Origin of the sequence: Exiguobacterium sp. B2(2022) (genome assembly GCF_028823655.1) — a bacterium.
Lineage (GTDB): Bacteria > Bacillota > Bacilli > Exiguobacteriales > Exiguobacteriaceae > Exiguobacterium > Exiguobacterium aestuarii_A.
Map to the genome: position 1 here is coordinate 1 of NZ_JAPEHX010000015.1, position 46863 is coordinate 46863.

At 47.0% G+C, this 46863-nt stretch carries 46 protein-coding genes and 3 pseudogenes; 36 read left to right on the plus strand and 13 right to left on the minus strand.

Annotated elements, in window-relative coordinates; all coding sequences use genetic code 11:
* Positions 1-185: 185 nt before the first annotated feature.
* From ON063_RS04355 to dnaA, 7 genes and pseudogenes are all read right to left on the minus strand, one after another.
* The gene (locus tag ON063_RS04355) at positions 186-1175 is read right to left on the minus strand and encodes an HD-GYP domain-containing protein (RefSeq protein ID WP_274664364.1); all 990 of its coding nucleotides are present in this window, start codon (positions 1173-1175) and stop codon (positions 186-188) included.
* Between the two features lie 119 nt (positions 1176-1294).
* Positions 1295-3865, minus strand: a complete 2571-nt coding sequence (gene gyrA / locus ON063_RS04360; RefSeq protein ID WP_274664365.1) for a DNA gyrase subunit A — start codon at positions 3863-3865, stop codon at positions 1295-1297.
* Positions 3866-3887: 22 nt separating this feature from the next.
* Positions 3888-5818: pseudogene (gene gyrB / locus ON063_RS04365) on the minus strand (DNA topoisomerase (ATP-hydrolyzing) subunit B).
* Positions 5819-5867: 49 nt separating this feature from the next.
* Positions 5868-6986: a DNA replication/repair protein RecF gene (recF, locus tag ON063_RS04370; RefSeq protein WP_074034078.1), complete on the minus strand. Its 1119-nt coding sequence runs from the start codon at positions 6984-6986 to the stop codon at positions 5868-5870.
* Position 6987: 1 nt separating this feature from the next.
* On the minus strand, positions 6988-7203 hold the full coding sequence (gene yaaA / locus ON063_RS04375; RefSeq protein ID WP_015880213.1) for a S4 domain-containing protein YaaA: 216 nt from the start codon (positions 7201-7203) through the stop codon (positions 6988-6990).
* Positions 7204-7329: 126 nt separating this feature from the next.
* Positions 7330-8469: a DNA polymerase III subunit beta gene (gene dnaN, locus ON063_RS04380; protein WP_026824743.1), complete on the minus strand. Its 1140-nt coding sequence runs from the start codon at positions 8467-8469 to the stop codon at positions 7330-7332.
* A gap of 196 nt (positions 8470-8665) precedes the next feature.
* The gene (gene dnaA / locus ON063_RS04385) at positions 8666-10045 is read right to left on the minus strand and encodes a chromosomal replication initiator protein DnaA (RefSeq protein ID WP_214749500.1); all 1380 of its coding nucleotides are present in this window, start codon (positions 10043-10045) and stop codon (positions 8666-8668) included.
* 764 nt (positions 10046-10809) lie between these two features.
* On the opposite strand from dnaA, the gene rpmH reads away from it, so the two are divergent.
* The 5 genes and pseudogenes from rpmH to ON063_RS04410 all read left to right on the plus strand — a co-directional run bounded on the left by rpmH (position 10810) and on the right by ON063_RS04410 (position 13006).
* Positions 10810-10944: a 50S ribosomal protein L34 gene (gene rpmH / locus ON063_RS04390; RefSeq protein ID WP_015880216.1), complete on the plus strand. Its 135-nt coding sequence runs from the start codon at positions 10810-10812 to the stop codon at positions 10942-10944.
* A gap of 154 nt (positions 10945-11098) precedes the next feature.
* On the plus strand, positions 11099-11443 hold the full coding sequence (rnpA, locus tag ON063_RS04395) for a ribonuclease P protein component (RefSeq protein ID WP_147537828.1): 345 nt from the start codon (positions 11099-11101) through the stop codon (positions 11441-11443).
* Positions 11444-11548: 105 nt separating this feature from the next.
* Positions 11549-12409, plus strand: a complete 861-nt coding sequence (yidC, locus tag ON063_RS04400; protein ID WP_214749506.1) for a membrane protein insertase YidC — start codon at positions 11549-11551, stop codon at positions 12407-12409.
* Between the two features lie 101 nt (positions 12410-12510).
* Positions 12511-12696, plus strand: a pseudogene (locus ON063_RS04405) (DUF308 domain-containing protein); the annotation flags it as partial.
* 58 nt (positions 12697-12754) lie between these two features.
* Positions 12755-13006, plus strand: coding sequence for a DUF308 domain-containing protein (locus ON063_RS04410; RefSeq protein ID WP_274664366.1), 252 nt, complete (start codon positions 12755-12757; stop codon positions 13004-13006).
* A gap of 18 nt (positions 13007-13024) precedes the next feature.
* On the opposite strand, the gene ON063_RS04415 is transcribed toward ON063_RS04410, so the two are convergent.
* A complete protein-coding gene (locus ON063_RS04415) occupies positions 13025-13777 on the minus strand; it encodes a nucleotidyltransferase domain-containing protein (protein WP_274664367.1) in 753 nt (250 codons plus the stop codon).
* A 167-nt stretch (positions 13778-13944) separates the two neighbouring features.
* On the opposite strand from ON063_RS04415, the gene mnmE reads away from it, so the two are divergent.
* From mnmE to ON063_RS04440, 5 genes and pseudogenes are all read left to right on the plus strand, one after another.
* On the plus strand, positions 13945-15324 hold the full coding sequence (gene mnmE / locus ON063_RS04420) for a tRNA uridine-5-carboxymethylaminomethyl(34) synthesis GTPase MnmE (protein ID WP_214749515.1): 1380 nt from the start codon (positions 13945-13947) through the stop codon (positions 15322-15324).
* A gap of 15 nt (positions 15325-15339) precedes the next feature.
* Positions 15340-17213: pseudogene (mnmG, locus tag ON063_RS04425) on the plus strand (tRNA uridine-5-carboxymethylaminomethyl(34) synthesis enzyme MnmG).
* 4 nt (positions 17214-17217) lie between these two features.
* A complete protein-coding gene (gene rsmG, locus ON063_RS04430) occupies positions 17218-17934 on the plus strand; it encodes a 16S rRNA (guanine(527)-N(7))-methyltransferase RsmG (RefSeq protein ID WP_214696505.1) in 717 nt (238 codons plus the stop codon).
* A gap of 80 nt (positions 17935-18014) precedes the next feature.
* Positions 18015-18899: a nucleoid occlusion protein gene (noc, locus tag ON063_RS04435; protein WP_074034050.1), complete on the plus strand. Its 885-nt coding sequence runs from the start codon at positions 18015-18017 to the stop codon at positions 18897-18899.
* A gap of 36 nt (positions 18900-18935) precedes the next feature.
* A complete protein-coding gene (locus ON063_RS04440) occupies positions 18936-19718 on the plus strand; it encodes a ParB/RepB/Spo0J family partition protein (protein ID WP_074034048.1) in 783 nt (260 codons plus the stop codon).
* Here the strand turns inward: ON063_RS04440 and yyaC are convergent.
* Complete coding sequence (yyaC, locus tag ON063_RS04445; protein WP_214696519.1) at positions 19691-20317, minus strand: spore protease YyaC; 627 nt, start codon at positions 20315-20317, stop codon at positions 19691-19693. The two genes, ON063_RS04440 and yyaC, sit on opposite strands and share 28 nt — an antisense overlap.
* A 171-nt stretch (positions 20318-20488) precedes the next feature.
* Here yyaC and ON063_RS04450 point away from each other — a divergent pair, with 171 nt between their 5' ends.
* The 24 genes from ON063_RS04450 (at position 20489) to ON063_RS04565 (ending at position 43003) form a co-directional block, all read left to right on the plus strand.
* A complete protein-coding gene (locus tag ON063_RS04450; RefSeq protein ID WP_271305794.1) occupies positions 20489-21430 on the plus strand; it encodes a mechanosensitive ion channel family protein in 942 nt (313 codons plus the stop codon).
* Positions 21420-21623, plus strand: a complete 204-nt coding sequence (locus ON063_RS04455) for a DUF951 domain-containing protein (protein WP_047795718.1) — start codon at positions 21420-21422, stop codon at positions 21621-21623. Before ON063_RS04450 ends, ON063_RS04455 begins: the two co-directional genes overlap by 11 nt.
* A gap of 153 nt (positions 21624-21776) precedes the next feature.
* Positions 21777-22877 carry a redox-regulated ATPase YchF gene (gene ychF, locus ON063_RS04460; protein ID WP_214696529.1) on the plus strand — a complete coding sequence of 367 codons (1101 nt, stop codon included), beginning with the start codon at positions 21777-21779 and terminating at the stop codon, positions 22875-22877.
* A 131-nt stretch (positions 22878-23008) separates the two neighbouring features.
* Positions 23009-23296 (plus strand): 30S ribosomal protein S6, encoded by a 288-nt coding sequence (gene rpsF / locus ON063_RS04465; RefSeq protein WP_074034039.1) that lies wholly within the window; start codon positions 23009-23011, stop codon positions 23294-23296.
* 37 nt (positions 23297-23333) lie between these two features.
* Positions 23334-23843: a single-stranded DNA-binding protein gene (gene ssb, locus ON063_RS04470; RefSeq protein WP_015880231.1), complete on the plus strand. Its 510-nt coding sequence runs from the start codon at positions 23334-23336 to the stop codon at positions 23841-23843.
* A gap of 43 nt (positions 23844-23886) precedes the next feature.
* Complete coding sequence (gene rpsR, locus ON063_RS04475) at positions 23887-24117, plus strand: 30S ribosomal protein S18 (protein ID WP_015880232.1); 231 nt, start codon at positions 23887-23889, stop codon at positions 24115-24117.
* Positions 24118-24268: 151 nt separating this feature from the next.
* Entirely contained in the window at positions 24269-26260 is a 1992-nt protein-coding gene (locus ON063_RS04480) for a DHH family phosphoesterase (RefSeq protein ID WP_274664368.1), read from the plus strand.
* The gene (rplI, locus tag ON063_RS04485; RefSeq protein WP_214696532.1) at positions 26257-26700 is read left to right on the plus strand and encodes a 50S ribosomal protein L9; all 444 of its coding nucleotides are present in this window, start codon (positions 26257-26259) and stop codon (positions 26698-26700) included. The genes ON063_RS04480 and rplI overlap by 4 nt, the downstream gene beginning before the upstream one ends.
* Before the next feature lie 17 nt (positions 26701-26717).
* Complete coding sequence (gene dnaB / locus ON063_RS04490; protein WP_015880235.1) at positions 26718-28070, plus strand: replicative DNA helicase; 1353 nt, start codon at positions 26718-26720, stop codon at positions 28068-28070.
* A 158-nt stretch (positions 28071-28228) separates the two neighbouring features.
* Positions 28229-29518, plus strand: coding sequence for an adenylosuccinate synthase (locus ON063_RS04495; RefSeq protein WP_074034026.1), 1290 nt, complete (start codon positions 28229-28231; stop codon positions 29516-29518).
* 121 nt (positions 29519-29639) lie between these two features.
* A complete protein-coding gene (gene yycF / locus ON063_RS04500; protein WP_214696534.1) occupies positions 29640-30350 on the plus strand; it encodes a response regulator YycF in 711 nt (236 codons plus the stop codon).
* A 3-nt stretch (positions 30351-30353) separates the two neighbouring features.
* On the plus strand, positions 30354-32195 hold the full coding sequence (walK, locus tag ON063_RS04505) for a cell wall metabolism sensor histidine kinase WalK (RefSeq protein WP_074034022.1): 1842 nt from the start codon (positions 30354-30356) through the stop codon (positions 32193-32195).
* Positions 32195-33586, plus strand: a complete 1392-nt coding sequence (gene yycH / locus ON063_RS04510) for a two-component system activity regulator YycH (protein WP_274664369.1) — start codon at positions 32195-32197, stop codon at positions 33584-33586. The genes walK and yycH overlap by 1 nt, the downstream gene beginning before the upstream one ends.
* The gene (locus ON063_RS04515; RefSeq protein ID WP_274664370.1) at positions 33573-34397 is read left to right on the plus strand and encodes a two-component system regulatory protein YycI; all 825 of its coding nucleotides are present in this window, start codon (positions 33573-33575) and stop codon (positions 34395-34397) included. Before yycH ends, ON063_RS04515 begins: the two co-directional genes overlap by 14 nt.
* A 13-nt stretch (positions 34398-34410) precedes the next feature.
* Positions 34411-35202 (plus strand): MBL fold metallo-hydrolase, encoded by a 792-nt coding sequence (locus ON063_RS04520; RefSeq protein ID WP_074034013.1) that lies wholly within the window; start codon positions 34411-34413, stop codon positions 35200-35202.
* Between the two features lie 51 nt (positions 35203-35253).
* Complete coding sequence (locus ON063_RS04525) at positions 35254-36513, plus strand: S1C family serine protease (RefSeq protein WP_274664371.1); 1260 nt, start codon at positions 35254-35256, stop codon at positions 36511-36513.
* Between the two features lie 37 nt (positions 36514-36550).
* Positions 36551-36712: a CxxH/CxxC protein gene (locus ON063_RS04530; protein WP_214696548.1), complete on the plus strand. Its 162-nt coding sequence runs from the start codon at positions 36551-36553 to the stop codon at positions 36710-36712.
* Positions 36713-36795: 83 nt separating this feature from the next.
* On the plus strand, positions 36796-37275 hold the full coding sequence (gene rlmH / locus ON063_RS04535) for a 23S rRNA (pseudouridine(1915)-N(3))-methyltransferase RlmH (RefSeq protein WP_274664372.1): 480 nt from the start codon (positions 36796-36798) through the stop codon (positions 37273-37275).
* Positions 37276-37347: 72 nt separating this feature from the next.
* On the plus strand, positions 37348-38109 hold the full coding sequence (locus tag ON063_RS04540; RefSeq protein WP_274664373.1) for a hypothetical protein: 762 nt from the start codon (positions 37348-37350) through the stop codon (positions 38107-38109).
* 84 nt (positions 38110-38193) lie between these two features.
* Positions 38194-38748, plus strand: coding sequence for a GNAT family N-acetyltransferase (locus ON063_RS04545; RefSeq protein ID WP_274664374.1), 555 nt, complete (start codon positions 38194-38196; stop codon positions 38746-38748).
* A gap of 172 nt (positions 38749-38920) precedes the next feature.
* Entirely contained in the window at positions 38921-39166 is a 246-nt protein-coding gene (locus ON063_RS04550) for an acyl carrier protein (protein WP_214696564.1), read from the plus strand.
* Positions 39163-40569 carry an AMP-binding protein gene (locus tag ON063_RS04555; RefSeq protein WP_274664375.1) on the plus strand — a complete coding sequence of 469 codons (1407 nt, stop codon included), beginning with the start codon at positions 39163-39165 and terminating at the stop codon, positions 40567-40569. The genes ON063_RS04550 and ON063_RS04555 overlap by 4 nt, the downstream gene beginning before the upstream one ends.
* Before the next feature lie 49 nt (positions 40570-40618).
* Positions 40619-42070, plus strand: a complete 1452-nt coding sequence (locus ON063_RS04560) for an MBOAT family O-acyltransferase (protein WP_274664376.1) — start codon at positions 40619-40621, stop codon at positions 42068-42070.
* A gap of 21 nt (positions 42071-42091) precedes the next feature.
* Positions 42092-43003: a hypothetical protein gene (locus ON063_RS04565; RefSeq protein WP_274664377.1), complete on the plus strand. Its 912-nt coding sequence runs from the start codon at positions 42092-42094 to the stop codon at positions 43001-43003.
* An 11-nt stretch (positions 43004-43014) separates the two neighbouring features.
* On the opposite strand, the gene ON063_RS04570 is transcribed toward ON063_RS04565, so the two are convergent.
* Complete coding sequence (locus ON063_RS04570) at positions 43015-43272, minus strand: hypothetical protein (protein WP_274664378.1); 258 nt, start codon at positions 43270-43272, stop codon at positions 43015-43017.
* A 72-nt stretch (positions 43273-43344) separates the two neighbouring features.
* On the opposite strand from ON063_RS04570, the gene ON063_RS04575 reads away from it, so the two are divergent.
* On the plus strand, positions 43345-43896 hold the full coding sequence (locus ON063_RS04575; protein WP_274664381.1) for a peptide-methionine (S)-S-oxide reductase: 552 nt from the start codon (positions 43345-43347) through the stop codon (positions 43894-43896).
* Between the two features lie 19 nt (positions 43897-43915).
* Here ON063_RS04575 and ON063_RS04580 read toward each other — a convergent pair whose 3' ends face one another.
* Positions 43916-44158, minus strand: a complete 243-nt coding sequence (locus tag ON063_RS04580) for a hypothetical protein (RefSeq protein ID WP_214761253.1) — start codon at positions 44156-44158, stop codon at positions 43916-43918.
* Between the two features lie 19 nt (positions 44159-44177).
* Positions 44178-44810: an HNH endonuclease family protein gene (locus ON063_RS04585; RefSeq protein WP_224863156.1), complete on the minus strand. Its 633-nt coding sequence runs from the start codon at positions 44808-44810 to the stop codon at positions 44178-44180.
* Positions 44811-45078: 268 nt separating this feature from the next.
* Between ON063_RS04585 and ON063_RS04590 the strand changes: the two genes are divergently transcribed.
* Positions 45079-46269, plus strand: a complete 1191-nt coding sequence (locus ON063_RS04590) for a DUF4317 domain-containing protein (RefSeq protein ID WP_274664379.1) — start codon at positions 45079-45081, stop codon at positions 46267-46269.
* Between the two features lie 141 nt (positions 46270-46410).
* Here ON063_RS04590 and ON063_RS04595 read toward each other — a convergent pair.
* Positions 46411-46863: hypothetical protein (locus tag ON063_RS04595; protein WP_274664380.1), on the minus strand; the 453-nt coding region annotated here is incomplete at its 5' end.

The window sequence follows — 46863 nt, forward strand, 5'->3', positions numbered from 1 at the left end:
TCAAAAATTGTAAAACTTATTTTTGCCTCATCGTTCAGTTTTCAAAGTTCGTCTGCCGCTCTTAGCGACTCATTTATAATAGCATCTGACTTTATATTCGTCAACTATAAAAATAAAGTTTTTTAAAAAAGAATAAATAAAGACGATTCCTATCATTTTTGCTGAGAGGAATCGCCAGTCTTTTCTTATTGAAACGATACAATTTTCACTTCAGCCAAACGCGATAAATCATATTCAGTCTCATCCGTATCTTCTATAACAATAGGTCGCTCAATACGATTCGTATAGGCGTGAATCTTCCCACGCACTCCGCTACTCAATAAAACGGTTCGACCGATTTCATAAAACCCGAGCAACGTAGCGAGAAGCGACAAGGCCTCCTCGTCATAGGCTTTATTCTGCCACATATAGAAATATGCTTCTTCTGGCGAAAGTGGTTTTCGAAACGTTCGTGGTGCGGTTAACTGACAGAATCGATCAGCGACAATAAATAAAGGAGACGCGGGATTCAACTCCCGCTCGGTTAAACGTTTTGGAAAGCCGGATCCATCTAGACGTTCGTGATGCTCTGTGATCAATTGATAGACACGCCCTCGTAGCGTTTGATTACTTGGAAGCATCGCTGCCGAGACGAGTGGGTGTTGGTATAGTAGCTCCCTTTCCATTTTTGTGAAATAACGCATATGAGACCATTTTCGAATTTTAGCGTAACTCGCATCAGCGAAATAAGAAGCAATTCCGTAATCAAATTGAAGTTGGTGCTCATCCCCTCGATATTTCGATAAGGCGCGCGCGACGAGTGCTCGATAGATCGCATGGTAGATGACATGGTTTTTTCGCAATGGTTGATGTGTAAAAAAATGAACGACTGCTGAAAGCGGGAGTTCCTGACGAAATAGTTGATGAATAAACTCTAAACCTTCGTAAGGATTCGGAGCGATTCGCTCTTCCCACTGATTATAGTGTTTCTCATATTGTAGAACCTGTTCGCAAAGAAGCTTTTCTTCTATAGAAGTGAAGATTAATTGTTCAACGGGTGCAACATCAATTGCTTCAATCTTTAAGAAACGGAGCAAACGTAAATGTTCATTCGTTAAATGAATTCCTGCCTCTAAGGAAGAAACGGGTGACAATAACGTCATACCAACATGTACAGCGGATAAGTTCAAACGCACGCGAATCCCTCCTATATATGAAAAAGGTCGAACGGAAACACCGTTCGACCTCTCGTCTTACTCATTCACATCAGACGATTCGTCGGCTTCAGGTGCTTCTACCTGTTCCACCTCTCGTCTTACTCATTCACATCAGACGATTCGTCGGCTTCAGGTGCTTCTACCTCAAACCCATTCTCCAAATCGACTGCTGATTCCTCTTCTAACTCATCTTTTTTCAATTTTGCGATAGTCGCTAGACGATCGCCATCTTCAATGTTCATCACTTTCACACCACGTGTGCTTCGACCCATCTGAGAGATAGTTTGCGAATCGATTCGAATCGCAACGCCGTGTTCAGTCATCAACATGATGTCATCATCTTCATCAACAACACGCATACCCACGACTGTTCCACGATCTGTCTTAATTCCAATGATTCCGGAACCGCCACGACCTTGTGTACGGAACTGCTCCATAGCCGTACGTTTCCCGAATCCTTTTTCAGTGATAATCAAGACGTCTTGCGTTGTGCGAACGATTTCCATTGAGACGACTAGATCATCGTCTTTCTTCAAACGAATTGCACGAACACCACGTGCCGTACGTCCCATCGATCGAACTTCTCCTTCGAGAGGGAAACGAATCGACATTCCTTGGCGAGTTACAATCAACATTTCATCATCGCTCTTCGCCAAGCGGACAGTGACGAGCTCATCTGTTTCATTCAAGCTGATGGCACGAAGACCGTTTTTGTTGATTCGAGCGTATGCCGAGAGTGGTGAACGCTTAATTAAACCTTCTTTTGTAATGAAGACAAGAGACAATTGCTCATCTGCCACTTCTTCTTCCGATTCATTTTGCGCATCTTCTGCCACCGTTTGGTTTGCCAGGTAACTATTGAAATCGACAGGAATCATCGTTTCAACTTTTTCACCTTTATCAATTTGAAGCAAGTTAATAATCGGCATTCCTTTTGCGGTACGACTCATCTCAGGAATTTCATATCCTTTAAGACGGAAGACACGACCGAAGTTCGTAAAGAAGAGAATCGTATCGTGTGTCGATGCTGACAGCAAACGAAGTACGAAGTCTTCATCGTTCGTTCCCATACCTTGTTTCCCACGTCCACCCCGACGCTGTGCGCGGTATGAATCGGATGGAATTGACTTGATGTATCCTTCGCTCGTGAGCGTGATCATCATGTCACGAACCGGGATTAAATCTTCATCCTCAAGTTCAACGATGTCTGTACGAATCACCGTACGACGTGCGTCACCATACCGCTCTTTGATTTCAAGCAACTCGTTACGAATGATGTCGAGAAGCAACTCCTCATCACCAAGAATCGCACGAAGTTCCTCGATCAACGCTTTCACTTCACGGTATTCGCCTTCGATTTTCTCGCGCTCCAAACCAGTCAATCGTTGGAGACGCATATCTAAAATCGCTTGCGTTTGCTCAGTAGAAAGTCCAAAGCGAGCAATCAACTTCTCACGCGCCTCGTCACCAGTACGTGTACTACGAATGATGGCGATGACTTCATCCAAGTGATCAAGCGCAACACGAAGTCCCTCTAAGATGTGGGCACGTGCTTCCGCTTTATCCAAATCGAATTGCGTACGACGACGTACGACTTCTTTTTGGTGTTCGATGTAGTAATAGATGGCTTGTTTGATGTTCAACGTTTTCGGGCGACCGCCTACGAGGGCAAGCATGTTCACTCCGAACGTCGTCTGCATCGGCGTTTGCTTATACAAGTTGTTCAAGATGACACTCGCATTCGCATCCCGACGAACTTCGATGACGACCCGCATCCCATTACGGTCGGATTCATCACGCAAGTCTGTGATTCCTTCGATTTTTTTATCACGTACCAAATCGGCAATTTTCTCAACAAGACGTGCCTTGTTGACTTGATATGGGATTTCATGAACGAGGATCCGTTCACGACCGTTTTTCAACGTTTCGATTTCGGCTTTCGCACGCATCGTAATCGATCCACGTCCCGTTTCATAGGCACGACGAATCCCGCTGCGTCCCAAAATTTCTCCCGCTGTCGGGAAGTCAGGGCCTGGGATGTGTTGCATCAATTCAGCAATCGTGATGTCCGGGTTATTAGTAAGAGCCAACACCCCATCGATTACTTCATTCAAGTTATGCGGAGGAACGTTCGTTGCCATCCCGACCGCAATCCCGCTCGTTCCGTTGACAAGGAAGTTCGGGAAGCGAGCCGGAAGAACGACCGGCTCTTTCTCTTCACCATCGAAGTTTGGTTGGTAATCGATTGTGTTTTTGCCAATGTCTCGTACGAGTTCCATCGCAATCTTAGACATACGTGCCTCGGTATAACGCATCGCAGCGGCCGAGTCGCCATCGACTGAACCGAAGTTCCCGTGACCGTCGACTAGTTCGTAACGATAACTGAAATCTTGAGCCATACGAACCATCGTTTCGTAAACGGCAGAGTCACCGTGTGGGTGATACTTACCGATCACGTCCCCGACGACACGCGCCGATTTCTTATGTGGCTTGTCCGCACGAATTCCGAGCTCGTTCATCGCATACAAAATACGACGGTGAACCGGCTTCAAACCATCTCGCACGTCCGGAAGGGCACGTGATACGATGACGCTCATCGCATAGTCCATGAACGACGTTCGCATCTCTTGGCTAATATTTATATCCTTGATATTTTCTTGTTCTGCCATTCGTTATTGCCTACCCTTCTTATTAAATATCGAGGTTCTTCACGTAATGGGCGTGAGATTGAATAAAGTCACGGCGTGGTTCGACGTTGTCACCCATGAGCGTTTCAAAAATCTCATCTGCTTCAATCGCATCTTGAAGATCAACGCGAAGCATCGAACGCGTTTCCGGGTTCATCGTCGTATTCCACAACTGTTCAGGATCCATCTCTCCAAGACCCTTGTAACGTTGAACGCTATAACGTGCGTTTTCAGGAAGTTGTGCAAGTGTAGCTTGTAACTCTCGCTCGTTTTGAACATAGATTGTTTCTTTACCGTGCTTCACACCATAGAGCGGTGGTTGCGCAATATAGACGTATCCACTCTCCACGAGTGGTCGCATGTAACGATAGAAGAACGTCAATAACAGCGTACGAATGTGCGCTCCATCGACATCGGCATCGGTCATGATGATCAGTTTATGGTAACGTGCTTTTGATAAATCGAACTCATCCGCAATCCCTGTTCCGAGAGCCGTGATGATCGTCCGAACTTCTTGGTTGGCCAAAATCTTGTCAAGACGTGCTTTCTCGACGTTGATGATTTTCCCTCGAATCGGCAAGATTGCTTGGAAGTGACGGTCACGACCAGATTTTGCCGAACCACCCGCTGAGTCACCCTCAACGATGTATAGTTCAGATTTCGAAGCGTCTTTCGACGAACAGTCAGCCAATTTCCCTGGTAATGAACTGACTTCGAGAATACCTTTACGACGTGTCATCTCGCGTGCGCGTTTCGCAGCAAGGCGTGCGCGTGCTGCCATCAATCCTTTGTCGACAATGAGACGACCGACTGATGGGTTCTCGAGCAAGAATTGTTCGAACGTGTCACTGAATAACGTATCTGTCGCCGTACGAGCATCGGCATTTCCAAGTTTCGTCTTCGTCTGTCCTTCAAACTGAGGTGCCGGGTGTTTGACGGAAACAATCGCCGTCAATCCTTCACGGACATCATCCCCAGAAAGACTTCCGTCGGCCTCTTTCATCAATCCGAATCGCTTCGCATAATCATTGATTGAACGTGTGAGTGCTGTTTTAAATCCGGTCTCGTGCGTCCCACCTTCATGTGTCGGGATGTTGTTCGTGAATGAGTAGATGTTACTTGCGAAACCTTCGTTGTACTGAAGGGCAATCTCTACCTCAATTCCATCTTTCGTTCCGTGCACATATACAGGCTCTTCATGAATCGATGCTTTCGAACGGTTCAAGTGCTCGACGTAAGACTTAATTCCGCCCTCGTAGTGATAATTGCGTTCAATCGTCTCATCGCTACGATCATCTTTTGCGACAATCCGTAACCCTTTATTTAAGAAAGCAAGCTCACGAAGACGTGTTGCTAGCAAATCAAAGTCATACTCGAGCGTTTCTTGGAAGATATCGCCGTCCGGGAAGAAGCGGACAGTCGTTCCTGTCGTATCTGTCGTTCCGACGATTTCAAGTTCGCCTTGTGGCACGCCACGTTTGAACGATTGATAATACACGTTGCCGTCGCGACGGACGAACACTTCAAGTTTTGTCGATAGTGCGTTGACAAAACCGACGCCCCTACACCGTGCAAACCACCTGAAACTTTGTATCCGCCACCGCCGAATTTACCGCCGGCGTGCAATACCGTGAAAATAACTTCAACGGCAGGTCGACCTGTTTTCTTTTGAACGTCTACTGGAATCCCACGTCCGTTATCTTCGACAACGATGGAGTTTCCTGGCTCAACCGTCACTGTGATCGTGTCACAATAACCTGCAAGCGCCTCATCGATTGAGTTATCGACAATCTCCCATACTAAGTGGTGGAGACCGCGAGAGCTTGTGGAACCGATATACATCCCTGGACGTTTACGAACAGCCTCTAAGCCTTCAAGAACTTGAATCTGATCGGCGCCATACGCTTGTAATTCTTTTTCGTTTTCATTACTCATCGGTTATTTTCACCTACTATACATGATTTGGTGTTCCTTCTTACCACGATTACACGGATTCTGTTTCGACTTCGCCTTGTTTCACGTGAAACACTTTGGCTTGTTGAATGGTTTCATGTGCGATTCCATCAATGTTTGTTGTCGTCAAAATCGTTTGTACTTTTCGTCCCATCGTATCGAGTAGATGGGTTTGGCGATGATCGTCAAGTTCAGATAACACATCGTCTAATAACAACAGAGGATATTCGCCCACTTCTTCATGAATCAATTCAATTTCAGCTAGCTTCAATGACAAGGCCGCCGTTCGTTGCTGACCTTGTGAACCGAACGTTTGAACGTTTCGATCGTTTACGTACAATTCAAAATCGTCACGATGCGGACCAAATAAGGTCACACCTCTTCTTCGTTCGTTCTCTCTTATTTTATCAAACTTTTGACGATACGTTTCAAACATCTGTTCTTTTGAGAAACGTTCTTTTTGGAACGTGTCAGAAACGTATTGAATCGTCAGTGTCTCTAACTCACGTGTGATCCCAGAATGAATCGGATTAGCCCATTTTTCGAGTTGATCGATGAAATGATAGCGTCTCATCACAATCTTCACGGCGAGTTCAATCAATTGGTCCGTCAATACTTCGAGTAACGTCTCGTCCCCACCCTTTGTGGATAACTGCTTCAACAAGGCGTTTCGCTGTTTTAACGTCTTCAAATATTGATTGAGCTCATGTAAGTACACGGGACTGACCTGACCGATTTCCATATCTAAAAATCGCCGTCTCCCTTGTGGACTGCCTTTGACGATGGCTAAGTCCTCAGGGGCGAACAAGACGACGTTAAATGCGCCGACATAGTCACTGAGACGACGTTGTTCTAAATGATTGAGCTTTGCTTTTTTTCCTTTAGGAGAAAATGAGAGACTCTGCACCGATTCGCCGGTGCGTTTATGAATCCGTCCTTCGATACTTGCGGCATCAGCTTCCCAACCGATCAATTCTCGGTCTTGTGTCGTCCGATGCGATTTTGCGAGCGCAAGTACGTAAATCGATTCGAGAAGATTCGTTTTTCCTTGGGCATTCTCACCAATTAGAACATTCGTTTGTTCTGAGAAATCTAGCTCGAGGGTTTCGTAGTTGCGATAATTTTGCAATCGGATCGACTTTAAATGCACGTCAGTTTCCCTCGATTTGATATTCCCCGAAGCCTTCGACCTCGATTGTATCTCCATCTCTCAATTTACGACCACGGCGTTGATCCTGCTCACCGTTCACTTTGATCATGACATCTTCTAAAAAGAACTTTGCTTGTCCCCCACTTGAGATGATGTCTGCTAATTTTAAAAATTGTCCGAGCGTTACATACTCGGTTGTAATCGACACTTTTTCCATGTCGTCACTTCCTTTCTCACATGCTGATCTGAAAAAATCGCCATACATATTAGTTTATCGAAAATCGTCGAATAAGGCAAAAAGAGGGATGACAAGGTCAGACACCTCATCATCCCTATCCGCTGCTTACGATGTGCGGACTGGTAAAATCAGTTGAAGAACGCTATCTTGCTCAACCGGTCGTAGAATGAACGGTCGCATCGAACCCGTGAACTGGATTTCGATTTCAGATGCGTCGAGCGCACGAAGCGCATCCATTACAAACTTAGAGTTGAAGGAGATTTTCAATTCTTCCCCTTCAAGCGATAAGATGCTGACACGCTCAGACACTTTACCGACTTCAGGCGAATGTGAAGATACTTCGACTGCTGTCGTATCTTCCGCGACAAATTTAATCACGTTGTTCCGGTCAGCACGTGCTAAGAGTGACGCACGGTCGATGGCTTGTAAGAATTCTTTCGCATTCATACGTACTGCTGTACGATATTCTTCCGGAATGAGGCGTGACGTGTCTGGGTACGCCCCGTCTAACAAACGCGAGAAGAATGAGATATTTTTCATGCGGAACAAGATCTGCTGGTCTGTCAGTACGATTTCAATCGGCAACTCTTCACGATCGAGCAATTTAGCGAGTTCGTTGAGCGAACGACCAGGGACGACGACATTTTGGAACGTCAAGTCGTTATCTGTCTCAAAACGAGCACGACGAAGCGCCAAGCGGTGGCTGTCTGTCGCTACACATGTAAGGAAGCCTTTCTCAGCTGAGAAGTTGACCCCTGTTAGAACAGGGCGTGTCTCTTGTGAGGAAACGGCGAAACTCGTCTGACGGATGATCGTCTTCAAGAGATCCGCTGGTAGATAGAAACGACGGTCGCTCGCAAGTTCTGGGAGGCGAGGATATTCGTCCGGGTCGAGACCGTTCAAATGGAATTCTGCCTGGCCAGACTCAATTCGTGTCATGAAGTTTGGTGACACTTCGAGTGTGACTTCGTTTGTCGGCAACTTCTTCACGATTTCTCCTAAAAAGCGCGCATTTAATACGACACTTCCAGCACGCTGAATTTGAATAAGTTCGATTCCACCTTCTTCGATTGGGATCAAACGTTCAATCGAAATTTCAGTATCACTTCCTGTCAGTGTTAAACCGTCCGCATGAGCTTCAAGCTTTAAGCCTGTCAAAATTGGAATGGTCGTTCGTGATGCCACAGCTTTGGATACATCTTGTACGGCTTGCATGAATACATCTCGTTGAATCGTTAAATGCATGTGGATAATTCCTCCTAAGGTGAAATGAGTCATTTACTAATGATAATAATAGTATTAATTAAGTCATAATAGTAATAAGGGCTGTGGATACTGGGGATAAGTCCCCTGAAGCATACGTATGAAGCCATTTCGCCTGTGAATAACTTGTGGATAACTAAGGTGGTTTATCCACAGGATATCCACAGAGAATCCGTCATCAGTTAGACAGTGCTTTTTTCAATGTTTGAATCGTCTCTTGCATTTCCACATCGTTTTTCAGGAGCGTGCTAATTTTCTCATGTGCATGAATCACAGTCGTGTGGTCACGCCCTCCGAACTCTTCCCCGATTTTTGGCAACGAACTCTCCGTCATCTCACGAGATAGGTACATCGCGATTTGACGTGGGAATGCCAACGTTTTTGTCCGTTTTTTCGAGTTCAACTCTTCTACTTGAATGTTGAAGTGTTGACCGACGATTTCTTGAATGTCACGAATGACAATCTTCTTCGCTTCCTGGACCGGCATGATGTTATGAAGCGCTTCTGCTGCTACGTCTGGGTCAATCGGTCGCCCAACTAGTTTTGCGTAAGCGACAACGCGTGTCAACGCCCCTTCTAGTTCACGAATGTTCGTATCGATTTGATTCGCAATATAAAGCATGACCTCGTTTGAGATATCGAGACCTTCAGCAGTCGCCTTTTTACGGAGAATCGCAATTCGTGTCTCGAGGTCAGGTGGTGTGATGTCTGTAATGAGTCCCCATTCGAAACGCGAACGTAGGCGATCTTCTAACGTCGGAATTTCTTTTGGCGGTCGGTCGCTTGAAATGACGATTTGTTTCTGATCATTGTGTAGCGCATTGAAAGTGTGGAAAAACTCTTCCTGCGTTTGTTCTTTTCCTGCTAAGAACTGAATATCATCAATCAGCAACACATCGATGTTCCGATAGCGATTACGGAACTCGCCTGTTTTATTGTCTCGAATCGAGTTGATGAATTCATTCGTAAACTTTTCAGAAGAGACATACGCAATCCGAGCTCCTGGTTTTTGTCCTTTTACATAATGACCAATCGCATGCATCAAATGCGTTTTCCCAAGTCCAACTCCCCCGTAAATAAATAGTGGGTTATATGCACGGGCTGGCGCTTCAGCAACAGCGAGTGATGCGGCGTGGGCAAATCGGTTCCCCGATCCGATGACAAACGTCTCGAAGATATATTTGTCATTCAGCTGTCCGAGATCCCCTTCCTCTTTTGAAGGTAATGGTAAAGGCTGTTCCCTTGTTTCCGTCACGGCAATGGATTCTTGTGACGATCCATCCGCTGGAGCATACTTGTGTGCTTGAGATTCTTCAATAAAATGAATTTCGAGCTTATTGTTTGTGATTTCTTCGACCGTATCTTGTAAAAGTGACAAGTACTGTCGCTCTAACCACGTAACGATAAAACTGGCCGGCGCCGACACAACGAGTGTCGTTCCCATCAGTGATATCCCCTCGGTTGATTTCAACCACATGTCAAAACTAGCTTTTGGAGTTCGTTCCTCTTCTTCAATCACAGATAAAACGTTTCTCCAAATCTCGCGAGCATTCTTCAATGAAAGACCTCCTTTACTCACATGTTTGGTAAAACTTATTCACACGATATACACATACACTATTCTATAGTAGAAACTAGGGTTATCCCCAAAGAACAAAAACTGTGGATAAAGTTATCCACATGGTGTTCATTATGGGGATAACACTTATCCACAGCCTGTGTATATCTCGGAATCACGAATTGTTCATCCACAAGTTTGTGCACATTCAGTTTAGCAAAATAAAATAGACGTGGCAATGCTTTTCGGTATTTATCCACAGATAAAGAAAAGTATCCACACCCACTTATCCACATGCTGTGTGTTTTGTGGATAAACTGTGGATATGTTGTGGATAAGGGTGTTTGGATAGAAAGGTTAGTGAAAAAGTTATGCACAAAAGAGGAGGAAGTGAATCGGGAGAAAGTTTTTGTAAAAGAAGAAAATAAAAAAATAAGAAATTTGGATATGAAAAAAGAAGAGTTATTCACATATAAATGTGGATAACTTCGTGAATATGTGGATAAAATGGCTCAACATCGCTATTTATAAAGACCGTTTAAGAAATACGTTAAGGTTTCGTGTCAATCTGGTCCCATATAAGCCGTTCTAGACAAAGCTGAATGATCCCAAATGATCCTTCTCGATCACGTAATCGACCTGATTCGAAAACCGTTCGAAAATACATTGACAATTGTTGATTCGATTTATATAATCTTAAAGACTGCCTTAAATGAAACTATAACTTGCTAATAGAGCGTTAATCTTGAGGAGGTGCTGTAACCATGAAACCAACTTTCAACCCTAACAACCGTAAGCGTAAGAAAGTTCACGGATTCCGTGCACGCATGGCGACTAAAAACGGTCGCAACATTCTTGCTGCTCGTCGTCGTAAAGGCCGTAAAGCCTTGACTGTATAATTTCGAATGAAGATTGCCCGGGGATCCTTTCCTCGGGCAATTTTTTAGTTTGTCACAGAAACGTAGCATTTCATGGATTCTCCCTCGTTCAAATGATGTGGATATGATATGATGTTAGTTGACGATTTTTGAAGCGAAGGATGGAGTGAGAATTTTGAAAAAAGAATACCGCCTGCAAAAGAATGAAGAGTTCCAAGCGGTGTTTCGCGAAGGACGCTCCGTGGCCAATCGTCAGTTTGTCGTCTACACGCTCAAAGCGGATCAAACGCATTTCAGAGTGGGTCTTTCTGTCAGCAAAAAGCTTGGAAATGCTGTAGAACGAAACCGCATGAAACGATTGATGCGTGAGTCGCTTCGCTTGCTTGAACCGAACGTTGCGCCGAATGATTATGTGATCATCGCCCGGAAGCCTGCGACCGCATTGACGCAGTCGGAAGTGACCGAGAGTTTGAAACACGTATTCAAACGAGCGAAGGTTTGGCAAAAACAAAGCCGGTGACCATGACAATCTGAATTTGTTCTCTCATATAATCAGAGTCTTATAAGATTGCCCGATCGACGTGTGCGTTAAAAAAGAATTAATAAAGAAAGCGTAGGAGGAACTATGAGCAAAAAGCTAAAATTAGGATTACTCGCTGCCATGACTGCGGTCATTATGCTGATGGCAGGCTGTGTGGATCCGTCTACCATCCAAGCCGAACCAATCACGGCTGACACAGAAGGTTTCTGGGCGAAGTACTTTGTATGGCCGCTCGCATGGCTCTTGAAGGAAGTTGCTTATTTAGTGGGTGGCCCATGGCAATATGGGATTTCAATCATCATCGCGACAATCATTGTTCGTTTGTTGATTCTCCCGCTCATGATCAAGCAGACGAAGAGTATGGGTGCGATGCAAGTCTTGCAACCGGAAATGTTGAAGCTTCGTGAGAAGTACAGCTCAAAAGACCAAGAAACACAACGTAAACTCCAAGAAGAGATGATGAAACTTTATCAAGAATACCAAATCAACCCGCTCGCAGGTTGTTTGCCAATCTTGATTCAAATGCCGATTCTCTTCGCGTTCTATGATGCGATTCGTCGTACTCCTGAGATTTTCGAAGCGGACTTCTTATGGTTCGACCTCGGTGCTCCGGACCCGACGTTCATCTTGCCAATTTTGGCGGCAGTCTTGACGTTCGTTCAACAAAAAATCTCAATGGCGGGTCAAGAACAGAACCCACAATTGAAGATGATGCTTTACATCTTCCCAGTCATGATTTTCATCATGTCGATCAACCTTCCAGCCGCACTCTCATTGTACTGGGTAGTCGGTTATATCATCTCAATCATCGTCACGATGGCAATCATGCTTCCGATGCGTGAGAAGATGAAGGTTGCAGCAGAAGCGAAAATCGCTGCGAAAGAAGCAGAGCGTGCAGCGCTTGCTGAAGAAGAAAAGAAAAACAAAAAGAAAAAACGTAAATAATCGTTAAGCTGGGTGTCATCTGACACTCAGCTTTTTTTATGGGATTGTATGTCGAGAAGACGGGAATAATGAAAGAAACGGGTAAATGGAGGTGTGGAAACATGGAGGCATTTATTCATCGTGTAGAACGTTCGACGTTATGGCAAGCAATCATTTACTTTGTGCTCGGTGTTCTTATTTTACTGTACCCTCGATTTTTCTTTGATGTCATGGTGTACGTGATTGCCGGATACTTGGCTGTCATGGGTATATGGATGATTTTTCAGGGAGTTCGTAGACGACAGGGTGGGTTACCGCCGGCTTTCTTTATGGGTCTTATCTATTTGATTTTGGCAGCAGTCGTCTTTGTTTTTATTTGGAGGGATCATTCGCCTCATTCAGGCGTTCGGTTACCGTCAATCGATGGCGGGACGATGGCTCTGGTTTTTGATTGGCAGTCTACTGTGGATTGGTGTCGGGATTCTTATGCTGACGAATCCGTTCAGTAGTTTACTTGTCCTATTCCAGCTTTTCGGTGGAATCCTTATCGCCATTGCGATTCTAGAATTGTTCCTCTATTTCACGATTCGTTCGACGAAACGACAAGCACGTTACTAAAAAACAAACCGTCCTCTTTCAAGGGCGGTTTGTTTCTCGTTGAAGCAACTGTTCCATAAACGATCCGAACACGTTGTAGCCCGATAAAGATTGGAAGAAAGATTGTTCTTCTTTGAGTCGCTCGATATAGAGTCGAGCGGCTTTTTCATGATTCGCTGGGGTTAATTGATTATAAAATGGATGTAGGTCGATTTCTTGTCGCTGCGTCACATCCTTTAAACCGAGGGAAGCCCGGTCCGGTGTATGGTGAGCGGCTAACACATATGCAAAATGGACCATTCCTTGACGAAGCATTTCGGCTGCCCAAATGTCGTTACCGCGATTTCTTAATTTCGTATATTGGAAAAAGAACCAAACGGTGTCGAAGGCATGGTCACTGATTGCTACTTCGTCTAACTGCAAGGAAGTGGCGTGTCTAGCAAGTCGCTGTTGTGGGTCATAGATCACATGAATCGAGTCTTGATGGTTCAACGTATCTTGCGTGACCGTGAACAGGTCGAGGTGAAGAAAATCGTCGAATACGACGATGAGTTGTGGCGCAACGATGTGAATCTCGTCTTTTAACAGAATCGGACGGTAGGCGTTTAAATGCTCGAGGCGTCTAGATAGAAAGGAGGCCTCCTCATCGGGGTGCACCATGACATAAAGGTCGATATCTGAATGCTCATCGGCTTCTCCCCTGCCGAAAGAGCCTTTCAAAAAAATTGCTTGAACTGCCTCATCCTGTTTTAATCGTTCCGTAATGAGTTGAATCGCTTCCTGTTGCTTCATGTTCATCCCTCTCGTCTCTGTCAATATATTCCTTTATTGTACGAAAATAATGATAGGAACTGCAATGACTTCATCGGTGGGTGAACTCTTTCGTTCAAGTCGAATATCGTGTATAGTAGGTTCGTTATGCATATGATAGAAGATGGTTTAGGTTTGGAGGGAGAAAGATGCTAGAGTTTGACACGATTACAGCGATTTCGACGCCGATGGGTGAAGGTGCCATTGGAATCGTCCGATTATCAGGCGATTTGGCGGTCGAAACGGTGAACAATGTGTTTTCTGGAAAAGACTTAACAACGGTCGATTCACATACCATTCATTATGGAACATTAAAACGTCCTGATACGGGCGAAGTCGTCGATGAAGTCATGGTCAGTATCATGCGAGCACCAAAGACGTTTACACGAGAAGACGTCGTCGAAATCAATTGTCACGGAGGCGTCGTGGCGGTCAATCGTGTGCTAGAACTCATTCTCGACCAACCCGACATCCGCTTAGCAGAACCGGGCGAGTTCACGAAACGCGCCTTTTTAAATGGCCGAATCGATTTATCACAAGCCGAAGCGGTTATGGACTTGATTCGTGCGAAAACGGATCGGGCGATGAATGTGGCCATGTCTCAAATGGAAGGACGTTTGTCACGACTCGTTCGCGAATTGCGTCAACAACTGCTTGAGACGATTGCGGCAGTCGAGGTCAATATTGACTATCCGGAGTATGACGCCGAAGAGATGACACAAGCGATCGTCGAAGAGAAGGCAGGCGAAGTCAAACGAATCTTGGAGCAATTGCTCGAGACGGCGCGACAAGGAAAAATCTTGCGCGAAGGTTTGGCGACGGCAATCATCGGGCGACCGAACGTCGGAAAATCTTCACTCATGAATACGCTTGTGCAAGAGACGAAAGCGATTGTCACGGAGATTGCCGGGACGACACGTGACACGATCGAGGAATATGTCAACGTGAAAGGTGTTCCGCTCAAGTTGGTGGACACCGCCGGTATTCGCGAGACAGAAGATATCGTTGAACGCATCGGCGTAGAAAAATCGAGGAAGGCGTTAGAAGCAGCGGACTTGGTCCTTCTCGTCTTGAACGGACATGAAGGGCTGACTGTCGAAGATGAGGCGTTGTTTGAGGCCGTCAAAGGGATGAATGCCATCATCATCATCAACAAGACAGACTTGCCACAAAACATGGATTCTTCTAAGCTAGAGAAACTAGCGGCAGGACGTCCAATCGTGGCGACGTCACTCTTACTAGATGAGGGAATCGATGCACTTGAAGCGGCGATTGCGAACCTCTTCTTTGCAAAAGGCGTCGAGTCACAAGATATGACATATATCTCAAACGCTCGACACATTCAATTAATCAAACGAACGATTGGTCAAATTGATGAGGCGCTCGGTAGTGCCGTCATGAATATGCCAATCGATATGGTCCAAATCGATTTACGTCGGGCGTGGGATACGCTCGGTGAAATCAATGGAGATACCGTTCAAGAGAGCTTGATCGATCAGCTCTTTTCACAGTTTTGTCTTGGGAAATAATAAGGAGGAACAAATATGGCTTATACGGCAGGCGAATATGACGTAATCGTCATCGGGGCCGGACACGCAGGGATTGAAGCGGCACTCGCATCGGCTCGGATGGGTGCCAAAACAGCGATGCTGACGATGAACCCTGATATGGTCGGGTTCATGTATTGTAACCCGTCAATCGGTGGACCGGCGAAAGGGATCGTCGTACGTGAAATCGACGCACTCGGCGGAGAAATGGGTCGTGCGATTGATGCGACGTACATCCAAATGAAGATGCTCAACACGTCAAAAGGTCCAGCGGTACGTGCACTACGTGCACAGGCGGACAAATTCCAATATCAAAATCATATGAAGAAAGTGCTAGAAGACGAGCCGAATCTATTGCTTCGTCAGGCACTTGTTGAACGATTGCTCGTCGAAGACGGAGAAGTTCGTGGCGTGGTAACGAACACGGGTTCAGAATATCGCGCGAAAGCAGTCATCGTCACGACGGGAACGTTCATGCGTGGTCAAATCATCATCGGTGAATTGGCATACGAAAGTGGTCCAAACAACCAAATGCCATCGGTCGAGCTTTCAAAACATTTAGAAGAACTCGGCCTCGATTTAGTTCGATTCAAAACAGGGACACCGCCACGAATCGATGGGAAAACAATCGATTACTCGAAGACTGAGATTCAGCCTGGAGACGAGAATCCAACATTCTTCTCGTACACGTCGACTGACTTGAATCCAATTGAACAAATCCCTTGCTGGCTCACGTATACGAGTGAACGTACACATCAATTGATTGATGAGAACTTACACCGTTCACCGATGTATTCGGGTGCAATCAAAGGAACAGGACCACGTTACTGTCCATCGATTGAAGATAAAGTCGTCCGTTTCAATGACAAACCACGTCACCAAATCTTCTTAGAACCAGAAGGTCGCGATACGGAAGAAGTATACGTTCAAGGTTTCTCGACGAGTATGCCAGAAGACGTTCAACATCAGATGCTTCGGACGATTCCAGGTCTTGAAAAGTCAGAGATGATGCGTCCAGGTTATGCGATTGAGTATGATGCGGTCGTACCGACGCAACTTTGGCCGACTCTTGAAACAAAGGCAGTTCCAGGACTCTTTACAGCAGGGCAAATCAACGGGACGAGCGGCTACGAAGAAGCAGCTGGACAAGGAATCATGGCGGGAATCAACGCCGCATGCAAAGTGCTCGGTAAAGACCCTGTCATCCTGGACCGCTCTCAAGCATACATCGGTGTCTTAATCGATGACCTCGTGACGAAAGGAACGAACGAACCATATCGTCTCCTCACATCGCGTGCTGAGTATCGCCTCTTGTTGCGTCATGACAATGCAGATTTACGCCTCAGCGACATCGGGCACGAGATCGGCTTACTATCAGAAGAACGCCATGCACATCTCAATGAGAAGCGTGAAGCGTGAAGCGACTCGCATCACTTGTCGTCAAACCGACGCCTGAAGTGAATGCGATGCTTGAATCGGTCGGTGCACACCCGCTGAAAGAAGCGACACATGCCAACATTTTGTTGAAACGTCCAGAAGTGACGTATGAGGCACTCATGACGGTCGTCCCATCTACGGACGAGTTGTCGTTCGAAGTGAAAGAGCAAGTCGAGATTCAAGTGAAGTATGAAGGCTATATCTCAAAGCAGCTCGAACAAGTCGAGAAGATGCGTCGCATGGAAGCAAAACGGATTCCAGAAAACTTGGATTACGATGCAATCGGCGGTCTTGCGACAGAAGCGAAACAAAAATTAAAACAAGTTCGTCCACTTTCGATCGGACAAGCATCACGGATCTCGGGTGTAAACCCTGCAGACGTGTCAATCTTGCTCGTCTATATCGAACAAGGACAATATGCGACGGTGGAGTGAAACGATGAACGAATCTCAATTTATTGAAGCGTTACGGGCGAAAGGGTTTGAACTGAACGAGACACAACTCGCTCAGTTCAAGCGCTATTTCGAGATGCTTGTTGAATGGAACGAAAAAATGAACTTGACGGCCATCACGGACAAAGAGGAAGTGTATTTGAAGCACTTTTACGATTCGCTCAGCGCAGCGTTTCATTTCGATTTCACGAAAGTCGAAACGGTATGTGATGTCGGAGCGGGTGCCGGATTCCCGAGTCTCCCTCTCAAGATTTTATTCCCGCACTTACATGTCACGATCATCGATTCATTGAACAAACGCATCACGTTCTTGAATGAGTTGGCGCTCGCCCTTGGACTTGAAGGTGTCGCGTTCCATCATGGACGTGCCGAAGAGTTTGGGAAGAACAAAAAATTCCGCGAACAGTTTGATGTCGTCACAGCACGTGCGGTAGCTCGCATGACAGTGTTGGCTGAGTACTGCCTACCGCTCGCAAAAGTAGGCGGAAACTTTGTCGCGCTGAAAGCGGCGAAAGTATCTGATGAGATGAAAGACGCCCAAAATGCGTTGGCTGTCCTTGGCGGAAAAGAAAAAGCGACACACCAGTTCCTATTGCCAGGAGAGATGAGTGAGCGTAATATCGTAGTTGTAGATAAACTACGAAAAACGCCCGGGAAATATCCGCGTAAGGCGGGGACACCGGCGAAAGAGCCACTTATCTGATGATGTCGTTTCACGTGAAACAAAAGCAGATTCCAGTGGTGGAGTCTGCTTATTTTTTTACATAAAAGGGGTGCCCGACGTTGAAGAATAGATTTGCGAAATTGTTCGGTGTGAATCGAAAAGACGAAGTTGCCGTGACGCAGATTGCAGAAGTTCGAGCGGATGACACGGTACAGGAGCTCTCGTTGTCACGATTGCGTCCGAACCGATATCAACCGCGTAAAGTATTCGAACCGGCTAAAATTGAAGAGTTGGCAACGACGATTTCGGAACATGGACTGCTTCAACCGATCGTGGTTCGTAAGGCAGACGGGGACTGCTATGAAATCATCGCCGGGGAGCGTCGTTTCCGTGCCGTGAAATCGCTCGGCTGGTCAGCGATTCCGGCAATCGTTCGAGACATGGACGACGACACGACGGCTGCGCTCGCCTTGATTGAAAACTTGCAACGGGAACAGTTGAGTCCGATTGAAGAGGCGGAAGCATACGACCGTTTACTCGCCTTGAACGGCTTGACGCAGGATGCGTTAGCGAAGAGTTTAGGGAAAAGTCAGTCTACGATTGCGAATAAGTTACGACTGTTGAAGTTGCCTGAAGACGTGAAACAGTCACTTCGCGATCGTCGCATCAATGAACGACACGCTCGTGCGCTGTTACCGTTAAAAGAAGAGGGACTACAGCTCCAAGTGCTCGTGGAAGTGTTGGAACAGGATTACAATGTTAAAGAGACGGAAGAACGAGTCGCTTTTTTGACAACGCCAATCGAAGAAGAAAAGCGTAAACCAAAAAAACAACGTCGCCGGACGAAAAGTTTTGCGCGCGATACGCGAATCGCCATCAATACGATTCGTGACTCAATCGATTTGATTGGGAAAACAGGGATTGATGTCCAAACTGAAGAAGTAGACGAAGAGGAATTTGTTGAAATTCGAATTCGCATCCCGAAAGCGCGGCCTCAAAAATGAGTCCGTGCTTTTTCATACGATGAAGGAGGTTTGTAGATGGAACGATTAGCATTAAAATTCATTCGCCCAAACCCGAACCAACCCCGGAAACAATTTGAGGTGGAGAAACTAGAAGAGTTGCGCCAGTCGATTGAACGGTATGGCGTTCTGCAGCCGATTGTCGTACGAAAAGCGACCGGCTATTATGAAATCATCGCTGGGGAAAGACGATTCCAAGCGGCAAAACTTGCCGGGAAAGAAGACATTCCCGCTCTAGTCGTCACGGCAGACTCGGATCGCGTCATGGAGTTGGCCTTGATTGAAAACATTCAGCGTGCCGACTTGAACGCCATCGAAGAAGCCGTCGCCTATGAACAATTGATGCAGACACTCGGCCTGACTCAACAACAATTGGCAGACCGGGTCGGGAAAAGCAGAAGTCATGTGACGAACAGTTTGCGTCTGCTTCGTCTACCGAGCGCGGTTCAGCACGCGGTCATGGTCGGCGATTTGACGATGGGTCATGCACGGGCGATTACAGGCATGAAATCAGAACAAGCGATGGAACAGATTGCAAAACGAGTGATTGCCGAACACTGGACGGTAAGACGGCTCGAGCGTTACTTACAAAAAGAGCGCACAGCAAAAAAGACGCTGAAGCAATCGAACGCAGATATCGAAGCGGTCGAAGCAGTGCTTGCAGAGCGTCTTCAAATGGATGTGTCGATTCGTCCTCGTCGAAAAGGAGGCGTGTTAGAACTAAAATACTTCTCTCAAGACGATTTAGAACAACTCCTTACGTTGTTGTCGCCTCAAGACTTTGATTCGTCTCGTGATTGACGAAGTCTCGTGATTGCGGCTTCTTCGTGATGAAGGCGTCCGATACGTGAATCGAAATCGACGAACCCTTCCGTGATGAAGCGTGCGAGTTCATAGACGAGATGGAGTCGTGTATTTTGAAGAATCATCATTTCCATAAAGCCACTGACGTTTACGACGGCTTTGATATTATAAGCGCCGACGGCAGGGAGTTCTTTTTGGACGCCTGCACCTGGGGCGAGTGGTCCTTCTGAAAAGAAGACGTAGCCGACGCTCGACAAACGTCCGAGACAAGCATCGATGGCAATGATGAGCGGTTGATGGAAGCGGGTTTGGATCTCATGTAACGTCTCCACTAAATTGAGCGCGTGTACGGGTTTCGTTAACGTACCGTATACGTGTAGGTTGCGGATGCGACGTTCTTCTAAAAACGTTCCGACGAGTGGACCAAGAGAATCACCGGTCGAACGATCCGAACCGATGCAAACAAGGACGATGGGGCGATGGGTTTCATTGACCAACTGTTCATGAAGCTGGTCCGCAAGTAATCTGGATCCACTCCGCTCAGTGTGTTCAATGAAGAAAGAGTATGGTTTATGAGGTTTTAGGCGAAACGGCATGAATCTCATCCTCTCTTCTGAGCTGCCTATTCCTAGTTGCAGTTAGGGGATTGATCTCGTATTAACCCATTCCCAAAAGTGGAAAACTTCTAAACTTCCGAATGCGGCGTTTGAGAAAAGTCGCGAAATATGTTTTGATGATTTAGAATCTACGACTTTTGAGGTGAAAAGATGGCTTCGCAAAATACAGAAAAAGATTTAAATACGGTAGCAGACGAAACGATTGACAGTGTAAACCGCTTCGTGGAGTACTTTAAAGATACAGACATGTGGATTGGCTTGGGAATCAAGCTCGCCGGTGTCGCACTCATCATCCTTGGCCTATATATCGCGACAAGAATTTTGACGACGATGGTCGAACGTGTGTTTACGCTTCGGAAAATAAAAGAACACGACATTGTCGCTCAGCGTCAAAACGAGACGCTATTGAAACTCGCACAAAATACAATTCGTTATGTGATCGGGTTAATTATGGTCCTGACGGTGCTCGGACAGTTCGGCGTCAATATCGCCGGTTTAATCGCATCAGCCGGGGTAGCAGGTCTTGCCATCTCGTTCGGTGCGCAAAGCTTAGTGAAGGACGTCATCACAGGCGCATTCATCATCTTTGAAAATCAATATAAAAACGGGGATTACGTCAATTTGAACCAGCAAGTCGATGGAACAGTCATTGAGGTCGGCATTCGTACGACGAAGTTAAAGGGATTAAATGGGCAAGTAACGATTATTCCGAACGGACAAATCTTGCAAGTGACGAACTATTCGCTTGAAAACAGCGTTGCGGTTGTTGATATTGGGGTTGCATACGAGGAAGATATGTCGAAAGTAGAAAAGGCGCTCAAAGAGATCGCAAAGTTGGTCGAAGAACGCTATCACGACTTGTTCATCGAACCAATCAACTTGGCTGGAGTCCAATCGCTTGGACCTTCGGAGGTCGTCTATCGATTAATGGCGGAAGTCCCGCCGACCCAGCACTTTGCTGCCGGGCGAATTTTGCATAAAGAGTTGAAGGCTGGACTTGACGAACGCGGTATTGAAATTCCATATCCACGTACGGTCATGATGCCACCGAACTCGACTCCTAAAGGAGGAGAAACAGAACATGCAAAGTAAAACTTATGCGTTGAACGATATTGTGGAAATGAAAAAACCACATGCCTGCAAGACGAACCGCTGGCAAATCACACGTGTAGGGATGGACATTCGCATCAAATGTCAAGGTTGCGGAGCAAGTGTACTCATGCAACGCCGTGACTTTGATAAGCGATTCAAGAAAGTGCTTGAGCAAGGGAACGCCGCAGAATAAGCGGCGTTTTTCTTTAGGTTATGAACGTGAGTTGCGGTTTAATCGTGGACTATCTATAATTGTGAAGGATGTGACGGTGTGGTGTACTGAAGGTACCCACTCCACAGACGGCTTAACATTTCCCGGGAAACACCGGATGAGGAGGAACTACTAGTGGGATTAACAGCAGGAATTGTCGGATTACCAAACGTCGGGAAATCGACTTTGTTTAATGCGATTACACAAGCAGGAGTCGAAGCGGCCAACTATCCGTTCGCGACAATCGACCCGAACGTCGGAGTCGTTGAAGTACCAGATGCGCGTCTTGATCGATTGACGGAACTCGTCAAACCGAAAAAGACGGTGCCAACAGCGTTTGAATTTACAGATATCGCTGGAATCGTCAAAGGTGCATCAAAAGGTGAAGGACTCGGAAACAAGTTCTTGGCGAACATCCGCGAAGTCGATGCAATTTGCCAAGTCGTTCGTTGCTTCGAGGACGAGAACATCACGCACGTCGCGGGACGCGTCTCACCGATTGACGACATCACGACCATCAACCTTGAATTGATCTTAGCTGACCTTGAACAAGTCGATAAACGAATCGCACGCGTTCAAAAAATGGTAAAAGCAAAAGATAAAGGAGCGGTACAGGAGCTTGAAGCACTTGAGATCGTACGTGACGTTCTTGAGTCGGAGCGCCCGGCACGTGTCGCTGAATTAACGGACGACCAACTCGCCATCGTGAAACACTTCCAGTTGTTGACGATGAAGCCGATGCTTTATGTGGCGAACGTGAGTGAGGATGAAGTGGCGGACGCGGACTCAAACGAGTACGTTCAAGCGGTCCGTGACCATGCGGCAACAGAAGGGGCGAAAGTGATCGTCATCTGTGCACGTATCGAAGAAGAAATTTCAGAGCTCGAACCAGAAGAGCGCCTTGAATTCCTACAAGATCTCGGCATCGAAGAGTCAGGACTCGATCAATTGATCCGCGCTGCGTATTCGACACTTGGTCTTGCGACATACTTCACGGCAGGTGAAAAAGAAGTTCGCGCTTGGACGTTCAAACAAGGGATGAAGGCCCCACAATGTGCCGGTGTCATTCACTCTGATTTCGAACGTGGATTTATTCGTGCTGAAGTTGTCGCGTATGAAGATCTTTCGGCAGCTGGCAACATGACGACAGTGAAAGAACAAGGGAAACTTCGCTCGGAAGGTAAAGAATATGTCTTCCAAGACGGCGATGTTGTCACATTCCGCTTCAACGTATAAGTTGATTTGCTGAAACGTGTTGTAAAAGTCAAGGAAGTTTGATAGTATATTATGACGTGAGTAAAACAATTGTTTGCTCCTTGCTCCTACAAACCGGTAGGAGCCGTTAGTCCAAGAGGAGGTGAAAGATAATGCGTAAATACGAACTTCTTTACATTATCCGTCCATCAGTTGATGAGGAAGCGAAGAAAGCTTTGATCGAGCGCTTCAACAACGTCATCACTGAAAACGGTGGTACTGTTGAAAAAACAACAGACATGGGTAAACGTCGTTTCGCTTATGAAATCAACAAGATGCGCGAAGGACACTACGTTCTTCTTAACATCGTTGCTGAACCTAAAGCGATCCAAGAAACAGAGCGTCTCATGAAGATCTCTGACGACGTTGTCCGTCAAATGACAACAAAAGACGAGCGTTAATCCTTAACGTCTCGTATCGTGAAAGGGGAGCTTGGAGATGATTAACCGAGTTGTGTTAGTTGGTCGATTGACTCGCGATCCGGAAATGCGTTACACGCAGAGCGGAATCGCCGTAACACGCCTTACTCTCGCTTGCGATCGTCCATTCGCTGGACAAGATGGGAAGCGCGAGACGGACTTTATTGATTGTGTCGTTTGGCGCAAACAAGCAGAGAACGTAGCACAATACTTGAAAAAGGGCAGCATGGCCGGCGTTGACGGTCGCCTTCAAATCAGTAGTTACGAAGGACAAGATGGCCAACGTCGTTACCGGGCAGAAGTAGTCGCCGACAGCGTACGCTTCCTTGAACCACGCGGGGCCTCAGGGCAACGTGAGCAAGCACCATCTGGAGATGTCTTCGGTGGTGGTGAATCAAGTGGATCAGGATGGGGCGCAGGAGCTGCTTCGACTTCATCTCAGTCCTCGAATTCGAATAAAGGTTTTGACGCAGATCCGTTCTCGGGTGGCGGCAAAATCGACTTGTCAGATGATGATTTGCCATTCTAATCATTGTTGACAATAAAAACTAACTTATAAAGGAGGTCTTCACATGGCACGTCGTCCAGGAGGTCGTCGTCGTCGTAAAGTATGTTTCTTTACGTCGAACAACATCACTCATATCGATTATAAAGACGTAGAATTGCTCAAACGCTTCGTTTCGGAGCGTGGTAAAATTCTTCCACGTCGTGTGACTGGTACTTCAGCGAAATACCAACGTCCACTTACTGTCGCTATCAAGCGCTCACGTCAAATGGCTTTGCTTCCATACGTTGCAGAGTAATGTTTGACGAACGGCTTATCCTTTTGGATAAGTCGTTTTTTTGTATTTCATCTCGTTTGTAAGTGTGTAAGTGAAACCGACGAATATGGTATGATAGAGCAGAAACCTTTACGATTCCATGGGTGAACATTACTCATTTTAGGAGGCATACATGCACAGTGGTGAAGCAATAACATCCGTGAAGAACCAATACGCGCGGCATATGATTCCATATGTGATTGGATTTCTTGTCTCGTTAGGATTGGCGTTCTACAGCATTGTGGCGGCAATCACCCTGTTTGTGGGCACGCTGATCTTTTTCATCTATCAGCAAGTGACGATGCGACGGGAACGTAAAAATTGGGAACAGTATGTCCTCTCACTCTCTCATCAAATCGAAGAGGTCGGAAAAGAAGCATTGACGACGATGCCGATTGGGATTTTAGTCTTCGATCAAGACCGACGAATCAGTTGGTATAACGAGCAATCACGATTGATCTTTGAACTCGATATGGCGATTGGTGTACCGCTTGATGCGCTCCATTCCGCATTCGATGAGTTGATTGAAGAGGAAGAGGATGAAGCCACGATTGAAGTGGGTGACCGCGTATATCGTGTTTTTTACAATCAAACACATCAAACGCTTTATTTGTTTGATATGACCGAAGAAGCAGAGATGGAACAAAAATATGTTCAAACGCAAACGGTCATTGGCATCTTGTATCTAGATAACTATGATGAGATGTCGACCGCAGTGGATGAGCAAGTGCGAAGCGAAGTAAACCGTCGTGTGACGGTGCTTCTCAACCAATGGGCGCAACGGCATCACATCTACATGCGTCGTACGGCAGCAGACCGCTTTTTCCTCGTGATGAACGAGCGAACGTTATCTGAACTGGAGAACAATCGCTTTTCCATTTTGGATGAAGTGCGTGATGCAACGAAGGAACAAAGGATTCCGTTGACGTTATCGATTGGGGTTGGATGTGGAGAAACGACATTGACGGAACTCGGCAACCTATCGCAGTCGAGCCTAGACCTTGGACTTGGTCGTGGTGGTGACCAGGCAGTCGTCAAACGTCATAACGGAAAAGTTCGTTTCTTCGGAGGGAAGACAAACCCGACGGAGAAACGGACGCGCGTCCGGGCTCGTGTCATCTCGAACTCGATGCGTGATTTGATTCGAGAATCGAGCCGTGTCCTCGTCATGGGACATAAAAATCCAGATATGGACTCGCTCGGAGCTTCCATCGGGATTATGAAATTGGCTGAGTTTGTCGGACGCGAGGCGTACGTGGTGGTGCCGTCAGGTGAGACGAGCATCGGCATTCAGCGACTCGTTCAAGAGGTAGAAAACGATGACTCGTTATATAGCCAGTTCTTGACCGAATATGAAGCACAACCACTCATCGATGAACAGACGCTTCTCGTCGTCGTCGACACGCATCGTCCTTCACTTGTCATTTCAAAAGACATTCTGTATCGGGCGGAGCGTGTCGTTGTGATTGACCATCACCGACGTGGTGAAGAGTTTATCGAGGACCCGGTCCTTGTGTACATGGAACCTTATGCATCATCGACGTGTGAGCTCGTCACGGAGTTGATTGAGTATCAGGCAGGAAGTCGCAAGCTTTCGATTTTAGAAGCGACGTCACTTCTTGCAGGAATCATGGTCGACACGAAAGGCTTTACCCTCCGTACAGGTTCACGTACGTTTGATGCGGCGTCCTTCTTGCGTATTCAAGGGGCTGACACGGTACTCGTGCAACACTTTATGCGGCAAGACCTCGATGCTTATATCGAACAGTCACAGATTTTGAAAAATACCGAGATTTACGCAGATGGCATGGCGATTGCGGTCGCTTCTGACGACGAGGCCCATCACCAAGTATTGATTGCCCAGTCTGCAGACCAGTTGCTGAATATGGAGGGTGTCAAAGCCTCGTTCGTCATCGCGATTTTACCGGATGGACGAACCGGGATCAGTGCGAGGTCTCTCGGTGACGTCAACGTTCAAGTCATCATGGAAATGCTCGATGGTGGCGGACATTTGACGAATGCAGCGACACAACTCGAAATGAGTCGCGAACAAGCAAACGTCTTGTTAAAAGAAGCGATTGATCATTACATGACAGATGATACTGAAGGAGAGGAATTAGAATGAAAGTCATTTTGAAAGTAGATGTAAAAGGGCAAGGAAAAGCTGGAGAAGTGAAGAACGTGGCAGACGCTTACGCAAAAAACGTCTTGTTCAAGAAAAACTTGGCGGTTGAAGCGACACCTGGAAACTTAAAAGCGTTCGCGGCGAAAGAACGTCGTGCTGAAGAGGCTGCAGAAGAAGAGTTGAAAGAAGCGCAGCAACTTAAGGCAAAACTTGAAAAAGAGACGATCGCCGTCACGACAAAAGCCGGTGAAGGTGGTCGCGTGTTCGGATCGGTCACGAGTAAACAAATCGCGGACGCCCTCAAATCAATGGGCTACAAGATTGATAAGCGTAAAATTGAACTCGAGCACCCAATCAAGGCGCTCGGTTTCACGAAAGTGCCAGTGAAGTTGCACCATGACGTCGTTGCGACGTTGAATGTACATGTACAAGAAGCTTGAAGGTGAGGTAGAGACGGATGAGTGATGCGATTCAAGTCAATACACCACCACATAGCGTGGAAGCGGAGCAAGCCGTCTTAGGGGCGATCATCCTCGATTCGGACCGGTTGATCACGGCCTCAGAGCGGGTCGACCCGGACGACTTTTATCGCGTCAGCCACCAGCGCATCTTTGAAGCGATGTTAAAAATCAATGACCGGGGTGAGCTTGTCGACTTGGTCACGCTCAGTTCAGAGCTCCAGGCGCAAGGTATTTTAGACGAAATCGGCGGTCTCAACTATTTAGCGGAGGTCGCTGAATCCGTCCCGGCCATCGGGAACATCGGCTATTACTTGAATGTCGTCGATCAAAAAGCGGCACTTCGTCGTCTGATTCGAACGGCAACGAACATCGTTTCAGATGGTTATGAGCGTCAGGACGAGGTCGATTCTGTCCTCTCGGACGCGGAGCGGAATATTCTAAAAGTATCGCAACGGAAAGGGCAGTCCAGCTTCCACCCGATCGGTTCCGTTCTATCGGATGCTTATTCGACGATTGAAAAACTGCATCAGTCAAGCGGTGAGATCACCGGGATTGCCACAGGCTTCACGGATTTAGATAAGATGACGGCCGGTTTCCAACGAAACGATTTGATTATCGTGGCCGCTCGTCCATCTGTCGGGAAGACCGCGTTCGCCTTGAACATCTCGCAAAACGTTGCCGTCCGTACGGGCGAGAACGTCGCCATCTTCAGTTTAGAGATGGGGGCGGAACAGCTCGTCATGCGTATGTTGTGTGCAGAAGGGAATATCGATGCCCAGCGCCTCCGGACCGGACGTCTTGAAGCGGAAGACTGGGGTCGCTTATCACTTGCGATGTCATCGCTCTCACAAGCGGGCATCTACATCGACGATACGCCGGGTCTTCGTGTCAACGAGATTCGGGCAAAGTGTCGTCGCTTGAAGCAAGAACACGGTCTCGGGATGATCATGATTGACTACTTGCAGCTCATCGTCGGGAACGGGAAACCGGGCGAAAACCGACAACAGGAAGTATCGGAAATCTCGCGTACGCTCAAAGCGATTGCGCGTGAACTTCAAGTACCTGTGATCGCCTTGTCACAGCTCTCGCGTGGGGTAGAGAGCCGTCAAGACAAGCGACCGATGATGTCGGATATCCGTGAATCGGGAGCAATTGAGCAGGATGCCGATATCGTTGCCTTCCTCTATCGTGATGACTATTACGATAAAGAGAGTGAAGACGCCAATACGATTGAAATCATCATTGCGAAACAACGTAACGGTCCGACCGGTACGGTCAAGCTCTCCTTCCGGAAAGAGTACAACAAGTTCGTCAATATGGAGACACAAGCCTTCGCACCACCGATGTAACGTCGGTGGTGTCTTTTTTTATATAGGTGATTTGTAAAATAACGAACGAATAGTTACATGTTATATAAAACGTTCGGTATTGGATTGACTTTCTCGCTTTTCAAGTGTACACTTACGGATGGTTTGAACAGAACGTTGATCAATAAGGAGGATTCATTATGTCATCAGTAGTCGTAGTGGGAACGCAGTGGGGCGATGAAGGGAAAGGGAAAATTACCGATTTCTTATCGAAACAAGCCGAAGTCGTCGCGCGTTATCAAGGGGGAGACAACGCTGGTCACACGATCGTCTTCAATGATACGAAATATAAACTTCACCTCATTCCGTCTGGTATCTTCTATTCGGATAAGACGTGTGTCATCGGGAACGGAATGGTCGTCAACCCGAAATCACTCGTGACAGAACTCGCTTACTTACATGAGCGCGGTGTGAGCACGGATAACCTTCGTATCTCGAACCGGGCGCACATCATCTTACCGTATCACCAGCTTCAGGATCGTTTAGAAGAAGATGCGAAAGGTGATGCGAAAGTAGGGACAACACTTAAAGGGATTGGTCCAGCATACATGGACAAAGCGGCGCGTATCGGGATTCGTATCGCAGACCTTCTCGACAAAGAAGTGTTCGCAGAGAAATTAAAGACCGTTCTCGAGTTGAAAAACCGCATGTTCGTGAAAATGTACGAGGTCGATCCAGTCGAATTTGATGACATCTTCGAAGAGTACTACGCGTATGGCCAACAGTTTGCGAAATACGTGTGTGATACATCTGTCGTCTTGAACGATTCACTCGACGAAGAGAAGAAGGTTCTCTTTGAGGGAGCACAAGGTGTCCTGCTCGATATCGACCACGGAACGTACCCGTTCGTTACATCGTCGAACGCAGCGTCAGGTGGCGTATCAAGTGGTGCCGGAATCGGTCCATCAAAAATTCATCACGTTGTCGGTGTTTGTAAAGCATATACGTCACGCGTCGGTGACGGTCCATTCCCAACACAACTCGATGACGAGATCGGTCATACAATCCGTGAAGTCGGGAAAGAATACGGAACGACAACAGGTCGTCCACGTCGTGTCGGCTGGTTCGACTCGGTCGTCGTTCGTCACTCACGTCGTGTCAGCGGGATTACAGATCTTTGCCTCAACTCAATCGATGTGTTGACAGGTCTTGAGACGCTCAAGATTTGTACATCGTATGAGTACGAAGGAAAGCATCTTGACGAATATCCGCCGAACTTCCGCGTCCTTGAGAAGTGTGTACCGGTATACGAAGAACTTCCTGGTTGGACAGAAGACATTACGGGCGTCCGTAACTTCGACGACCTTCCAGAAAACGCGAAACGTTACGTGCGTCGCATCGAAGAATTGACGGGTATTGAGTTATTGACCTTCTCGGTCGGACCGGCTCGTGAGCAGACGGTCATCTTGCGTGACATTTACGAAGCATAAGAAAGGGAGCCGTTGCGGCTCTCTTTTTCATTTCCACGGAAATGGACCACGCTTTCTAAGCTGTATAAAAAGAGTTACAATGTAGGCATGTACGTTTAATGATAAGAGGAGGACTCACTGAATGGATCGTACGATTTTAGTGGTAGATGACGAACAACCAATCGCAGATATATTGAAGTTTAAACTTGAAAAAGAAGGTTACCAGGTGCATGTCGCCTATGACGGCGAAGAAGCGCTCGTGAAAGTAGAAGAGATTCAACCGGATCTCATCTTACTCGACATCATGCTTCCACTCAAAGACGGCATGGAAGTATGCCGCGAGGTACGGAAGAAGTATGATATGCCGATCATCATGTTGACGGCGAAAGACTCAGAGATTGATAAAGTGCTCGGATTAGAGCTCGGTGCGGACGATTACGTCACGAAACCGTTTAGCTCTCGTGAGTTGTTGGCTCGCGTCAAAGCGAACATGCGACGTCATGCGACGGCGCCGGCGCCTGAAGCAAAAGGGGCGAACGCGAACGATATCGTGATCGGCGACTTGACGATTCACCCAGATTCGTACATGGTGACGAAACGGGAAGAGAAGATCGAGCTGACGCATCGTGAGTTCGAATTGATTCATTACCTCGCGCAAAACATCGGACAAGTGATGACGCGTGAGCATTTACTCCAAACGGTTTGGGGCTATGATTACTTCGGGGACGTTCGTACTGTGGATGTCACCGTACGTCGCCTTCGTGAAAAAGTAGAGGACAACCCATCGACACCAACGTATATTATTACGCGTCGCGGGGTCGGGTATTATTTGAAGGCAGGAGAAGAAGATTAAACGATGAAACGGACGAACTTCTTTAAATCAATCCAGTGGAAGCTCGTCGTCATCTATGCGCTGCTCATTCTCGTTGCGATGCAAGTCATCGGCGTGTACTTTGTGCGTTCTTTGGAACGGCAATACATCAACAACTTCTCGCAGTCACTCGTCGACCGGGCGAACCTACTGAGCTATAACGTCAGTGAGGGGATCGCCGCGAACGAGAGTGACTCGACCACGGACCAGCAGTTGAACCAGTTACTGGATCAGCTGCTGTCTGACTTTACCGAGAGCACGACGCTAGCTGACGACATTCGAGAAGTCCAAATCATCGATACGAACAGTGTCGTACGGGCGACCTCGAACCAGAACAATCAAAGTCTCGTTGGACAACGGACGGCAAGTACGTTTATCCAGAAGTCATTCGCCACAGGCGGCGCCCAAGAGACGCTCGTCTATGAAGATTCGAATGACCGGATGCGCGTCGTCGCCGTTCCCGTCAAGTCAGAAGTAGACGGGACCACAATCGGCATGATCTACATCGAGGCATCGATGCAGTCTATCTATAACCAGATGGAACAAGTCATCCGAATCCTCGCAACCGGGACGGTCATTGCCTTGATCATCACATCCTTCCTCGGTATCTTGTTATCTCGAACGATCACACGACCGATTGCCGATATGCGTCGGCAAGCCGTCGAGATGCGAAAAGGGAACTTCTCGCGGAAAGTTAAAGTGTATTCGGATGATGAGGTCGGTCAACTCGCCTACGCGTTTAACGAATTGACGGACGAGTTGATGGAAGCGAATGCGACGACAGAAGCAGAGCGCCGTCGATTGACGAGTGTCCTCGAGAACATGTCTGACGGTGTGGTTGCGACCGACCGTTCGTTACGGGTCATTTTAATGAACGACCAGGCACGTGACATGATCGGGGTCGATGAAGAAGAGGCGATGGGCATGAACTTACAGAGCCTTCTCGCGTTCGAAGAGGAAATCGTCATCCCTGAGGACGGGACGATGCCGGCGAAACTGATTGACCTCAGTACGGATGAGGAACTGTTCCTTGTTCGAGCTTATTTCTCACCGATTCAAAAACATAGTGGACCAATCACAGGTCTCATCGTCGTCTTGCATGACGTCACTGAACAAGAGCAAGTCGAACAAGATCGCCGTGAGTTCGTCGCAAACGTTAGTCACGAGTTGCGCACGCCGCTCACGACGATGCGTAGTTATTTGGAAGTCCTTGCGGAAGGGGCTTATCAGGATGATGAGTTGGCGCCGCGCTTCTTAGAGACGACGCAAAACGAGACAGAGCGAATGATTCGCCTCGTCAATGACTTGTTGCAACTCTCGAAGATGGACAGTAAAGAATATAAGATGCAGAAAGTGAAGTTCGACTTTGTGCAGTTCTTTAACGATATCATCGATCGTCATGAGATGACGAAAGGGGACGCGATTCAATTCCGTCGGAAGCTGATGAAACGTCGCGTGTACGTGCATGCCGACCAGGATAAGATGACCCAAGTGATCGATAACATCATCACGAACGCCATCAAGTTCTCACCAGAAGGCGGTACGATCACGTTTCGGACGATGCTTCGGGCAAAACGCCTCGTCATCGGCATCAAGGATGAAGGAGTCGGGATTCCGAAGTCGAACTTGAAGAAAATTTTCGAACGCTTCTATCGTGTCGATAAGGCGCGGGCGCGTAATATAGGTGGAACCGGACTCGGTCTATCGATTGCCAAAGAAGTCGTATCCGCTCACGGTGGAGACATCTGGGCAGAGAGTGAATTTGGCCGCGGTACGACGATTTACTTCACGATTCCGTTCGATACGATTGTGGAGGTGAATGATTGATGAAACGGTTTACGATTGCAAAGCCAGAACTGTGGAAGTCGTTCCTTTTGCTCACGTTAATCGTCACGTCGATTGTTCAAACCATCATTTTGTGGGATTATCATCCCACCTATCAGTCAGTCCAATCGGAGACGCAATTGACGACGGTGGATGAGTCGCTCCAACGCCGAGCGAATCAGGTCGTGATTCCGGTTCAAGCGGTCGTTCATGACAACAACGCCGTCTTCGCTTCGAAGAACACCCCGAAGCAGTTGATGCGGGTCATCCGGGATACGTTTGAAGCAAGTGAATTCAACCGCTCGAACCCGCTCGCCACGAAGAATGTCCCGAGCTTTTACACGGATATCAACGAAGGACTCGAATTGATTTTGCCGGAAGCCTACTATGCGGACACGCTCAGCTATATGCTTCCGGGCACGTACAGTCTGTCTGGGAAAATCCCGCAACGTGTGCTCATCTACATGGAAGACAATGCGTTTACCATTCGGACGATCATGAGTGACCAATCGATTTGGGAAGGGAAGCTAACGAAGGTCGGAAACGGCGACGTGAACAGTCTATTCCTAAAAAACTCGAGTCGGACGATGAAGCGAGTGACGTATACGGATGAGCGCGTGAACTATATCCCGGTCGTCGGACCGGAGATGAATGAGTTGTTCGCATATGACGTATCGTCGATTCAAATCGATGCGCGCCTCGACTGGATGCGGGACACATTCTTCCCAGGCGACCCGAACGTCCAAGAAGTCGACCCGGCGAGTTCAGTGGGGGCATTGACGAACGGTGTCAGCGTAGCAGAATATGACGCGAAGTTGAACGCGAGTCGCTATCGGAACTTATCGCGAAACAGCACCGAGCGGGAAGCGGCACTCGGATTGGATTCGATTGTCGAATTCGTGAATTTCCATGGTGGATGGGTCGACGAGTCTTCTGAGAATCAAGGACTCTCGCTTCGTTTCGATGCCATCACACCGGCGAACAAAGGCTTTGAAACGACCGTATTCCGTTTTCATGTGAAAGGATTCCCGGTCTTTAGCCAACGTGAGGCGTTTATCAACAATGACGCCATCGACTTATCCACATTGCGTGTGGAAAACGACGGGGCGCAAGTCCGGTCCATCACACGACATCACTTAGAGATTGACCGCTTGATCACAGTCGGCACGACGCAGCTGGCTGACGCGGACGAAGTACTCGGGACACTCATCAACTCTGGACGGTTTGAGAACGTGACCGAGATTCGAATCGGTTATGAAATCGAGTATAACGAGGATACGAGCCGATATGTGACGTTCTCACCGAATTGGTTCGTACGTGAAGCGGGACGTTGGGTCCCATATAATCAGTCAGAAGATTGGACAGAAAGGATGATGTATCGTGGATTGGAGTAAAGCGAAAACCATTTTAATCTTCGCCTTCCTCGCCTTGAACATCTATCTGTTGTTCCAATTGGTGACTGAAACATGGGCGACCGAAGTCGTGACGAACGATAATACGTCGATTGCACAAATTTTAGACCAACGAAACGTCGACCCGGCGAAACTGCCACGAATGGGTCGGGATATCGGCTATTTGACAGGGTCGTCTGAAGAGATGTCGGCCGCAATGATCACGAAAAATCGGGAGGCTCAACTGGCGACGACGCTCGACAATATGCAACTCGAAGTCGAGCTGAAACAGCCGGTACCGCTCGATGCCAAAGATTTGCGAACGACGGCTTCGACGTTTGTTGCGGAATATGTTCCGTTTGGCGAAGAATATGACTACTGGCGATACGATGAAAAGACGAGACAAATCGCCTTCGTCCAAACGTTTGAAGACAATAAGATTTTCTCGGCACCTGAAGTCGAGGGAGATTCGGAGATGTATATCGGACCATCCCTCATCTTGATTCAATTGAACGAGGAATATGAAGTGACGGATTATAAGCAACGTCATTTGAAAGACATCTCATCGAAACCGCAAGACGATCTCGTGTTAACGGCCAGCGAAGCCATCTCTCAACTCGCGTCACGGAAGTATTTCCAACCGAACCAGGAGATGCGGGCCATCAACACCGGGTTTTATAGCTTACCCCTCGACAGCTCTGGCGGTTTGATTATCATGCCACCGCTATGGTCGGTCGCGATTGACGATCATGTATATTTCGTCAATGCCATCGATGGAACGGTAGAGCGCGTCGAGTTTGAAACGAAAGAATGAAAGGAGTGATGGTGTGAGTTTACAGTATAGTGTGTTAGCGAGCGGATCGACCGGGAACGCCCTCTATATCGAGACGGAACGGACAAAGCTGCTCGTCGATGCCGGATTGACCGGGAAAGCGATGCAACAACGCATCGAAGCGATCGGTCGGTCGTTTGATGGGATCGATGCACTGCTCGTCACCCATGAGCACTCCGACCATATTAAAGGAGTAGGAATATTAGCGCGAAAGTATAACTTACCGATTTATGCGAATGCGAAGACGTGGGCGGCGATGGAATCACTCATCGGAAAGATTGACCCAGCGTTGAAGTTTCACATCGAGGTCGGGGACATCAAGCAGTTCGGTGATATCGAGATTGAAACGTTCAACGTCAGTCACGATGCGGCGGACCCGATGTTTTATCAGTTTGCCCACGACGGGAAACGCTTGGCACATATCACGGATACGGGCTACGTCTCAGACCGGATGAAAGGGGTCATTCGTGGGGCTGACGACTTTATCTTCGAGTCAAACCATGACGTCTCGATGCTGCAGATGGGACGTTACCCGTGGAGCGTCAAACGACGCATCCTTGGGGACTACGGACACGTCTCGAATGAGGATGCGGCGATTGCGATGAGCGAGGTTATCGGTGACCGAACGAAACGGATCTACTTGGCGCACTTAAGCAAGGACAACAACATGAAAGAGCTTGCGCAAATGAGCGTCTCGCAAACACTCGGCATGCGGGACGTCGACTTAGGTCGAATCAAATTGTGCGATACGGACCCAACAATCCCCACTTCGCTCGTTTCTTTATAAGGAAACTTGGGAAAAGACAGTTATCACACTGTCTTGAAGGGGGGACGCGTCGTGAACGAAGAGAGACACCATGAGTATGAACCTCAAGACGTCGAACCTGAAGTACACGAAGCAATAGAAGAGAAATCGACGTATCCGTCTCGGAGCGAATGGCGTCCAAAGCAAGAAGAGCACGTACGCCACAAGCCGAGACCGAATATAAAACCGTTGTTACTCGGAGGGGTTGGCGGATTCTTAGGAGCGGCTTTGTTTTTTGTCACAGTGATGCTCTGGGATTCGCCGACCTCTCGTTTTGTGACGAATGAACTGACGCGGACCGAGCAAGCCGTGACCGTCACCGAATCCGACGTCACGACAGCAGTTCTCGGAGCGAAGACGTCCGTTGTCAGTATTACGAACATTCAGCGGGCCTTCACTTCGGACTCGCAATGGGAGGCGGGCGCTGGCTCTGGCGTCATTTATAAAGTGGAAGGGAATACGGCATATATCGTCACAAATTTCCACGTCATCGAAGAGGCGGACGAAATCAACATCGCCTTTTCCGACGGTCAGATTGCGTCAGCGACCATTTTAGGTGAGGATCCGCTCAACGATTTGGCGGTCGCGGAAGTCGAGCTGCCGGATAATATCGATGCGAAACCGATCGTGCTTGGTGATTCGACCGTGCTACAAGCCGGTGAGACCGTCATGGCCATCGGAAATCCGCTCGGTGTCTTCTCAAACTCGGTCACCCGTGGTATCGTCAGTGGTGTCGAGCGGACGGTGCCGGTCGATACGAATAGTGACGGCTTGATGGATTACAACGCAGAAGTCATCCAGACCGATGCGGCCATCAACCCAGGGAACTCGGGCGGTGCTCTCATCAATATTCGTGGAGAGCTCGTCGGAATCAATTCGATGAAAATCGCCGAAGCGAGCGTAGAAGGGGTCGGTTTCTCGATTCCGGTGAACGTGGCGCTGCCGGTCATTGACATGTTAGAACGTGATGGGAAAGTGACACGAGCACAGCTCGGGGTCACAATTCAAGAAGTCATTGCGGTACCTGGTAACGTCCGGGAAGAGTATGGCATCTCATTCGATCAAGAAGACGGTGTCTTCGTTGAAGAAGTGACACCAGGTAGTCCGGCTGAAGAAGCGGGACTTCGCGTCGGCGATATCATCACGCAAATCGGAGATCGGGAGATTAAACGATACGTCGATTTACGCGATGCACTCTATCGAGATGCAACAGTCGGTGATACGATTACGATTGAGTATTTACGTCGCGGTGAAACGAGAGAAACCGAGGCGACGTTAACTGAAGCAACTTAAAGAAGCGGCGACGCTTCTTTTTTAAGGAGGAAAAACTGTGGAAAAAAAAGTATGCAAGGAACATGTTGAAATCGCTTTAGACATCATTGTGGATGAAACAGGGGAGTACCCGTTGTTAGAGGAATTATCCACAAGTGAACAAGTGACATGTGAGTTCTGTGAAGCCGACGCAACATATGTTGTGTCAAGCAAAAACTAATTATCAACATGTGGATTTGTGGATAACTCTGTGGATAACCCTATGGATAACTCCAAAAAAACTGTGGAAAAAGGAAGAATTGGATGAATATTTCAATTATCACGGTCGGCAAACTGAAAGAAAAATATTTAAAGCAAGGAATTGCCGAGTACACAAAACGGCTCTCTGCCTACGCAAAAGTGCAGGAAATCGAGGTCTCAGACGAAAAAGCACCCGAGAATTTAAGTGAGGCAGATATGTTATTAGTAAAACAAAAGGAAGGCGAGCGGATTTTAGCGAAGATATCCCCAGACACGCACGTCATCGCGTTGGCCATTCAAGGGAAGCAGCGGACGAGTGAAGCGTTCGCTCGTGAACTCGATCAACTCGCGACATATGGAAAGAGTAAAATCGCCTTCGTCATTGGAGGATCGCTCGGTTTGTCGGATGATGTGATGAAACGAGCGGACGATACGATCTCGTTCTCGAAGATGACATTCCCGCATCAACTCATGAAGCTCGTATTGTGTGAACAGATTTATCGGGCGTATCGGATCAATCGGAATGAGCCGTACCATAAATAAATATTTTCAAAGAGTCATGTAGAACATTGTTTTATACTTGTTCTAGATGACTTTTTTTAGGAGTTGAATCATATGGGTGTTTGGGGAGTAGCGATTTTATCGAATGATATTGCCGAAGATATTCGGTTTATATACAAAGATTTACTAGGGGACGGCTATTCGAATGAACAAGCGAGTGAAAAGGTCATTCAAGAGTACGTAGATGAATTAGATGCTGAAGAAATGACACTTTTTTGGCTTTCCTTTTCACTTATTCAATGGAAGCTAGGACGATTACAAGATCACGTAAAACAAAATGCTGTAGAGATTATTGACAGTGGAATCGAGCTAGAAAATTGGAACGATGATTTAAAGTTAAAGAAGAAAAGAGAGGCCGTTCTTCTTAAGTTAAAACATCAATTGAATCAGCCTCAGCCCCTGGCTAAAAAGATTCCTAAGCGCTTTGTAGCGGATACGACGTTTAAATCAGGAGACATTGTCAGTTTTCAGATGGACTCTTCCGAATATATCCTGTTAAAAGTGATTGATATTATTGAGCAATGGACACGTGATCGGTACCCACTTTTTGAGATATACGATTGGCAGGGAAAAGAGATTCCTTCATTAGAGGAAATCAGTACATTGAGATTAAAGACCGGATATTATGATGACGATGAGGACATGCCTCGAAAAATTGCCGTGTATCAGTCTGGTAAAAGGGATCCATTCGTCAAGCGGGCTAGTCTCATTGCTGAAGGTTTTCCTGTAACGAGTGATACGGAACCACCTTACACCTTGTTATCTTGGAAGAGCCTCAATGCACTTATAGATGAGATGAATCTAAATAAAAACTAGATTGGACGATAGGATTCATCAAAACGATGGGTTTTGCATCGGACTGTAATATTCTCAATCAAGGAAATGGAGTTGCATCCAAATATGAACCACACCATCAATCTTCTAACAAATCAAATCGCTCCCGATTTTCTGACAACTTTCGAACGTTTTCAGGAAACGCATCGCATCTATGCCGTGGCTTCAAATGGTGAGCTTTATCAAAAAGACGAGCACTACATTGATGAATGGGATGATGCGAAAAAACAACAGGTCATTGAGATTCTTAACTACTACATCGACCGTGGCGGCGTTGTTGTGGCAATCCAAAAAAGTGAAACGTTACTTGGTTTTGCCGGACTGGATGGACACCTGCTCGGAACGGAAGGCCAGTATTTAAATCTGGGCTTCATTCATGTGAGTCGTCCTAATCGTGGACAGGGGATTGGTAAAGTGTTATTTGAACGTGTCTGTCAGGCAGCAATCGAACGAGGCGCGAAAAAGCTATACATCGGAGCGAACCCGGCCGTCGATACATATCATTTCTATGAAGCGATGGGATGCATAGTAGCCGAAGAAATCGTGCCAGAAATCTATAAAGAAGAACCACTCGATTTGCAACTCGAATATGTTTTATCGTCTCCTGAGACCGCATCGTAACGATGTGGTCTTTTTCATGCATAAAATCGCTCAACTCCAAGCTTTTTCTCCTATGAAGAATTGACCGATTTCGAAAAATTGTGATAGAATCACAAGGCAAATGATTATCATTATCAGTCAATAATAATAGATGAAATTGAATCGTTGGAGTGAACGTGAAAGGATGAATACAATGAGCACGCTTGAAGCATATAACATGGCATTTAAAAACGGATTGGAATTAGAGGACGATGTGGTTCTCGAGGACATGAAGCTCGGAGAATCGACGGAATGGGATTCGATTGGACACATGACCCTCATCGCAGAAATCGAGGATGCGTTTGACGTCTATATCGACTCGGATGAAATGACGGAATTCCATTCGTATCAGTCTGGCATCGCATTACTGCAGCGCCTCGGTGTGGACATCCAGTCATGACGCTTTTTCAAACACTCGAGCAGTACACGAATCGTGAGGCGGTCTATGCGGACCGTTCTTACACATACGGCGAGATGTTGGAGGTCGGCGACGCGATTAGTCAGGAAGTCGGCGAACGGTCGCTTGTCTTCTGTCTATGTGCCAACCGGGTCGAGTCGCTCTTCGGCTATGTCGGTTTCATTCGGGGACGCGTCGTACCCGTCTTATTAGACGCGGATATCCCAGCCGAGCAATTACTGAAGCTGATGGCACTGTATGAACCGACGCACGTATGGGCACCGGAGTCGAGAGACGATTTGGTGAACTCGTTGGATGCTTACTATAGCTACGGCGGTTACGTCTTGTTTGAAACAGGAGCAACAGTTCACCATGAACTTCATGAAGAGTTGGCCCTTCTGTTGACGACTTCGGGAAGTACCGGAAGTCCGAAATTTGTCCGTCTCACGTATAACAACCTATCAGCAAACGCCACGTCGATCATCGACTATCTCGACATCGATCAAACGGATAAACCGATTACGACCCTTCCGATGAACTATTCGTATGGGCTCTCCATCATCAATAGTCATCTATTGAAAGGGGCGACCATCATCCTAACAGACCGTTCGATTGTTCAAAAAGAGTTTTGGGAGTTGTGTCGTGCCGAGCAGGCGACAACGTTTGGTGGGGTACCGTTTCATTACGAAATGTTAAAGCGTTTGAAGTTTGAGACGTATGATCTGCCAAGTTTAAAGAAGTTGACGCAAGCAGGTGGGAAGTTGGACCCAACGCTCGCGCATCACTTTGCGACGGTATGTGAAGAAAAAGGGATTCAATTTTTTATCATGTATGGTCAAACAGAGGCAACGGCCCGGATGTCGTATTTACCGGATCGGATGCATCCGGAAAAAGCAGGGAGTATCGGTATCGCCATCCCAGGTGGAACGCTCTCGTTACGAGATGAAGCCGGAAACGACATCAAAGATGCGAACGTGACGGGCGAACTGGTGTATCAAGGCGACAATGTGTCGTTCGGATACGCGACCTCGTTACCTGACCTTGCGAAGGGTGACAACAATCAAGGTGTCTTACGTACGGGTGACATGGCGTATCGCGACGAGGATGGATATTTCTTCATCGTCGGCCGGATCAAGCGCATGATTAAACTGTATGGAAGTCGTATCAGCTTAGACGAAGTCGAGGCTCTCCTTCGAGAGCACGGACATGACTGTGTCTGTGCAGGAGAAGACGACCAACTATACGTGTATACGTTACAGGATGATGTTGCACGCATTCAAAAAATCATCAAAGAACAAATCAAGGTGAAAGGTGTTCGGGTGATGCAGATTGACGAGATTCCACGTAATTCGTTCGGAAAGATTCGTTATGCCGCATTGCCGAAGCGAGAACTTGTGACCACCTGATTGTCAGGAATCGGTACATCGTCAAGTTCCATAACATCAGGTGGTAAATATGACTTTTATTTCGATTGAATTTCTCTTATTTTTAACAATCATCGTTGGAACGTATTACGTGATCCCACATCGATTCCGATGGGTGCTCCTTCTCTTAGCGAGTTATGTCTTCTACGCCACGTTGAGCGTTCAATTCATTCCGCTATTGTTGATCAGCACCGCCTTCACCTATGTGATTGGGATTCTGATTGAAAAGCAAGAAAAGAAAGAACAGAAGAAACGGCTCATGTGGGTCGGTGTCTCGGTTCTTGTCTTCTTCCTCGGATGGTTCAAGTATTTTAATTTCGTCAACGATTCGCTCCGTTCGTTCGCCGCATGGAGCGGATTTGATTATGATGTGCCGTATAAAGAGATCGTGTTGCCGTTGGCCATCTCGTTCTATACGTTCCAAGCCATCAGTTATGTCGTGGACGTTTCGCGAGGGAAGCAAAAAGCAGAGCGTCATTACGGCTATTTCTCGGTCTATTTCGCCTTCTTCCCGCAACTTGTTGCGGGACCGATTGAGCGAGCGAAAAAGCTACTTCCCCAGCTGAAGACGGAGCAACATCTCGACTACGACAATATCAGCTATGGGATTCAGCGCATCATTTGGGGATTCTTCAAGAAGACATTGATCGCTGACCGATTGGCTCCGATTGTCGCAAGTGTATTCAATAGTCCAGATCCGACTGGTTCAGAGATTGTGCTCGCGACGATGTTGTTCTCCATTCAACTGTTCGCCGATTTCTCGGCGTGCAGTGATATCGCCATCGGTTGTGCACGATTGCTCGGAATTCGATTATCGGAGAACTTCAAACAGCCACACTTTGCCGTATCGATTGCCGACTTCTGGAACCGCTGGCACATCACACTTTCGATGTGGTTGCGAGATTATATTTTCATGCCGCTCGCGAAAGGGAAGAAGAAGCGCGAGCAGATTTATGGTGCCATCCTCGCAACATTCTTAGTGAGTGGAATTTGGCATGGTGCCGCGTGGAATTTCGTCTTATGGGGACTTATTCATGGAATCTATCGTGTGTTCGGAGACCATACGAAACAGCAGCGCGAAAAAATGGCGTCATGGGTCGGATTTGACCGCGTGCCGACACTTCATCGGTGGTGGAAAATCGCCATCACGTTTCAGCTCGTCTGCTTCTCGCGCGTCTTCTTTCAATCGCATTCGATGGCAGAGGCGTTCTCACATGCCAAACTGTACGTGACACCCTCTTCATGGGCACCGTCAGGCATGATGCAGGCAATTCAAATGTTCTCGTTGCTCGATTTAATCATCTTCCTCGCCGTCTTTGTCGTCGTTCACCTGTTCCAACATATTGAACGAACGAAAGGTTCAGCTTGGGATTGGATGGCACGTCAATCTGCGGTGACGAGCGTAGCCATCAACCTGTTCTTGATTGTCTCGGCCTTCTTGTTTGGTGTGTCGAGCCAAGGATTTGTGTACGGTGGGTTTTAAGATGCACGGAAAGGAATTAGCATGAAACGTTTAGGAATCAAAATCGTCGTTGTGTTACTCGTGATGATTACCATCTTCATTCCTGTCAACGAGTTCGTGAAAGACTCGTGGGAATATAATAACAATCGGGCCGTTCTTGCCTTCAAGGAGGACCCTCATCCTGTCGATATCATCAATCTCGGAACTTCCCATGCGATGTACGGGTATTATTTTAAACCGACCGGATTGTCGCATCTCGACTTGGCGTTACCGAGTCAACCGATTGAATATGATTTGAAGATGCTAAAAGAATATGATGAGCACTTGAAACCAGGTGGGGTCGTGATTGTGTCCTTATCTCAAATCACATTCAGCAATTCGGACGTCGGTCGGAAGGCCAATTACTATCGCGTCTTGGACCGTAAAGACATCGAACCGGTCAGCCTGTTTCAATACTATACGCATGAACAGTTCCCGGCATTGAACAGTGGCAGTGTTTATGCCGCGATTTCCCGGGAAATCCGGGATTTTCGGTTTGATGCGCATAAGCCATGGGAGAATGGTGGGCTGAATTACTCCGAGCGTAAGTATGAGGAAGTGGCCGCTCAGTATGAAAATGCCGTGAACAATCATGAGATTGAAGAAAACATGGCGCATTTACAAGACATCATCGACTACTGTAAACAACAAGAGTATCGTGTTGTCTTGGCGATGGAGCCGGTACACGCGTCATACCATGCGTATTTTGATGAAGACGTCATGGAGCGCCTCGTGTTTCAGCATGTAGAGAAGCTTGATTTAGATGTCCCGTTCCTCAATTATATGGGGGATGAACGATTCATTCATGAGCAGTCGTTCTTCCATAATCCAGACCATTTGAACGGTGATGGGCGGACGCTGTTGTCTACACTTGTTTATGAAGATTTGAAGCGGTTGGGGTATGTTCAAGAATAATGACATCGTATTCAATCGAAAAGAATGCTCGCGAACGTCCATAATATCACTAGCATCGACAGGAACGAGACGAATACGGTCTTATTAGATACCCGTTGCTCCGCAAAGCGTCGAAATAGTCGTTCGAGGATTGTTTGGCCGATGACGACCGCTATAAAGATGATCGCCATTTCAACGAATAGAGAATAGTCGTTACGAAAAATAAAGATCATGGCAACAAAGAGGATGATGGAGCTGGTCAATGTGGTGAGAAAACGTTGTTTATTCAATCAAATCCCTCCCTTCTCTCATTATTACGTGCATGCTTTAGAAAAGATTCAAATAGACGGGGAGTGATTCACATCGAAACGATCTATTTAGCAGGCGGATGTCTATGGGGTGTCCAGGAGTTTGTGAAGACGTTACCGGGTGTCCTTTTAACAGAAGCTGGACGCGCGAACGGGACGACCGATACGTTAGACGGGGAGTATGACGGCTACGCGGAGTGTGTCAAAACTACGTTCGATCCGGACGTAGTGACAGTCGAAGATTTGATGCATTACTTGTTCGAAATCATTGATCCATACAGTGTCAATCAACAAGGGATTGATGTCGGGGAGAAGTATCGGACGGGCGTGCCATACAGTGTCAATCAACAAGGGATTGATGTCGGGGAGAAGTATCGGACGGGCGTCTACAGTGAGGATTCACGACATTTGATGGAGGCGCAAGCGTTTATTGATCGACGCTCGGATGCGGAACGAATCGCTGTTGAAGTCAAACCGCTCACGAACTATGTGCGAAGTGCGGACGAACACCAGGATCGCCTGACGCGTTGCCCGGACGATTATTGTCACATACCGAAAGAGTTGTTAACGAAATATCGGAAAGACGAAACATCGCCAACCCCTTGATTCGGAGTTGGCGATGTTTTTACGTCCGCTCGAGAATGTTCACGAGCATTTGATGAACGACGTCATGGTCGTTTGTGTCATGCAGCTGATATGGACTCCCCGGTAGCGTGTACACATCTTTCGCTCCGACGTATGTGATGTGGAGTGTCAAGGAACCATCTTCCTGACACGCTGTCGTCAATTCCAAGTCACCACTGATGACACCGACTTCTTCCGTCATGACACCGTGGGTTGCCTTAAAGGTAGAAGTGAGTTTGTTCATGAATGACTCCTTTTCTGTCTCAATAAATACAAGCGTTGATGGCTGTCGTGAGTGCTGACTTCTCTGACGATTGAAGGCTCAAGCCCCAACGGCTTTTCGTCTCGACCCACATCTTCGCATATGCACAACGCGCGCCGGTGCGAGGTGGTTGCCATGTCGATGGATCTTGGTCTCCTTTTGAGCGGTTCGATGAAGCGGATACCGCGATCAACTGAGGACCGTTCAAGTCGTTCGCAAAGCTCTGACGTTTGGTTGTCGTCCAGCTGCTTGCGCCAGAGCGCCATGCTTCAGCGAGCGGAACAACGTGGTCGATATCGATGTCAGATGCCGACGTAAACGTCAAACCGTCATAGTAACTGTACCATGAGCCCGTCGTTACCGGACATTGGTCGACGACCGAGTCAGCGTCCCGTTTCAAGACGATATGACGCGTGTTACAACCACTTCCTTGACTCGACCAGTGCGGGAAGAGGTCCCGACTGTATCCTGTCATCGACCCTTCATTTTTGACAGTAAGTGCATTCAGTTTCGTGAGCGCATCCGCTTTCGATGGGATATTCGGCGGGAATGCAGAGACCGGTGTCGCGTCAAATGACGCGGCCACCCAAACAAGCAATGTGACGAGTGCGACAGACATGAGTTTCTTCAACATAAAAAGCCTCCTACTATGTATTTGGAATGAACACTTGTCGAGCAAGTGGGCAACCTTTCGTGAGACAAATATCACGCAATAAATTCAACTTGATCATACACAGGACGATTTTGAAAAAGTGTGAAAATCTGCAAAATGATTAGAAAGACTATCGCAAATCCTTCTCTAGCATTAGCGAGCGATCTCGTGTTATTTCTTTGGAACTAGTGAGCAATCAGGACTGGTATAATGAATGACATGGATTGAGAGAAAAGAAGAGGTGGATGGAATGAACAAGAAAGAGATTGCGGCGATTCGCCGACAGTTTAAAGTGAATGCGACGAAGCTGAAGATTGCTGACTTATATACGATTTACATCCGACAGGAAACGAATGAGATTTACTACGAAGAGTTGCGTCCGTTTCCGTTCTTAGAAGAAGAACAGCAGGAACTGTTTTTGACGAACTTCAAAAAAGTGCTCGGTGGGAAACTTGATGAAAAGTTATTCGAAGTGAAGTTCCAATATCCTGAGGAAGGTCAAGTCGACCATACGCAAGGATTGCTGTATGAAGGACTTCGTACGGAAGAGACAAACGTATGGACGGACTATATGCAGCGTATCGCCTTGAAGATGGTGAAAGACACGCCATTTGAAAAAGACATGGTCGTGACGTTCATCCGGGGTAATTACAATAAGCCGACGAACCGGTATTCGGAAGAGTCTGAGATTCACGCGAACGATGAAGTGTATACGACGAAGTTCATCCTCGGCAGTATCAGCCCGACAGAACTTCCGAAAAAGTCACTCGTCTTTGACTTCGTCGAGCGTGAATTCAAAGCCAGCTTGATTGTAAATCCAATCATCAAACTCGAGGCGCCAATCGGTGGATTCTTATTCCCGTGTTTCACCGATAATGCGGCCGATGTGAACCATGTCCTCTACTCGGCAAATAAAGCGCACCAACCGGATATGACGTTCATTGAGAACGTGCTGAACGGTTCGGAAATCGTTACGGCAGTGGAAGACAAGGCGGTCTTTGAAGAAGTCGTGAAAGCGGTCATCGGAGAAGAAGTCAATTCCCGTACGCTCTCGACCGTTTATGATGAGATCAATCAAATCATTGTCGCCGAAGAAGAGAACGAACAGGAAGAAGAGAGGGTCGCAATGCTCGACTCTCGTGCGGTCGAGGTCGTCCTTCGGGCGAGCGGTGTGGAAGATGTGACGACAGAAAAAGTCGAGCAGGCGTTCAAACAAGTCGTCGATGACACGAAATATGAGATGAAAGCGACGAGCGTCGTTCCAAAATATACGTCAAAATCGATTAAAATCAATACGAAAGTCGCCAACATTTCCGTCAGTCCACAAGATCTGAAATACGTGAAGCAAGTGAACTATAAAGGAAAACCATGCTTGTTGATCGAAGTGGAGGAAGAGACAGAGATTGAAGGATTCAAGCTCATCTCTGAAGAACTTCTATAAAAACTTAATTTAGAAAATGATATTAAAAAATATAGAGGATTACAGATAGGTTATAAAAGAACAGAAATGATTTGAAAGAGTATAGAAACAATAAAAACTCTAACACTTTTGCGTTAGAGTTTTTATTGTTTTATAATATATTTACTGATTGAGAGTACTGAAGTAGTTAGTTACCGCTACTGCTTCAGCGAATGATAATTCATTAACGACTTTATCGTTTTTGACTAATAATAATCGTTCTTCGTACTCAATTACTTTGACATCGTCATTATTAGCAGTAATGTCGATGTCATTCTTTTTTTGTAGAGGACTTTGTGTTTCTAACAACGCTTGTTTTTCTTTACGAACTTGATCACTATGTCCAGTACCATTTTTAAAAGGATAAATATTTGAGTTTCTTAAGTCAAAATAATCACCATTCAATAATGAATAAACATAGTCTTTTCCATGAAGATATTCCCCGATGACACGCTTTAAAAAGTATATTTTTTTGGTACTTAAATCTGTACCACCAACTACTTTAGGGTTCTCGATAGAATTTTTCTTCTTTTTAGTATCATCCCACACCTTCCATTCTATGTTAAAGGCTGAGAG

Bases quoted from the DNA above. Each gene is read 5' to 3' on its own strand.
- gyrA (WP_274664365.1), bottom strand. From the start codon at position 3,865: ATGGCAGAACAAGAAAATATCAAGGATATAAATATTAGCCAAGAGATG.
- yaaA (WP_015880213.1), bottom strand. From the start codon at position 7,203: ATGGAAAAAGTGTCGATTACAACCGAGTATGTAACGCTCGGACAATTT.
- dnaN (WP_026824743.1), bottom strand. From the start codon at position 8,469: ATGCATTTAACGATTCAACGAGATGTATTCATGCAAGCCGTACAAGAT.
- rpmH (WP_015880216.1), top strand. From the start codon at position 10,810: ATGAAACCAACTTTCAACCCTAACAACCGTAAGCGTAAGAAAGTTCAC.
- yidC (WP_214749506.1), top strand. From the start codon at position 11,549: ATGAGCAAAAAGCTAAAATTAGGATTACTCGCTGCCATGACTGCGGTC.
- ON063_RS04415 (WP_274664367.1), bottom strand. From the start codon at position 13,777: ATGAAGCAACAGGAAGCGATTCAACTCATTACGGAACGATTAAAACAG.
- mnmE (WP_214749515.1), top strand. From the start codon at position 13,945: ATGCTAGAGTTTGACACGATTACAGCGATTTCGACGCCGATGGGTGAA.
- rsmG (WP_214696505.1), top strand. From the start codon at position 17,218: ATGAACGAATCTCAATTTATTGAAGCGTTACGGGCGAAAGGGTTTGAA.
- ON063_RS04440 (WP_074034048.1), top strand. From the start codon at position 18,936: ATGGAACGATTAGCATTAAAATTCATTCGCCCAAACCCGAACCAACCC.
- yyaC (WP_214696519.1), bottom strand. From the start codon at position 20,317: ATGCCGTTTCGCCTAAAACCTCATAAACCATACTCTTTCTTCATTGAA.
- ON063_RS04450 (WP_271305794.1), top strand. From the start codon at position 20,489: ATGGCTTCGCAAAATACAGAAAAAGATTTAAATACGGTAGCAGACGAA.
- ON063_RS04455 (WP_047795718.1), top strand. From the start codon at position 21,420: ATGCAAAGTAAAACTTATGCGTTGAACGATATTGTGGAAATGAAAAAA.
- rpsF (WP_074034039.1), top strand. From the start codon at position 23,009: ATGCGTAAATACGAACTTCTTTACATTATCCGTCCATCAGTTGATGAG.
- ssb (WP_015880231.1), top strand. From the start codon at position 23,334: ATGATTAACCGAGTTGTGTTAGTTGGTCGATTGACTCGCGATCCGGAA.
- rpsR (WP_015880232.1), top strand. From the start codon at position 23,887: ATGGCACGTCGTCCAGGAGGTCGTCGTCGTCGTAAAGTATGTTTCTTT.
- ON063_RS04480 (WP_274664368.1), top strand. From the start codon at position 24,269: ATGCACAGTGGTGAAGCAATAACATCCGTGAAGAACCAATACGCGCGG.
- rplI (WP_214696532.1), top strand. From the start codon at position 26,257: ATGAAAGTCATTTTGAAAGTAGATGTAAAAGGGCAAGGAAAAGCTGGA.
- dnaB (WP_015880235.1), top strand. From the start codon at position 26,718: ATGAGTGATGCGATTCAAGTCAATACACCACCACATAGCGTGGAAGCG.
- ON063_RS04495 (WP_074034026.1), top strand. From the start codon at position 28,229: ATGTCATCAGTAGTCGTAGTGGGAACGCAGTGGGGCGATGAAGGGAAA.
- yycF (WP_214696534.1), top strand. From the start codon at position 29,640: ATGGATCGTACGATTTTAGTGGTAGATGACGAACAACCAATCGCAGAT.
- walK (WP_074034022.1), top strand. From the start codon at position 30,354: ATGAAACGGACGAACTTCTTTAAATCAATCCAGTGGAAGCTCGTCGTC.
- yycH (WP_274664369.1), top strand. From the start codon at position 32,195: ATGAAACGGTTTACGATTGCAAAGCCAGAACTGTGGAAGTCGTTCCTT.
- rlmH (WP_274664372.1), top strand. From the start codon at position 36,796: ATGAATATTTCAATTATCACGGTCGGCAAACTGAAAGAAAAATATTTA.
- ON063_RS04540 (WP_274664373.1), top strand. From the start codon at position 37,348: ATGGGTGTTTGGGGAGTAGCGATTTTATCGAATGATATTGCCGAAGAT.
- ON063_RS04545 (WP_274664374.1), top strand. From the start codon at position 38,194: ATGAACCACACCATCAATCTTCTAACAAATCAAATCGCTCCCGATTTT.
- ON063_RS04550 (WP_214696564.1), top strand. From the start codon at position 38,921: ATGAGCACGCTTGAAGCATATAACATGGCATTTAAAAACGGATTGGAA.
- ON063_RS04555 (WP_274664375.1), top strand. From the start codon at position 39,163: ATGACGCTTTTTCAAACACTCGAGCAGTACACGAATCGTGAGGCGGTC.
- ON063_RS04560 (WP_274664376.1), top strand. From the start codon at position 40,619: ATGACTTTTATTTCGATTGAATTTCTCTTATTTTTAACAATCATCGTT.
- ON063_RS04565 (WP_274664377.1), top strand. From the start codon at position 42,092: ATGAAACGTTTAGGAATCAAAATCGTCGTTGTGTTACTCGTGATGATT.
- ON063_RS04580 (WP_214761253.1), bottom strand. From the start codon at position 44,158: ATGAACAAACTCACTTCTACCTTTAAGGCAACCCACGGTGTCATGACG.
- ON063_RS04585 (WP_224863156.1), bottom strand. From the start codon at position 44,810: ATGTTGAAGAAACTCATGTCTGTCGCACTCGTCACATTGCTTGTTTGG.
- ON063_RS04590 (WP_274664379.1), top strand. From the start codon at position 45,079: ATGAACAAGAAAGAGATTGCGGCGATTCGCCGACAGTTTAAAGTGAAT.